The sequence below is a fragment of the Arthrobacter sp. 05L428 genome (assembly GCF_056397665.1).
In genome coordinates this window covers 56920-104258 of record NZ_JBFTNW010000011.1, presented here as the reverse complement: position 1 = coordinate 104258, position 47339 = coordinate 56920, and the positions used below count along the sequence as shown (strand labels likewise).

48 protein-coding genes (1 of these 48 running past the window's edge) are annotated in these 47339 nt (G+C 68.5%); 38 read left to right on the top strand and 10 right to left on the bottom strand.

From position 1 onward, the window contains the following. Window positions 1-336, top strand: a 336-nt coding sequence (locus tag AC1DH3_RS16320; RefSeq protein WP_476909770.1) for an HNH endonuclease signature motif containing protein, incomplete at its 5' end; no start/stop codon positions are given. 345 nt (window positions 337-681) lie between these two features. Then, window positions 682-1437 carry a class I SAM-dependent methyltransferase gene (locus tag AC1DH3_RS16315; protein ID WP_441419373.1) on the top strand — a complete coding sequence of 252 codons (756 nt, stop codon included), beginning with the start codon at window positions 682-684 and terminating at the stop codon, window positions 1435-1437. A gap of 8 nt (window positions 1438-1445) precedes the next feature. Here the strand turns inward: AC1DH3_RS16315 and AC1DH3_RS16310 are convergent, their stop codons facing one another. The 3 genes from AC1DH3_RS16310 to AC1DH3_RS16300 form a co-directional block, all read right to left on the bottom strand. Then, on the bottom strand, window positions 1446-1895 hold the full coding sequence (locus AC1DH3_RS16310) for an MBL fold metallo-hydrolase (RefSeq protein WP_476893617.1): 450 nt from the start codon (window positions 1893-1895) through the stop codon (window positions 1446-1448). 91 nt (window positions 1896-1986) lie between these two features. Continuing rightward, window positions 1987-2412 carry a GNAT family N-acetyltransferase gene (locus tag AC1DH3_RS16305; RefSeq protein WP_441419375.1) on the bottom strand — a complete coding sequence of 142 codons (426 nt, stop codon included), beginning with the start codon at window positions 2410-2412 and terminating at the stop codon, window positions 1987-1989. Between the two features lie 565 nt (window positions 2413-2977). Then, window positions 2978-3763 (bottom strand): DUF937 domain-containing protein, encoded by a 786-nt coding sequence (locus AC1DH3_RS16300; RefSeq protein ID WP_476909769.1) that lies wholly within the window; start codon window positions 3761-3763, stop codon window positions 2978-2980. Window positions 3764-3999: 236 nt separating this feature from the next. On the opposite strand from AC1DH3_RS16300, the gene AC1DH3_RS16295 reads away from it, so the two are divergent. From AC1DH3_RS16295 to AC1DH3_RS16270, 6 genes are all read left to right on the top strand, one after another. Beyond that, complete coding sequence (locus AC1DH3_RS16295) at window positions 4000-5007, top strand: bifunctional riboflavin kinase/FAD synthetase (RefSeq protein ID WP_441419378.1); 1008 nt, start codon at window positions 4000-4002, stop codon at window positions 5005-5007. Window positions 5008-5036: 29 nt separating this feature from the next. Beyond that, window positions 5037-5891: a tryptophan 2,3-dioxygenase gene (gene kynA, locus AC1DH3_RS16290; protein WP_476893613.1), complete on the top strand. Its 855-nt coding sequence runs from the start codon at window positions 5037-5039 to the stop codon at window positions 5889-5891. Continuing rightward, complete coding sequence (locus AC1DH3_RS16285) at window positions 5888-7144, top strand: kynureninase (protein WP_476909768.1); 1257 nt, start codon at window positions 5888-5890, stop codon at window positions 7142-7144. Before kynA ends, AC1DH3_RS16285 begins: the two co-directional genes overlap by 4 nt. Before the next feature lie 194 nt (window positions 7145-7338). Beyond that, window positions 7339-7608 carry a 30S ribosomal protein S15 gene (rpsO, locus tag AC1DH3_RS16280; protein ID WP_290258342.1) on the top strand — a complete coding sequence of 90 codons (270 nt, stop codon included), beginning with the start codon at window positions 7339-7341 and terminating at the stop codon, window positions 7606-7608. Between the two features lie 243 nt (window positions 7609-7851). Then, complete coding sequence (locus tag AC1DH3_RS16275; protein WP_441419447.1) at window positions 7852-10101, top strand: polyribonucleotide nucleotidyltransferase; 2250 nt, start codon at window positions 7852-7854, stop codon at window positions 10099-10101. Window positions 10102-10223: 122 nt separating this feature from the next. Continuing rightward, complete coding sequence (locus AC1DH3_RS16270) at window positions 10224-11567, top strand: M16 family metallopeptidase (RefSeq protein ID WP_441419381.1); 1344 nt, start codon at window positions 10224-10226, stop codon at window positions 11565-11567. A 49-nt stretch (window positions 11568-11616) separates the two neighbouring features. Here the strand turns inward: AC1DH3_RS16270 and AC1DH3_RS16265 are convergent, their stop codons facing one another. Then, a complete protein-coding gene (locus AC1DH3_RS16265; RefSeq protein ID WP_441419382.1) occupies window positions 11617-12102 on the bottom strand; it encodes a DUF1579 domain-containing protein in 486 nt (161 codons plus the stop codon). Between the two features lie 344 nt (window positions 12103-12446). On the opposite strand from AC1DH3_RS16265, the gene AC1DH3_RS16260 reads away from it, so the two are divergent. The 8 genes from AC1DH3_RS16260 (at window position 12447) to AC1DH3_RS16225 (ending at window position 20535) form a co-directional block, all read left to right on the top strand. Then, complete coding sequence (locus AC1DH3_RS16260; protein WP_476909767.1) at window positions 12447-13646, top strand: substrate-binding domain-containing protein; 1200 nt, start codon at window positions 12447-12449, stop codon at window positions 13644-13646. A gap of 64 nt (window positions 13647-13710) precedes the next feature. Then, window positions 13711-14475, top strand: a complete 765-nt coding sequence (locus tag AC1DH3_RS16255) for an ABC transporter ATP-binding protein (protein ID WP_476893609.1) — start codon at window positions 13711-13713, stop codon at window positions 14473-14475. Then, the gene (locus tag AC1DH3_RS16250; RefSeq protein ID WP_476909766.1) at window positions 14472-15254 is read left to right on the top strand and encodes an ABC transporter ATP-binding protein; all 783 of its coding nucleotides are present in this window, start codon (window positions 14472-14474) and stop codon (window positions 15252-15254) included. The genes AC1DH3_RS16255 and AC1DH3_RS16250 overlap by 4 nt, the downstream gene beginning before the upstream one ends. Further along, the gene (locus tag AC1DH3_RS16245) at window positions 15251-16126 is read left to right on the top strand and encodes a branched-chain amino acid ABC transporter permease (RefSeq protein WP_476909765.1); all 876 of its coding nucleotides are present in this window, start codon (window positions 15251-15253) and stop codon (window positions 16124-16126) included. The genes AC1DH3_RS16250 and AC1DH3_RS16245 overlap by 4 nt, the downstream gene beginning before the upstream one ends. Next, window positions 16123-17370 (top strand): branched-chain amino acid ABC transporter permease, encoded by a 1248-nt coding sequence (locus AC1DH3_RS16240; RefSeq protein WP_476909764.1) that lies wholly within the window; start codon window positions 16123-16125, stop codon window positions 17368-17370. Before AC1DH3_RS16245 ends, AC1DH3_RS16240 begins: the two co-directional genes overlap by 4 nt. After that, a complete protein-coding gene (locus AC1DH3_RS16235; RefSeq protein ID WP_476909763.1) occupies window positions 17367-18959 on the top strand; it encodes a class I adenylate-forming enzyme family protein in 1593 nt (530 codons plus the stop codon). The genes AC1DH3_RS16240 and AC1DH3_RS16235 overlap by 4 nt, the downstream gene beginning before the upstream one ends. Beyond that, window positions 18956-19633, top strand: coding sequence for a TetR/AcrR family transcriptional regulator (locus AC1DH3_RS16230; RefSeq protein ID WP_441419383.1), 678 nt, complete (start codon window positions 18956-18958; stop codon window positions 19631-19633). Before AC1DH3_RS16235 ends, AC1DH3_RS16230 begins: the two co-directional genes overlap by 4 nt. After that, the gene (locus AC1DH3_RS16225) at window positions 19630-20535 is read left to right on the top strand and encodes an alpha/beta hydrolase (protein ID WP_476909762.1); all 906 of its coding nucleotides are present in this window, start codon (window positions 19630-19632) and stop codon (window positions 20533-20535) included. The genes AC1DH3_RS16230 and AC1DH3_RS16225 overlap by 4 nt, the downstream gene beginning before the upstream one ends. 50 nt (window positions 20536-20585) lie before the next feature. Here the strand turns inward: AC1DH3_RS16225 and AC1DH3_RS16220 are convergent, their stop codons facing one another. Further along, entirely contained in the window at window positions 20586-20867 is a 282-nt protein-coding gene (locus tag AC1DH3_RS16220) for a hypothetical protein (RefSeq protein ID WP_476909761.1), read from the bottom strand. 171 nt (window positions 20868-21038) lie between these two features. Here AC1DH3_RS16220 and AC1DH3_RS16215 point away from each other — a divergent pair, with 171 nt between their 5' ends. Beyond that, on the top strand, window positions 21039-22172 hold the full coding sequence (locus AC1DH3_RS16215) for a helix-turn-helix transcriptional regulator (RefSeq protein ID WP_476909760.1): 1134 nt from the start codon (window positions 21039-21041) through the stop codon (window positions 22170-22172). 18 nt (window positions 22173-22190) lie between these two features. On the opposite strand, the gene AC1DH3_RS16210 is transcribed toward AC1DH3_RS16215, so the two are convergent. Then, window positions 22191-22457 carry a MoaD/ThiS family protein gene (locus AC1DH3_RS16210; protein ID WP_441419387.1) on the bottom strand — a complete coding sequence of 89 codons (267 nt, stop codon included), beginning with the start codon at window positions 22455-22457 and terminating at the stop codon, window positions 22191-22193. 7 nt (window positions 22458-22464) lie between these two features. Further along, window positions 22465-23601: a GTP 3',8-cyclase MoaA gene (gene moaA / locus AC1DH3_RS16205; protein ID WP_441419388.1), complete on the bottom strand. Its 1137-nt coding sequence runs from the start codon at window positions 23599-23601 to the stop codon at window positions 22465-22467. Window positions 23602-23750: 149 nt separating this feature from the next. Here moaA and AC1DH3_RS16200 point away from each other — a divergent pair, with 149 nt between their 5' ends. The 7 genes from AC1DH3_RS16200 to AC1DH3_RS16170 all read left to right on the top strand — a co-directional run bounded on the left by AC1DH3_RS16200 (window position 23751) and on the right by AC1DH3_RS16170 (window position 29377). After that, complete coding sequence (locus tag AC1DH3_RS16200) at window positions 23751-25349, top strand: molybdopterin-dependent oxidoreductase (protein ID WP_476909774.1); 1599 nt, start codon at window positions 23751-23753, stop codon at window positions 25347-25349. Between the two features lie 26 nt (window positions 25350-25375). After that, window positions 25376-26593 (top strand): molybdopterin molybdotransferase MoeA, encoded by a 1218-nt coding sequence (locus AC1DH3_RS16195; RefSeq protein ID WP_476909759.1) that lies wholly within the window; start codon window positions 25376-25378, stop codon window positions 26591-26593. After that, window positions 26581-27081: a cyclic pyranopterin monophosphate synthase MoaC gene (gene moaC, locus AC1DH3_RS16190; protein ID WP_441419390.1), complete on the top strand. Its 501-nt coding sequence runs from the start codon at window positions 26581-26583 to the stop codon at window positions 27079-27081. Before AC1DH3_RS16195 ends, moaC begins: the two co-directional genes overlap by 13 nt. Next, window positions 27078-27590, top strand: coding sequence for a MogA/MoaB family molybdenum cofactor biosynthesis protein (locus AC1DH3_RS16185; RefSeq protein WP_476909758.1), 513 nt, complete (start codon window positions 27078-27080; stop codon window positions 27588-27590). The genes moaC and AC1DH3_RS16185 overlap by 4 nt, the downstream gene beginning before the upstream one ends. Then, entirely contained in the window at window positions 27580-28056 is a 477-nt protein-coding gene (locus tag AC1DH3_RS16180) for a molybdenum cofactor biosynthesis protein MoaE (RefSeq protein WP_476909757.1), read from the top strand. Before AC1DH3_RS16185 ends, AC1DH3_RS16180 begins: the two co-directional genes overlap by 11 nt. Before the next feature lie 74 nt (window positions 28057-28130). Next, complete coding sequence (gene dapB / locus AC1DH3_RS16175; protein ID WP_441419393.1) at window positions 28131-28889, top strand: 4-hydroxy-tetrahydrodipicolinate reductase; 759 nt, start codon at window positions 28131-28133, stop codon at window positions 28887-28889. After that, on the top strand, window positions 28889-29377 hold the full coding sequence (locus AC1DH3_RS16170) for a hypothetical protein (protein WP_476909756.1): 489 nt from the start codon (window positions 28889-28891) through the stop codon (window positions 29375-29377). Before dapB ends, AC1DH3_RS16170 begins: the two co-directional genes overlap by 1 nt. 63 nt (window positions 29378-29440) lie before the next feature. On the opposite strand, the gene AC1DH3_RS16165 is transcribed toward AC1DH3_RS16170, so the two are convergent. Continuing rightward, complete coding sequence (locus AC1DH3_RS16165) at window positions 29441-30676, bottom strand: heparan-alpha-glucosaminide N-acetyltransferase domain-containing protein (protein WP_476909755.1); 1236 nt, start codon at window positions 30674-30676, stop codon at window positions 29441-29443. Window positions 30677-30803: 127 nt separating this feature from the next. On the opposite strand from AC1DH3_RS16165, the gene AC1DH3_RS16160 reads away from it, so the two are divergent. The 7 genes from AC1DH3_RS16160 (at window position 30804) to AC1DH3_RS16130 (ending at window position 38955) form a co-directional block, all read left to right on the top strand. Next, window positions 30804-31256: a hypothetical protein gene (locus tag AC1DH3_RS16160; RefSeq protein ID WP_441419396.1), complete on the top strand. Its 453-nt coding sequence runs from the start codon at window positions 30804-30806 to the stop codon at window positions 31254-31256. 64 nt (window positions 31257-31320) lie between these two features. Continuing rightward, on the top strand, window positions 31321-32229 hold the full coding sequence (gene dapA / locus AC1DH3_RS16155) for a 4-hydroxy-tetrahydrodipicolinate synthase (RefSeq protein WP_441419397.1): 909 nt from the start codon (window positions 31321-31323) through the stop codon (window positions 32227-32229). A gap of 59 nt (window positions 32230-32288) precedes the next feature. Next, window positions 32289-33977, top strand: a complete 1689-nt coding sequence (locus tag AC1DH3_RS16150) for a ribonuclease J (RefSeq protein WP_476893593.1) — start codon at window positions 32289-32291, stop codon at window positions 33975-33977. Window positions 33978-34222: 245 nt separating this feature from the next. Continuing rightward, window positions 34223-37171, top strand: coding sequence for an FtsK/SpoIIIE family DNA translocase (locus AC1DH3_RS16145; RefSeq protein ID WP_476909754.1), 2949 nt, complete (start codon window positions 34223-34225; stop codon window positions 37169-37171). Between the two features lie 27 nt (window positions 37172-37198). After that, on the top strand, window positions 37199-37837 hold the full coding sequence (pgsA, locus tag AC1DH3_RS16140) for a CDP-diacylglycerol--glycerol-3-phosphate 3-phosphatidyltransferase (protein WP_476909753.1): 639 nt from the start codon (window positions 37199-37201) through the stop codon (window positions 37835-37837). After that, complete coding sequence (locus tag AC1DH3_RS16135) at window positions 37834-38364, top strand: CinA family protein (protein ID WP_476909752.1); 531 nt, start codon at window positions 37834-37836, stop codon at window positions 38362-38364. The genes pgsA and AC1DH3_RS16135 overlap by 4 nt, the downstream gene beginning before the upstream one ends. A 138-nt stretch (window positions 38365-38502) precedes the next feature. Next, window positions 38503-38955 (top strand): helix-turn-helix domain-containing protein, encoded by a 453-nt coding sequence (locus AC1DH3_RS16130; protein ID WP_138769747.1) that lies wholly within the window; start codon window positions 38503-38505, stop codon window positions 38953-38955. A gap of 104 nt (window positions 38956-39059) precedes the next feature. Here the strand turns inward: AC1DH3_RS16130 and AC1DH3_RS16125 are convergent, their stop codons facing one another. Next, window positions 39060-39581 (bottom strand): MarR family winged helix-turn-helix transcriptional regulator, encoded by a 522-nt coding sequence (locus AC1DH3_RS16125; RefSeq protein WP_441419401.1) that lies wholly within the window; start codon window positions 39579-39581, stop codon window positions 39060-39062. A 41-nt stretch (window positions 39582-39622) separates the two neighbouring features. On the opposite strand from AC1DH3_RS16125, the gene AC1DH3_RS16120 reads away from it, so the two are divergent. The 6 genes from AC1DH3_RS16120 (at window position 39623) to dapF (ending at window position 45481) form a co-directional block, all read left to right on the top strand. Beyond that, window positions 39623-39841 (top strand): DUF3046 domain-containing protein, encoded by a 219-nt coding sequence (locus AC1DH3_RS16120; protein WP_476909751.1) that lies wholly within the window; start codon window positions 39623-39625, stop codon window positions 39839-39841. A 252-nt stretch (window positions 39842-40093) separates the two neighbouring features. Continuing rightward, complete coding sequence (recA, locus tag AC1DH3_RS16115; protein ID WP_138769744.1) at window positions 40094-41143, top strand: recombinase RecA; 1050 nt, start codon at window positions 40094-40096, stop codon at window positions 41141-41143. 145 nt (window positions 41144-41288) lie between these two features. Then, window positions 41289-41774 (top strand): regulatory protein RecX, encoded by a 486-nt coding sequence (locus AC1DH3_RS16110; RefSeq protein WP_476909750.1) that lies wholly within the window; start codon window positions 41289-41291, stop codon window positions 41772-41774. Between the two features lie 71 nt (window positions 41775-41845). Next, a complete protein-coding gene (gene miaB / locus AC1DH3_RS16105; RefSeq protein ID WP_476893590.1) occupies window positions 41846-43390 on the top strand; it encodes a tRNA (N6-isopentenyl adenosine(37)-C2)-methylthiotransferase MiaB in 1545 nt (514 codons plus the stop codon). A gap of 106 nt (window positions 43391-43496) precedes the next feature. Then, window positions 43497-44375: a tRNA (adenosine(37)-N6)-dimethylallyltransferase MiaA gene (gene miaA, locus AC1DH3_RS16100; protein ID WP_476909773.1), complete on the top strand. Its 879-nt coding sequence runs from the start codon at window positions 43497-43499 to the stop codon at window positions 44373-44375. A 149-nt stretch (window positions 44376-44524) separates the two neighbouring features. Further along, entirely contained in the window at window positions 44525-45481 is a 957-nt protein-coding gene (gene dapF, locus AC1DH3_RS16095) for a diaminopimelate epimerase (protein ID WP_476909749.1), read from the top strand. On the opposite strand, the gene AC1DH3_RS16090 is transcribed toward dapF, so the two are convergent. Next, window positions 45462-46076, bottom strand: coding sequence for a class I SAM-dependent methyltransferase (locus tag AC1DH3_RS16090; RefSeq protein WP_441419404.1), 615 nt, complete (start codon window positions 46074-46076; stop codon window positions 45462-45464). The genes dapF and AC1DH3_RS16090 overlap by 20 nt on opposite strands. A 560-nt stretch (window positions 46077-46636) precedes the next feature. Between AC1DH3_RS16090 and hflX the strand changes: the two genes are divergently transcribed. Continuing rightward, window positions 46637-47339, top strand: the beginning of a protein-coding gene (gene hflX, locus AC1DH3_RS16085) for a GTPase HflX (RefSeq protein ID WP_476893588.1). The gene runs 881 nt beyond the window's last position; only the first 703 of its 1584 coding nucleotides appear in the window; the start codon lies at window positions 46637-46639; its stop codon lies beyond the right edge, outside the window.

Sequence of the window (47339 nt, the reverse complement as noted above, 5' to 3'; positions counted from 1 at the left end):
CTGCTCGGAGCCCAGGGCCGGATCCTGGACATCGGCCGCACCAGCCGGATCTTCCCGCCCCACCTCCGCAAAGCCATCACCGCCCGCGACCAGGGCTGCGCCTTCCCCGGCTGCACCATCCCCGCACCCTGGTGCGAAGCCCACCACATTAACTACTGGTCCACAGGCGGCACCACATCCACCGACAACGGAACGCTCCTCTGCTCCCACCATCACCACCTGACCCACAAAGAACAATGGACCATCCAGATCCGTGCCGGGATCCCGTGGTTCATCCCGCCACCCCACCTCGACCCACGCCAAACACCCCGAAGAAACCACTACTTCAGAAGCTGAACGGCGCACCCGGAGTTGCTGAACGGCGCACCCGGAGTAGCTGAACCACGCACCCGGAGTTGCTGAACGGCGTACCCGGCCGACCGGAATCCGAACGGTCACACGATAGGGGAGCCCAGCAGGGCCGCCGCGTCCGGCCGTGACTGCAGCGAAGGTGTCATGCCGCCTGGGCTCCGAGACCGACGACCCGAGACCGACGACCCGAGACGGACGACCCGAGACCGAAGTCCGAGAGGGAAGGCCGACGGCCGAAGACCTGCGGCCCGGGGCTGTGGACCGGACGTTGGGCCACGGAGGCGGCATCGGTCGCTAGAGGAACCGCACAGCAGATGCGATAGTGACGGGATGATTAACCAGCAACAGCTCTGGGACGACGAGACCGCGAGGAAGTACGACACGCCTGGAGAGGGAATGTTCGCGCCCGAGGTTCTCGGCCCCACGGTAGAGGTCCTGTCGGAGCTCGCGGGTGACGGTCCGGCCATCGAATTTGCCATTGGCACGGGCCGGGTTGCGATTCCGCTTTCGGAAGCGGGGGTTCAAGTCAGCGGTATCGAACTGTCCCACGCGATGATCTCCCGTTTGCGTGAGAAGGCCAGCGAACGCAACATTCCCGTCGTTCAGGGCGACATGACCGAGGCATTGGCGGGGGAGAACTTCTCGCTTGCATTCCTGGTGTTCAACACCATCGCCAACCTCTTGACGCAGGACGATCAGGTGCGCTGTTTCCAGAACGCTGCGCGTCATCTTGCGCCTGGCGGGCGCTTCGTCATAGAGCTCTGGGTGCCACAACTCCGCTCACTGTCGCCCGGCCACGGTGGGACGGTTGAAGAGAGCGAGCCCGGGTATCTCCTAGTCGATACCTACGATGTGCTGAATCAGCACGTCATCTCGCACCATGTGCGGTTCGCCCCGGAGCTAGCGGACGGTCAGGAGGCGCGGATCGGACGGACGCCGCACCGGTACGTCTGGCCCAGCGAGCTGGATCTCATGGCCCGGCTGGCCGGGTTCGAGTTGGAATCCAGGTGGGCGGACTGGGATGGCAGCGAGTTCACCGGAGAATCCCGCAGCCACGTCTCGGTGTACCGGCTTACTTCACCCTGAAGGACCGCTCAGCCGGTCTTGAAGGGGATCGGGGTGCCCGGCGGGAACGGGACAGTGCCCTGGTCCGGCGTCATCGTAAACCAACCGTCGTTTTGCTCGGTCAGGAAGAAGAGATGCCGGCCGCCGACGTCGAGCGGGTCGCCGTCGGGATAGGACTTTCCGCAAGTCACCGGCATGGACGCGATACGGACCGGGCCCTTGCCCAGGCTGCCTTTGAGCACTTTCTCCACTTCCACCACGTGGACATTGGCCTGGTAACCGTAGATCCGGATCTCACCGTCTCTCTGGAGGGGCGTGCCGACCAGGACCGCGCCGGCGTGGTCGAAGCGTTGTTGCATGGTCTCGAAGCGGACCCAGTCAACGCAGGCGTCCGTGCGGGTGACAGGCACCAGCCAACAGCCGCAAAGCAGCACGCCCAACACGACGCCGATCGTCGCTGTCCCCGCCAGTCTCCGCATGCTCGAACCTTAGCCGCCACCGGGAGTGCAGTCCATGAAAAGCGTTCTCCCAAGCGCCGCGACGGCAAGGGGCAATAGCCGCAGACCGGTGCTAGCGGATCAACGCGAAAACCCGCAACGGCTCAGGGCTGAAGTCAGCGCCTTCGGTGAAACCCAGGGCTTCGTAGAAGGCTCGCTGGCCCGGCTCGTTGTCGGTGAGGAGGACCGTCTGCCGGACGTGCCCGTACCGCGCCTGGACGGCTTCCAGCAGCGTCCTTCCCACACCGGTTCCTTGGAACGCCGGGTCCACGAGGATGTCCTGCAAGTAGCAGATGGTCGCATCGTCGGAGACGGCCCGGGCAAGCCCAACCAGTTCCCCTCCGACACTCCGGGCAGTGACCACAAACGAAGAATTCCGGATGGCCCGCACGAGCAGTCCCAGGTCCCGGGAGTAGGCGGCCCACCCGACGGATTCATAAAGCGCCAGCGCCTCGGCGTCGGTCACGTCGGCGCTGGCGGAGATAGAGAACTGGGGCATCGCACCAGTGTGGCATGCTGAACTTCGTGCACCCCCGGAATCCAACCGCTGCCCCCTCGCGAGTCCTCTTCTACGGCGTCACCGGGAGCGGGAAGTCCTCCGCCGCCCGTGCCTATGCGGCGAGAACGGGGCTCCCGGAGTTCTCTGCCGACGACGACATTGGCTGGCTTCCGGGCTGGCGGCAGCCGGACACCGCCGTGCAGCGGGAGCTCGCGGCGCGCATCGCCGGCCAGGATGAGTGGGTCCTGGACAGCGCCTATGGAGTGTGGCGTGACCTTGTTGTGCCGCGAGCGGAGCTGATTGTCGGACTGGACTATCCGCGCTGGCTTTCGCTGCTCCGGCTGCTCCGCCCTGGACTCGATCATCGGGTGGCATTTCCGCTCGTTCAGCCGCAAGCGACGGGTCATGCGCGAACTGGAGAGCAACCCTGGCACCGCCGAGGTCCGCATCTTCCGCCATCCGCGGGAACTCGAGGCGTGGCTCCAAGGGCTCCCGACAGCAGGCCCGAACCCAGCCGGGTAGTGCCAGCCCCGCTCCTGGAGGCCCAATCCAGCGTCAGCGGACGCTATTTCTTCCCGAACAGTCCGCCCAACAGTCCGCCGAGGCCGCCGTCGTTTTTCCGGGGCTCAGCGTCCTGCGGCGCCTCTTCCTGAGGCTGGCCCGGGAGGTCAATGTCGATCAGCTCACCCGGTCGCGGCTCACTGCCGGACGGCTGGACCTGCGGGACAGCCTGCGGCTGGAGCTCGGGCTCGGCGGCATTGCCGGCGTCCGGGGCTACAGCTTCATTGGCCGTCCGCTGCTGCCCGCCGCCAAGCATGCCCCCGAGGATGTCGCCCAGGCCGCCGCCGGCTGCGCCCGCGCCGCCGCCGAGAATTCCACCGAGGATGCCGCCCAGGTCAATGCCTCCGGCTCCGGCCCCGGTTCCGCCGCCGGCCTGGCCGCGACCGCCCAGGACCTTGTTGGCGAGGTAGGACATGACGATCGGCGCGAGCAGCGGCAGGAGCTTGCGGACCAGGTCCCCGCCCATGCCGCCGAGCTGCGCGGTTCCCGCCAGCTGGTTGGCGACCTGGTCCTGCAGGCCGCCAAAAACATGGTTGACGATCTTTTCGCCGTCGGCAGTGTCCACCTGCGCCGCATCGACGCCGCCGTCGACCAGCCCGTCGCGGTGCTGGCCGAGCGCGGACTCCAGCGAGGCCGCGCCCTCCGGAGCCTGTGCGTTGTTATGCAGTCCGGCGAGGAGCGTGGGCACGGCAGCCTCCACCGCGGCCTGGGCGGTCTGCCGGTCAGTCCCGAGCATGGCGGCAATTTGGTCTACCGGGATCTGCCCGAGGATGTCCTGAAGCTCAGTCATGGCGTTCTCCTTCAGCCGCGGGCCGGGCCGCGGACATTGTTGGCGGCGCCGGCAGCGTTGCCGTGGCCGAACTGGTGCCCTTGCATCGTAGCCCGGGGCGGGGGAGGCGGAAAGGCGTCCGCCGGGGCCCCGGGTGCCGTCCAAGAACCGGGCCGATAGCGGGTAATCTTAGAGAGTTCCGGAGCCGGTCCCAACCCTCCGGAGGAGTCAATGGCAGGCAGCAAAAGGCGAGGTAGATGGTCCACATCTGGAACGATCCGTCCGAAGTCCCGGCGGACTTCGGCCCGTCCGTGGTCACGTTCGGCAACTTCGACGGCGTGCACCGCGGCCACCAGCAGGTGCTCTCGCAGCTCATCCGTACCGCCCGCCTGAACCATGCCCGCGCCGTCGCCATCACCTTTGACCCGCACCCGGCGCAGGTCCACCGCCCCGAATCCGCCCCCGAGCTGATCATGGGCCTGGAGGACAAGCTCGTCGCCCTCGGCGAGGTGGGCCTCGACGCCGTCCTGGTGATGAAGTACTCGCTCGAACTGGCCAGCCTCACGCCGGAAGAGTTCGTCTCCTCCGTGCTGGTCGATGCGCTCAAGGCCAGCCACGTGGTGATCGGCCACGACGCCCGCTTCGGCCGCGGCAACTCCGGGGACCTGGACACCATGAAGGAACTGGGGGAGAAGCTCGGCTTCGAGGTCCAGGTCATCAGCGAGTTCGGTTCCGAAGGCTACCCGTTGCACGGACACCACGGCGGCGGACACGACGACGGCGGCGCGAGCGACCGCCGTTGTTCCTCCACCTGGGTCCGGGAAGCGCTGCGGGAGGGCGACGTCGCCACCGCCGCCGCCGTCCTGGGCCGGCCGCACCGGATGCGCGGCGAGGTGGTCCACGGGGCAGCTCGAGGCCGCGACCTCGGTTTCCCTACGGCCAACCTCTCCTCCGATGCCAGCGGCTACATCCCCGCGGACGGCATTTACGCCGGCTGGCTCGTGGACCAGGCCGGCACGCGGTGGCCCGCCGCCATTTCCGTGGGCTCCAACCCGACCTTCGACGGCGTTAGCCGGCAGGTCGAGGCGCACGTGATCGACCGCCCGGAAGAGGCCGTCGAGGACTTCGATCTGTACGGCCAGACAGTGGTGGTCGAGTTCGTGGCCCGTTTGCGCGGCATGGTCGCGTACCGTGGCCCTGAGGCGCTGGTTGAGCAGATGCGGCTGGACGTCGTGCAGGCGCACGACATCCTTTTCACCGGCTAGCGCGCCCCGTTTGGCAAGGAAGGCAAGACGTGACGATTGAGAAGAACACGCGGGAGCTGGACAAGGACATAGTCCGCGACTTCAGCGCCCGGATGAGCTACGCCTCGTACCTGCAGTTGCCGACGCTGCTCAGTGCCCAGCAGCCGGTCAGCGAGCCGGAGCACCACGACGAGATGCTGTTCATCATCCAGCACCAGACCACGGAACTGTGGCTCAAGCTCGTGCTGCACGAACTCCGCAGCGCGGCCGCCTGGCTGCGGGCGGACGACCTCGGCTCCGCGCTCAAGGCGATCGCCCGGGTCAAACACATCCAGAAAACCCTGACCGAGCAGTGGTCCGTGCTGGCCACGCTCACACCCACCGAGTACTCCCAGTTCCGCGGCTTCCTCGGCAACTCGTCCGGGTTCCAGTCCAGCCAGTACCGGGCGGTGGAATTCCTGCTCGGCAACAAGAACCGCAAAATGTTGCCGGTGTTCGAATCGGACCCCGAAGCCCACCGGATGCTCCAGGAACTCCTCGAAGCCCCGAGCATCTACGACGACTTCCTCGCCTACCTCAAGCGCCAGGGCTTCGACGTGCCGGCCTCGGTGCTCAACCGGGACGTGAGCCAGGCCCACGAGTTCTGCCCCGAGCTCGTCCCGGTGTTCAAGTACATCTACGAAAACGCCGCGAGCAACTGGGGTGCCTACGAAGCCTGCGAAGAACTCGTGGACCTGGAAGACAATTTCCAGCTCTGGCGCTTCCGGCACCTGCGCACCGTGCAGCGCACCATCGGCATGAAGGCCGGCACCGGCGGATCCAGCGGCGCCGCGTTCCTGCAAAAAGCCCTCGAACTGACCTTCTTCCCCGAGCTGTTCGCGGTCCGCACGGAGATCGGCCAGTGAGCGCCGAACCGGCGGCCCCCGCGGGCACCGATGCTCTCTGGCAGCGCGCGCTCGACCTCGACACCGCGGATCCCCTTGCCTCCTACCGCGAGCACTTCCTCGGCACCGATTCGGAGCTGTCCTACCTTGACGGCAACTCACTGGGCCGTCCGCTCAAACGGACCGTCACGGACATCAGCAGCTTCATCCAGGACAGCTGGGGCGGGCGCCTGATCCGCGGCTGGGACGAGGAATGGCTGGAGCTCCCGCAAGCAATCGGAGACCAGCTCGGCCGCGCCGTGCTCGGCGCCGCCCCTGGGCAGACCATCATCGCGGATTCCACCACGGTGGTGCTCTACAAGCTGATCCGCGCCGCGCTGGCCGCCGTCACCGACCCCAGCCGCACCGAGATCGTGCTGGACACGGACAACTTCCCGACCGACCGCTACCTCGTTGAAGGCATCGCCCGCGAGGAGGGCCTCACCCTGCGCTGGATCGAGGCGGACCCGGCCTCCGGCGTAACCGTGGAGCAGGTGCGCGCCGCCACCGGCCCGGCCACCGCCGTCGTGGTCCTGAGCCAGATCGCCTACCGCTCCGGATTCCTCGCGGACCTTCCGGGCATTACCGCCGCCGTGCACGACGCCGGCGCGCTTGTCGTGTGGGACCTGTGCCACTCCGCCGGTTCCGTGGAGATCGGCCTGGACGCCGCGGACGTGGACTTCGCCGCGGGTTGCACCTACAAGTATCTGAACGGGGGACCCGGCTCGCCCGCGTTCGCCTACGTCAACGCCCGGCACCTGCCCGGGCTGCAGCAGCCGATCTGGGGCTGGATGGGGCGCAAGGACGCCTTCGAAATGGGGCCCGGCTATGAGGCCGCTGCCGGCATCCGGGGTTTCCTCAGCGGCACCCCGGCCGTCTTCGGCATGCTCGCCATGCGCGGCACGCTGGACCTGCTCGAGGAAGTCGGCATGGCCGCCGTGCGGGAGAAGTCCCGGCTGCTGACCGCGTTCGCCGTCGAACTCCATGACGCCTGGCTGGAACCGGCCGGCGTGCGGCTGGCAACTCCGCGGGACCCGGAGCTGCGCGGCAGCCACATCACCGTGGACCACCCGGCCTTCCGGGAGATGACGGCGGTGCTGTGGGAGCAGGACGTGATCCCCGACTTCCGTGCACCGCAGGGCATCCGGATCGGTCTGTCGCCGCTGAGCACCTCGTTCGCCGAGCTGTACCGGGGCGTCGCGGCGATCCGCGGGCTGCTGGCAGACTCCGAGTAACGGTGGACGGCCCGCGGACTGTTTAGACAACTTCGACGGCGTGCCAGTAAACTAAACGTTGGATCCGGCTGCAGTCCGTGGCGGCTGGCTCTTGTTGTGCTGTGGAAGCCTTCCCAAGGGCGGGGATTTCCGGCGCGGCACACCCGGCAGTGAATTACTGATTCGGGCCTCACGGCACATCTCTAGGAGTTAACGTGGCACTTGAAGCCGCTGTAAAGCAGTCCATCATGAAGGATTTCGCAACGTCCGAGGGCGACACCGGCTCGCCGGAGGTCCAGGTTGCAGTCCTGACCCAGCGGATCAAGGATCTGACGGAGCACATGAAGGTGCACAAGCACGATTACCACACCCAGCGCGGTCTGCTGGCCATGGTTGGTCGTCGCAAGCGCATGCTCACCTACCTCAAGAACACTGACATCAACCGCTACCGTGCGCTCATCGAGCGCCTCGGCCTGCGCCGCTAGTCAGCTCTAGGGGGCGGCCCTTTCCATCGGAAGGGGCCGCCTTCTGCAAAAAAACTCAACAGGAGGATCAACCGCATCACGCATTCGCGGTCCTCGGTAGTGATCTCCGGGAACGGCTTCAAGGACTGAAGCCTTGGCCCGTGGGTCTCGATCGATGACCGGGTGCAGTGCAGTCCAGTAGACAGATGCTGGACTGGGTTGATGCGGCTGGACTCCGTAAATCAAGAAACGGAGGTGACTCTCTTGGAGGGTCCCGAAATCCAGTTCTCAGAAGCCGTCATTGACAATGGCCGCTTCGGCAAGCGGGTTATCCGCTTTGAAACCGGCCGTCTTGCCAAGCAGGCAGCCGGCGCAGCAATGGTCTACATCGATGAAGAGACCGCGCTGCTGTCCGCAACTACCGCCGGCAAGCACCCGCGCGAAGGTTTTGACTTCTTCCCGCTGACCGTCGACGTCGAAGAGCGCATGTACGCCGCGGGCCGCATCCCGGGCTCGTTCTTCCGCCGCGAAGGCCGTCCCTCGACGGAAGCCATCCTGGCCTGCCGCCTGATGGACCGCCCGCTGCGCCCCGCGTTCGTGAAGGGCCTCCGCAACGAGGTCCAGATCGTCGTCACCGTGCTGTCCATCAACCCGGACGAGCTGTACGACGTCGTCGCGATCAACGCGTCCTCGATGTCCACCCAGCTCTCCGGCCTGCCCTTCTCCGGCCCGATCGGCGGCGTCCGCGTTGCCCTCGTCGCCGACGAGCACGGCTCGCAGTGGGTTGCCTTCCCGAAGCACTCGCAGCTGGAGAACGCCGTCTTCAACATGGTTGTTGCCGGCCGCATCGCGGGCGACGACGTTGCGATCATGATGGTCGAAGCCGAAGCCACGGACAATTCCTGGAACCTGATCAAGGAACAGGGCGCCACCGCCCCGACCGAAGAGGTTGTTTCCGAGGGCCTCGAGGCCGCCAAGCCGTTCATCAAGGCTCTCTGCGAAGCGCAGTCCGACCTGGCAGCCCGCGCCGCCAAGCCGACCGTCGAGTTCCCGGTCTTCCTGGACTACCAGGACGACGTCTACGCCGCCGTCGAGTCCGCTGCCGCCGAGAAGCTGGCCGCTGTCTTCCAGATCGCCGACAAGCAGGAGCGCGACACCGCCTCCGACGAGCTGAAGGACGAGGTCACCTCTTCCCTGGCCGGCCAGTTCGAAGGCCGCGAGAAGGAACTGTCCGCAGCCTTCCGCTCCGTCACCAAGCAGGTCGTGCGCCAGCGCATCCTCAAGGACCAGATCCGCATCGACGGCCGCGGCCTGACGGACATCCGCCAGCTCACCGCCGAGGTCGAGGTCCTGCCCCGCGTCCACGGCTCGGCCATCTTCGAACGCGGCGAGACCCAGATCATGGGTGTCACCACGCTGAACATGCTCAAGATGGAACAGCAGATCGACTCGCTGTCTCCCGTGACGCGCAAGCGCTACATGCACAACTACAACTTCCCGCCGTACTCCACCGGCGAGACCGGCCGCGTCGGTTCGCCGAAGCGCCGCGAAATCGGCCACGGTGCCCTCGCAGAGCGCGCCATCATGCCGGTGCTGCCGTCCCGCGAGGAATTCCCCTACGCGATCCGCCAGGTATCTGAGGCTCTCAGCTCCAACGGTTCGACGTCGATGGGTTCCGTCTGCGCCTCCACGCTGTCCCTGCTGAACGCAGGCGTGCCGCTGAAGGCCGCCGTTGCCGGTATCGCCATGGGCCTGGTCTCCGACCAGGTTGACGGCCAGACCCGCTACGCAGCCCTGACCGATATCCTCGGCGCCGAAGATGCCTTCGGCGACATGGACTTCAAGGTTGCCGGTACCTCCGAGTTCGTCACGGCCATCCAGCTGGACACCAAGCTCGACGGTATCCCGGCGTCGGTCCTGGCCGCCGCCCTGAAGCAGGCCCGCGAGGCCCGCCTGCACATCCTGGACGTGCTGAACTCCGCGATCGACACCCCGGACGAGCTCTCCGAGTTCGCGCCGCGCGTCATCGCGGTCAAGATCCCGGTAGACAAGATCGGCGAGGTCATCGGCCCGAAGGGCAAGATGATCAACCAGATCCAGGAAGACACCGGAGCCGACATCTCGATCGAGGACGACGGAACTGTCTACATTGGCGCCACGAACGGCCCGTCTGCCGATGCAGCACGGTCCGCGATCAACGCCATCGCCAACCCGCAGGTCCCGGAAATCGGCGAGCGTTACCTGGGCACGGTCGTCAAGACCACGACCTTCGGCGCCTTCGTTTCCCTGACCCCGGGCAAGGACGGTCTGCTGCACATCTCCGAGCTGCGCAAGATCGCCGGCGGCAAGCGCGTGGACAACGTTGAAGACGTTGTTTCCGTTGGACAGAAGATCCAGGTGGAAATCACCAAGATCGACGACCGCGGAAAGCTCTCCCTCTCGCCCGTCGTGGCCGATGAGGAAGGGTCTGCGGACGCTGCCAACACTGAGGTCTCCGAGGAGTCCGCAGAGTAGTCTTTCCTGACCCAAGCAGCGGGGCCGGTGGATTCGTCCACCGGCCCCGCTGCCGTTAAAGGCAGGTAGGATTGCAGGCAGATTTGGCACGTTTCCCGTGACGGTTTTATTGAAAGGCCTTAATGACTGTCGTACCCCTGCCGCTTGAGCAGAACCAGCACGCTGACACCCTCATCCACGGAGCCGACGGCGGCTCGCAGGTGCGTCGGTCGGTACTGCCCGGCGGCGTCCGGGTGCTGACCGAGGCAATGCCGGGGCAGCGCTCCGCGACCATCGGTTTCTGGGTCGGCGTCGGCTCGCGTGATGAGGCCCCCGGGCAGCACGGCTCCACCCACTTCCTGGAGCACCTGCTGTTCAAGGGCACCAAGCGGCGCACCGCGCTGGAAATCGCCTCCGCCTTCGACGAGGTGGGCGGGGAATCGAACGCCGCCACCGCCAAGGAGAGCACCTGCTACTTCGCCCGGGTGCTGGACACGGACCTTCCGATGGCCATCGACGTCATCGCGGACATGATCACCGGCGCCGTGCTGGACCCGCAGGAGATGGAGCAGGAGCGCGACGTCATCCTTGAGGAAATCGCCATGGACAGCGACGATCCCACCGACGTCGCGCACGAACACTTCGTCGCCGCGGTCCTCGGCACGCACCCGCTCGGCCGCCCGATCGGCGGCACGCCGGATGCCATCCGCGCCGTTGCCCGCGACTCGGTCTGGGACCACTACCGCCGCTACTACCGACCGGATGAGCTGGTCATCACCGCCGCCGGGGGACTGGACCACGACGTCGTCTGCGAACTCGTGGTGCACGCTTTGCACTCCGCCGGCTGGGAACTCGAACACGACGCCGCCCCCGTGCAGCGCCGCTCCACCGAACGCGCCTCGATCACCGGCACCGCGGGATTGCACGTGGTCAAGCGCCCGGTGGAACAGGCCAACATCATCATGGGCTGCCCGTCCCTGGTAGCCACCGATGACCGGCGCTTCGTGATGAGCGTGCTCAACGCCGTGCTGGGCGGCGGCATGTCATCGCGGCTGTTCCAGGAGGTCCGCGAGAAGCGCGGCCTGGTGTACTCGACCTACTCCTTCGCCTCCTCCTACGCCGACGCCGGCTACTTCGGCATGTACGCCGGGTGCACGCCGTCAAAGGTCCGGCAGGTCCTGGAGCTCCTCGGCGCCGAGCTGGACAAACTGGCCGAGGGCGGCATCTCCGAAGAGGAACTGCGCAAGGCCGTCGGCCAGCTCAGCGGTGGCATCGTCCTGGCCCTGGAAGACACCGGTTCGCGGATGTCCCGGCTGGGCCGCGCCGAACTGGTCTCCGGCGAGTACCAGGACATCGATGAGACCCTGCGGCAGATCAAAGCTGTCACCGCGGCCGAGGTCCAGGAGCTGGCGCGCGAACTCGCGGCCGCCCCGCGGACCGTCACGGTGGTAGGTCCCTTCGAGGAAACCGAGACGTTCGGCCTCTAAGCCGGTCCTCCCGCAGCTCGGGAGGGGTAATTGCCGATCCTCCCGCAGCTCAGGCGGCGACGGGCGCGGGCTCCGGGACGCGGCGGCACACCGTGGTCATGAAAGGGCTGAAGTCGCTCGCGCTCCCTAGCCGCAGCCCGGCGGAGTGCGTCAGCTGGCCGTTCTCAACCCGCAGGGTGTGCCGGGCGGTACCGCGGTCGCTGCGCCGTTCGATGGTCAGGGTGCCGTCGTGCCAGCTGGCCCGGGCGGGCGCCTCCGGGGGCAGGCCCATGCTGTTGACGTGGTACCAAAGCGTATCGGGATGGTCGGGGTCCATGGTGAACACCCCGACGCCCTCGGTCTTGGCGCCGTCGGCGCCGGTATGGCGGTAGCTCATGGTCACAGCCAGGCCGGCTGCGGCGCGGGCGAAAACGACCTCGGCCGCGGCGGCCCGGGCGGGACCCCAGGCGGTGGCTTCCCACTGGGTGGTGCCGCTCCATTGCCCCAGGAATGCCTCAAGGGCCTCGTGTGCGCTGCCTGGCAGCGGTCGATCCATGCTTCCTCCGACTGGGCTTCGCTTCGGCTGGCCCCGCCACCATCATCACGCCGTGCCCCGCGGCTGTAAAGGATCGGACCCGATTGGGATCCGGGGGAGGGCTCGACGGTCCCGCTCCGGATCCGGGGGAGTGGCGGATGTTCCGCACCCTTCTGCGGGAGGGCCGTTGACGCACGCGGCGCCGGAAAGTTGCCGTTTCGTTACCGGGGCTGCCCCGAATCCCATTGACATGGTGTGAGCCGCATCATAGGTTTGCCGTAATCTGAATCACCTTTCAGGTTCAGCTGCTACCTCCTGTCGGATCTCCTGCTGAGATTCCGCGGATTCTCAACGAAAGGCATCCCGTGACGGATACAAAGAAGTTCCTGATGGCCGCCGTGATGGCCACGGGGCTCGCCCTCAGCGCCTGTGCGCCCACCGCCGGGTCGGCTGCGCCGGCGGGCTCCGGCGGTGCCGGCAAAGCCGAGCCCGTCAACGTCGGCATCATCTATTCCAAGACCGGACCGCTCGCGGCGTACGGGGCGACTTACTACGAGGGCCTCCAGGCCGGCATTGACTACGCGACCGGCGGCACCGGCGAGATCAACGGCGCCAAGATCAACCTGACCTACGCGGACGACGCCGGCGACCCGGACAAGGCCGTCACCGCCGCCAAGGACATGATCGGCAAGGGCTACAAGATTATTGGCGGCACCGCGTCGTCAGGAATCGCCGTGAAGCTCGCGGAGCAGGCCCAGCAGAACAAGGTGCTATACATCTCCGGGGCAGCGGCCACCGACGCCATCCAGGGCGTTAACAAGTACACCTTCCGTTCCGGCCGGCAGAGCCTGCAGGACGTCGCCACCGCCGGTACCTTTATCAACACCAACGGCAAGAAGGTCGTCGTCTTTGCGCAGGACAACGCGTTCGGCCAGGGCAACGTCGCCGCCGTTAAGGCTGTCCTCGGAGCCAAGGGCGCCACTGTTGGCTCGGTCCTGGTCCCGGAAAACCAGGAATTGACCCCGTTTGCCCGTCAGCTCCTCGACACCAAGCCGGATATGGTTTTCGTGGCCTGGGCCGGGGCAACCACCGGCAGCATGTGGCAGGCACTGAGCCAGCAGGGCGTCTTCGACGCCGCCCCCGTCGTGACCGGCCTGGGCGACGCGTCCAGCTTCGGCGCCTATGGCCCGGCGAGCTCCAAGATCAGCTTCCTCAGCCACTACTTCCCGGGTGCCTCAGGCACCGAGGTGGAAAAGAAGATGATCGCCGCCGTCGAGAAGGCCGGCCACAAGGCCGACCTGTTCACCCCGGACGGCTTCGTCCTTGGCCAGCTGATCGCCCAGGCGATCAAGGAAGGCGGCGGGACGGACCCTGACGCCATGGTCAAGGCTCTCGAAGGCTTCAGCTTCGATGGCCCCAAGGGCAAGGAAACCGTGCGCGCGTCGGACCACGCCCTGGTCCAGGACATGTACCAGGCCAAGCTGGTCCAGAAGGGCGCCACCTGGGCTCCCGAGCTCGTCAAGGTGGTTCCCGGCGACACGGTCGCGCCGCCGGAAAAGAAGTAGCCGCCCGGCCCGTTGGGGCCAGGCACCCTTCCCCGGACCAGACCGCGAGAAACGAAGGAACCGTATGACAACCCCAGCCCTGCCCGCCCTTGCGGTGGATGGCCTTGGTCTGCAGATCGGCGGTGCGCGCATCCTCCAGGATGTGGGCTTCGCCGTCGGCGCCGGCGAGATGATCGGCGTCATCGGCCCCAACGGGGCCGGCAAGACCACCTTGTTCAACCTGATCTCCGGCGTGCTGCGGCCCACCGCGGGCAGCATTACGCTGAACGGCAGGGAGATCACGGCCGCGCCTATCCACCGCCGGGCCAAGGCAGGGCTGGGACGGACCTTCCAGACCTCCAACCTGTTTCCCCGGCTGAGCGTGCTGGAGAACGTCCGGCTCGCGGCCCAGGCGAAACTGGGCGGCAGCTTCAGCGTTCTGCGCTTTCCGTCGGCGTCGGACGAGGCCACCCGGATCGCGCGGGGCACCATCGCGGAGGTCGGCCTCACCGGCAAACTCACGACGGCGGCGGGGGACCTCTCGCACGGCGAGAAGCGCAAGGTCGAAATCGCCGTACTGCTGGCGACGGATCCCGCCGTCGTCCTGCTCGACGAACCGATGGCCGGGGTGGCGTCGGGGGACGTCCCGTCCCTCACCGCGATCATCCGGGGAATGCACCGGGACCGCGGCTGCACCGTGATGATGGTCGAGCACCACATGGACGTCGTGCTGGGCCTGGTGGACAGGGTGGCCGTGATGCACCACGGCAGCCTGTTGGCCCTGGACAGCCCGGCCGCCGTTATGGCCGATCCCACCGTGCAAAGCGCCTACCTCGGAGAACCCGTATGAGCCCCGCCGCCGAAGCCCCGCCCATCCTGCGGGTCGAGGGCCTCAATGCCAGGATCGCCGGGCAGCAGGTGGTGGAGGATGTGTCCTTCACCGTCCCCGCGACCGGAATCACCGCATTGCTGGGCCGCAACGGCGTCGGGAAAACCAGCACCATCAAGGCCATCATCGGCCTGATCGACCGCGCGGGCATTGTCGAACTGGCCGGCGAACGGATAGAGAAGGAAGCGACCTTCAAGATCATTCAGCGCGGTGTTGGTTACGTCCCGGAGGACCGTGAGGTCTTTTCCGGGCTGACGGTCGCGGAGAACCTCCGGCTCGCGGAACGCGATGCCGCCCCGCGCCGGCAACTGGTAGAGGAACTCTTCCCGGACCTGCTGGCGCGCTCCGCCCAGATGGCCGGGACGCTGTCCGGCGGCCAGCAGCAGATGGTCTCGCTGGCACGGGCCCTGCTGAACACCAACAAGATCCTGCTGGTCGACGAGCCCACCAAGGGCCTCGCTCCCAAGATCGTCGGTGAGGTGGCGGAGACCCTGGCCGAGGCAGCCAGGACCGTCCCGATCCTGCTCGTCGAGCAGAACCTCCACGTGGTCCGCCAGCTGGCCGAGGGCGCCGTCGTGCTCTCCGGCGGACGCGTGGTCCACACCGGCCGCGCCCTCGACTTCCTCGATGACGCGGTGCTGATCCAACGGCATCTGGGTGTCTCCAGCGAGACCGCGTCTCACCGGGACCCCGCCATGGAACCCGCCGCGGACCCCGCCGAGAAAGGCGCTGCCCTGTGAGCACCCTCGTCCTGCTGTTGTTCACCGGCCTCGGCCTGGGTGCACTGTACTTCCTCGTTGCTGCCGGCCTGTCCCTGATCTACGGGCTAATGGGGGTGCTGAACTTCGCGCACGGCGCCTTCCTGACCCTGGGTGCCTTTACCGGCTGGGAAATGGCCCGCCGTGCCGGCTCTGACAACTGGGGAATCTTCCTGCTGTCACTCGTCGTCGGGGCCGCCGCCGGCGCTGCGTTTGCCGCGTTCACCGAGTTCGTCCTGATCCGCAGGCTCTACCAGCGCCACATCGAGCAGGTGCTCGTCACGCTGGGCCTGTCCCTCGCCGCCGTCGCGCTGTTTGACGGCACGTGGGGAACCGACCCGGTGTACATCCAGGGCCCTGCGTGGTTCAAGGACACTACCGACATCCTTGGCGCGCGGGTCCCCAACGACCGTTTCGTCTGCATCATCGCCGCCCTGTTGGTGCTGCTGGCGCTGGTGTTTTTCCTCAAAAAGACCCGCTACGGCATGATCATCCGCGCAGGCGTCGAAAACCGGTCCATGGTCACCGCCCTCGGCATCGACGTCCGCAAGGCCTTCACCCTCGTCTTCACCATCGGCGGGGCGGCGGCGGGCCTCGGCGGGGTTCTCGCCTCGCACTACTTCGGCTACGTCTCACCGATGCTCGGCGGCTCGCTGCTGATCTTCGCCTTCATCGTCACGGTGATCGGCGGCCTCGGCTCGTTGACCGGCGCGGCCATCGCCGCCGTCGCCGTCGCTATCCTGCAGCAGTTCGCCAACTTCTACCTCGGCGGCACCGGTGACTTCGTCGTCGTACTGGCGCTGGCCCTCGTGCTGCTGTTCCGTCCCACCGGCCTGCTTGGGAGAACCGCATGACCACCGAAACTGACCCCAACAGCACCGACGGCACCAACATCGACGGCACCAACTCAGGACAGCCGGCGGCCGACGGCGCCGACGCCCGCCAGAGCCGGAAAGCCGCCGCGCAGGGAGGACCCCGCACCCCTTCCGACGGCGCACGCCCCGTCCCCGCGGGCCGCCGCCTCGCAGCGCGGGCCGCGGGCGCAGCCGGAGTACTGCTCCTGGTCCTGCTTCCGCTGCTGAACATCTCCTTGCCAGGCGTGCTGCCCGGCCCCAGCTACACGCCCGGGTCCCTGCAGTTGCTGGCCATGTGCATGCTGATGGCAGCCGCCGCCCTGACCTACCACCTGCTCCTCGGCGTTGCCGGGCTGCTGTCCTTCGGGCACGCGCTCTACTTCGGCGCCGGGGTCTATGGCCTGGCGATCATTCTGCAGAACCTGGACATCCCGCTGCTGCCGGCCATGGGGCTCACGCTGCTGATAGTGGTCGTACTGGCCCACGTGGTGGGCAGCATCAGCCTGCGCGTCAGCGGCATCCCCTTCGCCATGGTCACGCTCGCGTTCGCCCAGGCCGGCTCGGTGATCGTCGGCCGTAACCCCGACGGCCGGACCGGCGGCGACGAGGGTATGACGCTGCGCACCGACAACCTGCCGGACTTCCTGGTGGGGGTGGTCAACACCCGCAACCTGTACTGGCTGGCACTGGCCGTGCTGGTTGCCGTGTTCGTCATCGTCACCTGGGTGCAGTCCTCCCGGGCCGGTCACACCGCGGCCGCCGTGCGCGAAAACGAACTGCGCGTCCGGGTCCTGGGCCTGCAGCCATACCTCGTGAAGCTGCTGATCTTCGTTCTCTCCGCGATCCTGGTCTGCGTGATCGGCATGGTCTTCCTGCTGCTGCAAAGCGGGGCCGTGCCGCGGGCCATCTCCTCGGACCTCACCATCATGCTGCTGGTGATGGTGGTCCTGGGCGGCGTGGGCTCGCGCTGGGGCGCTGTGGTCGGCGGCGTGTTCTACACCATCCTCGACCAGCGGCTTACGACACTCGCCAACTCCGAGGCCGTGAAATCCCTTCCGGACATCCTGCGGGTACCGTTGTCAGAACCGTTGTTCATCCTCGGCACGCTCTTCATCCTGGTGGTGCTCTTCCTCCCCGGCGGCCTCGCCGGAACCGCCGAGCGGCTGGCGCAGCGCCGCAGGGGCACCCGTGCCGGCAGCAGCGGTATCGAGACGCCCCAAAACATCCTGGAGGACGCCGCATGAGCAACCCGACCGGTCCGAACCAGGCCGACGGCCTGCACACCCTGGGCCGCTGGACCACCGACCGCAGCCTTTCCACGCCGCACCGGGTCGCCATCGACGACCGCGGCTGCACCCTGCTCTACAGCGAGCTGGAACGCCGTGCCTCGGCTCTTGCTGCCGGGTTCCGTGCCGCCGGTTACGCGATCGGGGACCGGATCGCGAGCCTCACCGGCAACAGCTCGGACCATGTGGTGGCCTTCTTTGCCTGTGCCAAGGCCGGGCTGGTCCTGGTCCCGCTGTCCTGGCGGCTCTCGCCCCGGGAACTCGCGGCGCAGCTCGAACTCGCCGAGCCCCAGCTGCTGCTGGTGGAAGGCGAGCTCGACTCGCTCGCCGCGGCGGCGTGCGCACTGCTGCCGCACCGGCCGCGGACCGCTGCCCTGGGCCCCGGCGGCGTCGAAAGGGCCGTCCCGCTGCCCTCGCGCGTGCGGCCGGCGCCCTCGGCCGACGCCGGCGCGCCACGCCGGGACGTGCGCGACGACGACGCCCTGCTGATGATTTTCACCTCCGGCACCGAGGGGGCCAGCAAGGCCGCCGTCCTGACCCACGCCAACTGTTTCTGGAACAACCTCTCGCTCTCGCGGACCCTGGACATGGGCAGCAATGACGTGGTGCTGGCCGTGCTCCCGCAGTTCCATGTGGGCGGCTGGAACATCCAGCCGCTGCTGGCATGGTGGGTCGGCGCCACCGTGGTGCTGGAACGCGGGTTCGATCCGGGCCGCGTGCTGCAGCTCATCGCCGAGCGGGGCGTGACCATGCTGATGGGTGTCCCCACCCAGTACCTGATGCTGGCCGAACACCCGGACTTTGCCCGGGCCGAACTCGGCAGCCTGCGCCACGCCGTGGTGGGCGGGGCGCCGATGCCGGCGCCGCTGCTGCGGATCTGGCACCGCCGGGGAGTGGCCCTGAGCCAGGGCTACGGCCTGACGGAGGCCTCGCCCAATGTGCTGTGCCTGCCGAACGAGGACGCCGAACGGATGGTGGGCTACTCCGGCAAGCCGTATCCGCACGTCGCCGTCGCCGTGGCGGACCCGGTCACCGGAGAAATCCTCGACGGCGCCGCCAGCGGCGAGCTGCTGGTCGGGGGCCCGGGCGTATTTGCCGGCTACTTCCGCGATCCCGCCGCCACGGCTGCCGTCCTCGCCGGCGGCTGGCTGCGCACCGGCGACCTGGTGGAGCGCGACGCCGAGGGGTACATCAAAGTCGTGGACCGGCTCAAGGACATCTACATCTCCGGCGGCGAGAACGTGGCCCCGGCCGAGGTCGAGGCCGCCCTGCTGGGCCACCCGGCGGTGGCGCAGGCCGCCGTCGTCGGGGTGGAGGACGCACGCTGGGGCGAAAGCGGCATGGGCTTCGTCGTGGTCCGTCCCGGGATGGCCACCGACGAGCAGGAGCTGCTGGAACACTGCGCCTCCCAGCTGGCCCGCTTCAAGGTCCCGGCCCGGATCGAGCTGGTCCCAGCGCTGCCACGCACCGCACTGAACAAGGTACTCCGCGCCAAGCTGCGCCAGGACCTGGCCGGTCGCGGCTCCGCGGCAGGGGGACGGGCATGAGCGCCGCGCCGCGCACCGCCCGCGGCACCCGCACCCGGGCCAAGCTGCTCGAGGCCGCGGAGTCCGTCTTCGCCTCAGTGGGCTACCACGAAGCCTCGATCGTCAAGATCACGGAGGCGGCCGGCGTCGGCCTCGGCACCTTTTACCTGTACTTTGACGGCAAACAGGCCATCTTCGACGAAGTGGTCGAGGACCTGAACCGGCGCGTCCGGCACGCCATGACCGATGCGGCCAAGAGCGCAGGTACCCGGCTCGAGGCGGAACGGGCCGGCTTCCGGGCCTTCTTCCGCTTCACCGCGCAGCACCCCGCCCTGTACCGGATCATCCGGCAGGCCGAGTTCGTCTCGCCCGGCGCGCTGCGTCTGCACTACACCCGGGTCGTGAACGGCTACATCGAGGGCCTGAAGGCGGCCCAGCTCAGCGGCGAGGTCCGGGAGATGGACCCCACCGTCGCGGCCTGGGCCCTGATGGGCATCGGTGAGCTGATCGGCATGCGCTGGGTCCTTTGGGACGAGGAGGGTGCCGAACCCGCCACCGGCGCCCGGCCCGACGTACCCGAAGAAGTCTTCGAGGAGATGATGCAGTTCATCGAACGGGCCCTTGCGCCCTCGCCCGGTTCCGCGCCAGGAACGGCCGCGAACCCCACACCGCCCCAGGAAGGGACAGCCCCATGACCCAGACAGCCAGCAAGGACACGTACCGCACCGCCGAAGTGGAGGTCCGCGGCGGCACGCTGCACACCGCCATCTGGGGCCCGGACGAACCCGACGCCCCGACCATCCTCGCCGTCCATGGGGTCACCGCCTCGCACAAGGCCTGGCCGTACCTGGCCGAGGCGCTGCCCGACGTCCGGATCATCGCCCCGGACCTGCGCGGACGCGGCCGCAGCAATGCTCTTCCCGCCCCGTACGGGATGCCCTCGCACGCGGAGGACCTCGCCGCGGTGCTGGCGGCGCTGGCCCCGGGGCCGGTCGTCGTCGTGGGGCATTCGATGGGCGCCTTCGCCTCGCTCGTCCTGGCGAACCTGTTCCCGGAGCGCGTCCGCTCCCTGGTGCTGGTGGACGGCGGACTGCCGCTCCAGGTCCCGGAGGGGATTTCCGACGAGCAGCTCATCTCCTCGGTGCTCGGCCCGGCTGCCGAGCGCCTCAACGCCACGTTCCCTAGCCGCGAGGTGTACCGGTCCTTCTGGCGGCAGCACCCGGCGTTCAGCGCCGGCTGGGGGCCGCTCGTGGAAGCCTACGTTGACTACGACCTCACCGGCGAGGAGCCGGAACTGCGGCCCGCCACGCGCTATCAGGCGATGGCCGAGGACACCGCGGAACTGCACCGGGGCGCCTCGCTGCTCAAGGCGCTGGCCGAACTCGCCGTGGACACCGTGGTCCTCCGGGCGCCGCGCGGGCTGCTGAACGAGCCGGCCGCCCTTTACGCGCCCGGCTACCTGGACGACTGGGCCGCGAAGCTGCCGTCCCTGCGGGTCCGGGAGGTGCCGGATGTCAACCATTACACGATCGTGATGGGCGAGGCCGGCGCCGCGGCCGTGGCCGAAAGCGTGCGGGAGGCCCTGGCCGGCAGTTGAGGGAGCCTGTGGACGGCGCCTAGCCGCCGGCGAAGGGCGGCAGCCGCGCCTCAGCCGGCGGACTCGAGGATCCGGGTTGTCGGAGTCCCCTGCAGTGCCGGGGCCGCGGCGGGCGAATTCCAGACACGATCCTGCAGCTTGGCCAGCAGGGCTTCCGCCTGGACCCGCTGCCCGAAGTCGAGCTCCACCACTACGTACTGCGGATCGTCCACCGGCCGGCTGATGCGGTGCGCGGTAACCCCCGACTCCGCACGGTTGACGGGGTCACGGTCGAACGCTGTCTTCCACAAGTCGAAATCCTTGATCTTGTGCTCAATCTGCAAGGTGTACATCTCGAGTCCTCCTAACGTCTCTTCTGCGGCTGCGGGATATTCCACGGTAGGAGCCGCGGGCCGGCCCGCGGTATCCCAGATATCTGGGAGGCCGCCAGGGCCGCGCCGGGGTCCGGAGCGCCCTTGAGCCGGTCGATTCAGAAGGCGATGCCCAAGGTACATACTGATGTCATGACCACCAGCTGGGCGCTGAGCCGGAGTCTGGAACGCATCGGCAACCTCTGCCGGGACGTGCTGGATGACCATGAGCTGCGCCGGGGATTACTGGCTGAACTCGGAAGGACTGTGCCATTCAGCGCCTATGCCTGGCCCTTGTCAGACCCGGAGTCGGCCACCGGTATCTCGCCGATGGCCAGGATTCCCTGCCCGGAAGAACTGCCCGAACTGATCCGGCTTAAATACCTGACGGCGGATGCCCGCTGGACCTCCTTGATGGGTCAGCGCCGGCCGGCGACGACCCTGCTGCTGGCCACGGGAGGGCAGCCGGCGCGGAGCCGGCTCTGGAATGGGCTACTGAGGCGCTACGGCGTGACGGACGTGCTGTCCGTGGTATTCGCCGATAAACAAGGGTGCTGGGGCTGGCTCGACTTGTGGCGTGGCGACGATGAAGGCGCGTTTTCCGAGCCGGAGACCGATTTCCTGGCCACGGCGGCTCCGCTGGTGGCAGCAGGCCTGCGGCGGAGCCGGGCGGCACAATGGCGGCAGGGCGTCGACGTCGGTGCCGCGGCCCGGGCGGGCGTCGCTAAGCCCTTGCCGCCCCAGGCCGTGCTCGTCCTCGACGAGCGGCTCGCCGTGCGGGGCCAGACGGCTTCGGCCGCCGACTGGCTGGGGCTGCTGCAGCGCGGGCCCCGGCCCTACGAAGGGATCCCCGCCGAGGTCCTGAATGTCGCCGCCCAACTCCTGGCGGAGGAAGCCGGAGTGGACGACCACCCGGCGATGTCCCGCGTACCGGTGGGGCGCGGCGGCTGGGCTCTTTTGCGCTCCACCCGGATGGACCCCGGGACGGGGGCAACGCCTTCGCTCGCGGTGACCATCCAGGAATGCCCGGCGGCGGACCGGCTGGAAGCGTTCGCGCGCTGCTTTGCCCTGACGCCGCAGCAGCACCGGTTGCTGGGGCTCTCCGCGGGCGGCCTCAGTACCTCCGAGCTGGCAGCCGCACTGCAGATCCGCCCCTATACCGTGCAGGACCTTTTCAAGGCACTCTTCTTGGCCTGCGGTGTACGGAGCCGGGGCGCCCTGCTAGGGCTGGCCCTTGGAGCGGCGGCCGTGTCGCCTCCGGCTGCGGCAGCAGCTGACGGACAGTGATGACCAGGTGGGGCGCGCCTAGCCGCCGGCGAAGGGCGGCAGCACGTCGACGACGTCGTCCGGGCCCAGGACGGCGGCAGTATTACGGACAGCCACCTCGTTGAGCAGGAAGCTGGAGCGGGAGAGGATGCGTGCCAGCGGCGGCGTGCCGGCGGGCGGCTCTGGGCGTTCGACAGCGAGGACCGCCTCGACCAGGGTGGCCAGCGTGGCGCCGTCGGGCAGCTCGAACTTTTCCTCGTCCATGCCGGCGGCAGCGCGCGCGGCAGCGAAGTAGCGTACGTTCACGGGTGGTTCAGCCTCCGATGGCGCTCATGCTGCGGTCCGGCTGGACGAAGTCCGGGGCGTCCAGTCCGACGTGGTCCATGCCGTGGGCCTTGGGCTTGAGCCACATGGCATCCTGCCAGCGCTCGGCGAGCTGTGCGTCGCTGGCACCGCCGCGCAGCAGCCCCAGCAGGTCGGTCTCCTCGCGGGAGAAGAGGCAGCTCATGATCTTGCCCTCCGCGGTGATCCGGGTGCGGCGGCAGTCCGCGCAGAACGGTTCGGTGACCGAGGCGATGATCCCCACGGTGCCCAGCACCGGGCCGGTGGCTTGGTCCGTGCCCGGCACGCGGGCGCGGACTTCGAATCGCTCGGCCGGGGCACCGTCGCGCTCCCGCGGATCGGCGCTGAGCACGTAGTCGACGGAGAGCAGGTCCCGGATCTCCGCGGCCGTGATCATGTTCCGGCGGGTCCAGCCGTGGTCGGCGTCGAGCGGCATCTGTTCGATGAACCGCAGTTCGTAGCCGCGGCCCAGGGCCCAGGCGAGCAGCGCGGGGGACTCGGCGTCGTTGATGCCGCGCATCAGCACGGCGTTGAGCTTCACGGGCCCCAGGCCGGCGGCCCAGGCGGCGTCGACACCGGCGAGGACTCGGCCCAGGAACGGGCGCCGGGTCAGCTGGGTGAAGGTTTCCTCGTGCAGCGAGTCCAGGGAGACGTTGATCCGGGTCAGCCCGGCTGCCTTCAGCCCGGCGGCCTTCTTGTCCAGCCCGACGGCGTTCGTGGTCATCGAGATCGGCAGGTCCGGGTGCGCCTGGCGAAGGGCCGAAATGATATCCAGCAAGTCCGCCCTGACCAGTGGTTCGCCGCCGGTGAGCCGGAGTTCGCGGACCCCCAGCTGTTCGACGCCGATACGCACGATCCGCACGATTTCCTCCGCCGTCATGACGGCCTGCTTGGACAGCCATTCGAGGCCTTCGGCCGGCATGCAGTAGCTGCAGCGGAGGTTGCATTTGTCCGTCAGCGAGAGCCGCATGTCGGTGGCGCGGCGGCCGTACCGGTCCACCAGCCCGGGAGCCATTCCGGCCGGGCGCCCGGCCGGCTGCGGCGCCGGTACGTTCGGGCCGGGGCCGCTTTCCGCACGGGGCTGGGGCATGCCAAGCTGAACACTCATAAAGTCAGGCTACGCCACTGCGGGCCAGGCATCACGCCCCGGAGCCAACGAACTGACGCCTGCGAACTTATGCTGGAAGCGTGAACACGTCCCAGGCCGTTCCTTCTTCGGCCCCCAGCGGAACGCCGCAGCCCGCCCCGCGGCGCACCCTGTGGTGGGCCGCCGCTGCCGGGGTGGCCGCCGTCGGGGCCGGCGTCGTCCTGGGCGAACTCGCGGCCGGGCTGCTCAGCCCCTCGGTTTCGCCGGTCACGGCGGTCGGCGGCGCGGTGATCGACGCCGTCCCGCCGGGCGTCAAGGACTGGGCCATCTCGCTCTTCGGCACGGCCGACAAGCTGGCATTGCTCGGCGGGATGGCGCTGGTGATCGCGGCGCTGGCCGCACTGGCCGGGGTGCTGGAATGGCGCCGCCGCTTCGCCGGGCTGGCCGTGATCGCCGTCTTCGGCCTGGTGGGCGTCGCGGCCGTGCTGACCCGGGCCGAGGGGAGCGCCAATGCCGTTCCCGTCCCGCTGCTGGCCGCCGCGCTGGGCATGGTGCTGCTGCGGTGGCTAATCCGCCGGCTCAAGGACTGGTTCGACGCCGGCCCCGCAGCGGAAGGCCCCGCAGCGGAAGGCCCCGCTGAGGCAGGCGCCGCAGATGGCGAACCGGCCGAGGTCACCAGGCACGAACCGGCCGGCCGCCCTGCCCGCCGCCGCTTCCTGCAGTCCCTTGCGGTTACGGCGGCGATCGCGGGCGTGGGCGGGGTGCTTGCGTCTACGTTGCGCGGCGCGGCGGCGGCCGTCGTGGAGCTGCGCGGCAGGCTGGTCCTGCCCGGCCCGGCGTCCCGTGCGCAGCCGATACCCGCCGGAGCCGAGCTGTCCCTGGCGGGACTGGACCCCCTGGTCACCCCGAACAAGGACTTCTACCGGATCGACACCGCCCTGCGTGTCCCGCTCGTGGATCCGCACGAATGGAAGCTCAAAGTCACCGGCCTGGTGGACCACGAGATCGAGCTGGACTTCGACACCCTGCTGGCCAAGCCCCTGACCGAGCGGTACATCACCATCGCCTGCGTCTCCAACGAGGTGGGCGGTGACCTGATCGGCAACGCGCGCTGGCTCGGCTGGCCGGTCCGGGAACTGCTGGCGCAGGCCGGGCCGAAACCGGGAGCGGACATGGTGCTCTCCCGCAGCGCGGACGGCTGGACCGCCGGCACGCCGCTGGAGGTGCTCACGGACACCCGGGACGCACTGCTGGCGGTGGGCATGAACGGGGAGCCGCTGCCGCTCGAGCACGGCTTCCCGGTCCGGCTCGTCGTGCCGGGGCTCTACGGCTACGTCTCGGCGACCAAGTGGGTCACCGAACTGAAGATCACCCGGTTCGCGGACGACGTCGCCTACTGGACCCCGCGGGGCTGGAGCGAGCGCGGACCGATCAAGACATCGTCGCGGATCGACGTGCCGCGGGCCGGCCGGAGCGTGAACGCGGGGACGGTGGACTTCGGCGGCGTGGCCTGGGCCCAGCATCGCGGCATCGGCAAGGTGGAAGTGCGGGTGAACCGTGGTGAGTGGAAGCAGGCCGAACTGGCAGCCGCGATCTCCACAGACACCTGGCGCCAGTGGAAGCTCTCCCTGCCGCTGGGCCCGGGACAGTACGAGGTGCAGGTCCGCGCCACCGACCTCGACGGCGTCCCGCAGGCGGAGGAGCGCGCCCCGGTGGCGCCCAGCGGGGCCACCGGCTACCACACCGTTACAGTGGACGTGAAGTCCTAGCCAGCCGAGCCAAAGGTCAACAACGTATGCGCCGCACCGCCAACAGGCCCGTAACCGTGGAAGCCCACCGGGACAAGGTCCGGGCGCTGCTGGCGCCGCTCTCCGCCCGCGTCGACACCGTGCCGCTCCGGGAGGCGCTGGGCCGCGGACTGGCCCTCGGGATCACTGCCCCGCTGGACCTCCCGCCGTTCGCCAACTCGCAGATGGACGGCTTTGCCATCCGCAGCGCCGACGTGCCCGACGGCGGCGCCGAACTGCGCGTCGCGGATCCCGTCCCGGCCGGCGCACAGCCCGCCGGACTGGCCCCCGGCACAGCCGCGCCCATCATGACCGGGGCCATGATCCCGGCCGGGGCAGACGCCGTCGTGCCCATTGAGCAGGCCGTTCCGGATTCCTTCCCCGCCCCCGGGGAAGCCGCCACCGTCCGCCTGCCCGCGACCCCGGCGGGTACCTTCGTCCGCGACGCCGGCAGCGACATTGCCGCCGGGCAGCCAGCCCTGGCCGCCGGAACCTTCCTGGGCCCCGGCCAGCTGGGACTGCTGGCCGCGTTGGGCCTGAGCCAGGTGCCGGTGCACGCCGTTCCGAGGGTCCTGCTGGTGACGACCGGCGATGAGGTGGTGGAACCGGGCAACCCGCTGCAGCCCGGCAAGATCTACGACGCGAACGGCACCTTGCTCGAGTCCGCCCTCCGCCAGGCCGGCCTCCACGTCACCCGCACCGGCATCTCCGCCGACAACCCCGAGGAGCTGGCATCCCTGCTGCGCCGGCACGCGGCCGAGGTGGATCTGATCATTACCACCGGGGGAGTCAGCAAGGGAGCGTACGAGGTGGTCCGGCAGGCACTGGCGGGCCACGACGTCGAGTTCGGCGGCGTGGCAATGCAGCCGGGCGGCCCGCAGGGCATCGGCACCTTCGAGGGCGTGCCGGTCCTCGGCTTCCCGGGGAACCCGGTGAGCTGCCTCGTCTCCTTCGAAATGTTCCTGCGGCCCGTGCTGGCCGAACTGTTCGGCTCGCCGGCGCCGCGGACCGTGGTCCGGGCCCGGCTGGCCGAAGCACTGACTTCCCCCGAGTCCAAGCACCAGGTCCGGCGTGGCACCCTCGGCGCGGACGGCACCGTCCGCTTGGAAGGCGGCGCGGGATCCCATCTGGTGCACGCCCTGGCACACTCCAATGCCCTCGTTCAGCTTCCGGTGGGAACCGCGGCGCTCGCCGAGGGCGACGAGGTGGAAGTATGGATGCTGTGAACGAAGCAGATACCCCAGACAAGCCCGTGCTGACCCATCTCCGGCAGGACGGCACCGCGCAGATGGTCGACGTGTCCAACAAGGCCGAGACCACGCGGGAGGCCACCGCCACCGCCACGGTCAACAGCACCGCGGAGGTCCTGGCCCTGCTCGGTGCAGGTGAATTGCCCAAGGGGGATGCGCTGGCCGTCGCGCGGGTCGCCGGAATCCTGGCTGCCAAGAAGACCCCGGACCTGATTCCGCTCTGCCACCCGCTGCCGATCACCAAGGTGACCGTCGATTTTGAGCTCGCAGCCGAGTCCGTCACCGTGTTCGCCACGGTCAAGACCCGCGGTGTGACCGGGGTGGAGATGGAAGCCCTCACCGCTGTCTCCGTGGCGGCCCTGAGCGTGTACGACATGATCAAGGCCGTGGACAAGCATGCAGTCCTGACGGACATCAAGGTGCTGGCCAAAAGCGGCGGCAAGAGCGGGGACTGGACACTGTGAGCAGCACCGAACCGCACCGCCACGGCGAAGCCACCGGCCGGAAGGCCGGCATCGTGATCGCCTCCACCCGCGCCGCGGCCGGGATCTATGAAGATCTCACCGGCCCCGTCATCGTCGACTGGCTGACCGAACACGGCTTCGAGCCGTTTCCCGCGCTGGTAGTTCCCGACGGCGAGCCCGTCGGTGCAGCCCTGCGGGCGCTGCTGACCCAGCACCCCGCCGTCATCATCACCAGCGGGGGCACCGGCCTCAGCCCCACCGACGCCACCCCGGAACAGACACTGCCGCTGCTGGACCGGGAGATCCCCGGCATCATGGAAGGCCTGCGGAGCGCGGGCACGGCCAAGACGCCCACCGCCATGCTGAGCCGCGGCCACGCCGGCGCCGCCGGCAGCACCTTCATCGTCAACCTCCCCGGATCCCCGAAGGGCGTCATGGACGGCCTGGGCGTGCTGGACCCGATCATCGGACACCTCTGCGACCAGCTGGAAGGCAGCCATGGACACTGAATCCGCCTTTGAAATCGTGCACGCCGTCCTCAGCGCCGAGCCCATCTCGGTGGACCAGGCCATCGCGGCGGTCGAATCGGACACGGCCGGCGCCGTGGTGAGCTTCAGCGGCGTCGTCCGCAACCACGACGGCGGCAAGCCCGTGCAGCGGCTCAGCTACAGCGCCCATCCCACGGCACACCAGGTGCTGGCCGACGTCGTCGCGCAACTCGTCGCCGAGCAGTCGGCGGCCGGGGCGGGCCAGCCCGGCCAGCCGGGCCAGCCGGTCCGGATCTGGGCCGCGCACCGGACCGGCCCGCTGGAGATCGGCGATCCCGCCCTGGTCTGCGCCGTCTCCGCGGCGCACCGCGGACAAGCCTTCGCGGTCTGCGCCGAACTGGTGGACCGGATCAAGGAGCAGGTTCCGATCTGGAAGGAACAATTCTTCGCCGACGGCACCGTCGAGTGGGTGGGCGCGGGCGGGTAGGAGCCGCGGTCGGGGCGGGTAATGCACGGGTCCCGGTTCCAGCCGGGAAGCGCCACGGCGGTAGGGTTGATGCCATGACCGAACAACTCGCCGTCGCCGTCCTGGGCGCCAACGGGCGCATGGGCGCCGAGGCCGTCAAAGCCGTGGAAACCGCCGAAGACTTGAAGCTCGTCGCCGCCCTGGGCCGCGGCGACTCCCTCGACGCCCTGGTGGACTCCGGCGCCCGCATCGTGATCGACCTGACCGTGCCCGAGAGCACCGAAGCGAACGTCCGCTTCGCCGTCGAACACGGCATGCACGCCGTGGTCGGCACCACCGGCTGGGACGCGGAACGGCTGGCACGGCTGGAAGCGAACCTCGCGGGCCAGCCCGGCGTTGGCGTCCTCATCGCCCCGAACTTCGCCCTCGGCTCGGTCCTGGCGTCCGCGTTCGCCGCGAAGGCGTCCCGCTATTTCGAATCGGTTGAAATCATTGAACTGCACCACCCGGAGAAGGTGGACGCCCCCTCCGGCACCGCCGTCCGCACCGCCCAGCTGATCGCCGCCGAGCGCGCCGGCGCCGGCGTCGCGTCCAGCCCGGATGCCACCACCAGCGAACGCCCTGGCGCGCGCGGCTGCGAGGTCGACGGCGTCCGCGTCCACAGCGTCCGGCTGCGCGGCCTCGTGGCGCACCAGGAGGTCCTGCTGGGCGGGCCGGGGGAGCAGTTGACCTTTCGCCACGACTCCTTCGACCGTGCCTCCTTCATGCCCGGCGTCCTGCTGGGGGTGCGCAACGTCGCGGCGCACCCGGGGCTCACCGTAGGCCTGGACGGCTACCTGGATCTGGGCCTCTGATGGCCAGCCTCCTGGCGTCCTTCAAAGCCAACCGCACCAAGATCTGGGTGGGCGCGGTGACGCTCCTGCTGGTGTTCTACCTGGTGGTGTCCCTGCAGCGCTCGGTGCTGCTGCTTTCCGATTCGAACATGGTGGCGAAGGCCCTCGGTCTGGCCTATCTGCTGCTGCCGATCGTCGGGGCCTGGGCGCTGGTACGGGAGCTCTTGTTCGGGGCCCGGACCGAGCGGCTGGCCAAGATCCTGGAAGCCGAAGGCGGCCTGCCGGAGGACACCCTGCCGCGCACGCCTGCCGGCCGGATCATCCGCGAGGCGGCGGATCTGGAGTTCGAGAAATACCGGGCGGAAGCCGAGGCCGCCCCGGGGGACTGGCGCTCCTGGTTCCGGCTCAGCTGCGCCTACGACGCCGCGGGGGACCGCAAGCGCGCCCGCGCCTCGATGCGCGACGCCGTCCGCCTCTTCCGCGCCGGGTCACCGGACACCGGCGCCTAGCCGGGCGGACCTTGGCGGGTCGCTATCGGCCGGCGGACGACGGCGGCTAGCCGTTTCCCGGGCCTAGCGTGACCGTGCCCAGCGGCCGCGGCCCAGCTGGTTCGCGGCGTGGCCCACCCATTCCAGCGGTCCGCGCCAGGCTTGTGCCGCGAAAACGCCGCCAATGACCAGCGCGGCGACCGCCTGGGCCAAGTAAACGCCTTCCGTGCTCCACCCGGCGGGTAGTGGGTGTCCGTACAGGGACGCCATCAGGCACACATGCGCCGTATACAGACTCAGGGTCAGGGCGCCGGCGCCGCGGAGCGGGAGCAGCGGGTCCAACTGCACCCAGTCGGCGAGCCGTGCCAGCAGCAGGCAGAAACCCACCACCGCGGCGGCGACCCCAGAGGTGTGCAGCAGGTCCAGCGTGGTGCCGGAATGCGGGGCGCTCGACGCCAGCCACCAGACGGAACCAGACTGGTCGATGCCCGCGAGGTTCACCTGCAGCAGGCTCGCCAGCGGATAGGCCGGATCGCCCACCTTCTCCTGCAGCGCCGCCCTGCCGCCCCAGTCCTCCATCAGCACCACGCTCAGCCACTTGGCGAGAACCGCGGCGATGGTTCCGGCGGCCAGCAGCAGCCAGGGAACGGCCGCCTTGGCCAGCGCCAGCCGACCGATCGCCAGGCCGATCAGCAGGTAGGCGAGCCATTGCAGCACAGGGTAGTACCCGGTCAGGAACACGTCGCCGAGCAGCCGCGCCGGAGTGGCCAGATCCTCCCAGCCGGGGTTGTGGCCGAGCCGGAGGGGCGGTTCGGCGGACAACAGCCATGGCCGCAGGAGATAGGCCAGGACCGGGGTTGCCAGCAGCCAGGCCGCCGCCAGGGCCCAGAGGCGTTTCGCGCGGAGGCCGACGAACGGCAGCACACAGAGAAACAGCAGGGCGTAGTTGACCAGGATGACCGCGATGTTGACCTCCAGGCCGCCGAGGGAAAGCCCGACGGCGCCCACGACGAGTGCCCGGAGCGCTATGCCGCGGCGGGCCGCCCATAACTCCACGCCCTCCAGCGGGCGCTCCTTTCCGGTGGACAGCGCCAGGCCGATCCCCGCGAGCACGGCAAAGAGTGCGGCCGCGCGGCCGGAGAACGTGAGGCCGATCCAGGTCGGGGTGAGCTGCGGATCGGTTTCGAAGGTGGGGAGCACGTGGGTCGCCATCATGCCCAGCAGCGCCAGCCCCCGGGCTGCGTCGACGCCGGTAAGCCGGGGCGCCGCCGCCTTGGCACTGGCGGTCCTTGAAGTCGTAGCCATACCGCGCGAGGTCATCTTCTGATCGTCTCATGTACCGCCGGCCCCGGCCCGTCGCCGGGGCTGCGCCGGCCGGGGTGGCTGTTCGGGTACAGCGGCAAAGCAGTCCTTGTATTCGAATATATGTTCGAATAACATGGCCAGCATGAACAATGCATCAGAGCCGGGCCCCGAAGTCCGCCAGACGGCCGCATTCCACCAGACAGCCGGTTTCCACCAGACGGCCGGTTTCCATCAGACTGCCGCTCCTCTCAAGGCAGCTGGCGCCGTAGATACCACCGGCGTCCTCAAGGCCATGAGCCCGGGTGTGGTGGATTTCCTCTTCCGGCGCCTGGTCGCGGGGGAGGCCGCCGAAGACGTCCAGTGGCATCGTGAAGGGACGGCCCTGTCCGCCCAGGCGCCCGGCGCCGAACTGGCCCGCCGGCTCGCCGAGACCGACCTCGAGGCGCTCACCCCTACGGAGCTGTTCCACTACGTCCGTGCCGCGCAGCGGCTCTCGGCCTGGGCTGAGGCGTTGCGCGAGGAGGCTGTGAGCCGCTACTGCGCCGTTCCCCCGGGGCGTCCCGGAACCCCGGCAGACGCGGCGCGGGAGGGCTGAATTTGACGCGCATCACTCCGTCGCCATTGTCCTAACAAGCCACGGACAAGGTAACGTTTTTCCTATGGCTGACTCTGACATTCGCTCTTACACGTTTGGAACCCTTGTGACCGCCATGGTCACTCCGTTCACCAACGACGGTGAGGTCGACTATCAGCAGTCCGCAGAGCTGGCCAACAAGCTCGTCGACGACGGCAACGACGCCCTCGTAATCTCCGGCACCACGGGTGAGACCTCGACGCTGGAAGATGACGAAAAGGAAAAGCTGTTTCGCGTCATCGTCGAGGCCGTGGGGGACCGGGCCAAGGTCATCGCCGGCACCGGCACCAACCACACCTCGCACTCGATCGAGATGGCCAAGCGGGCCGCCAAGGCCGGCGCGCACGGCCAGCTGATCGTCACCCCCTACTACAACAAGCCGAGCCAGGCCGGGATCCAGGCCCACATCGAGGCCGTCGCCGACGCCGCGGACCTGCCCGTCATGGTCTACGACATCCCGGGCCGTGCCGGTGTGCCGATCCTGCCCGAGACCATGATCCGGCTCGCGGACCACCCCCGCGTCATCGCCCTCAAGGACGCCAAGGCCGACTTCGCCGCGGTCACGCGCGTGATGGCGAACACCGAACTGGATGTCTACTCCGGAGACGACGGGCTGACCCTGCCGTGGATGGCGGCCGGCGCCGTCGGGCTGGTCAGCGTCTCGGCGCACGTGGCCACCAAGCAGTTCCGTGCGATGATCGATGCCGCACTTGCAGGCGATTTTGCCACCGCCCGCACCATACATTTCGAACTGGACCCAGTGGTCCGTGCAGTGATGACCCATATCCAGGGTGCTGTTGCTGCGAAGCAAGTTCTTAAGTGGCAGGGAGTCCTGCCCAACTCGGTTGTCCGTTTGCCCCTCGTGGAGCCGGGCGAAGCCGAGATCGAAACGATCCGCGAGGACTTGGCGGAAGCAGGACTCGTCTTCTCCTGATCCGGCCCTGCCTGATCGAACAGAAGATCCCTCCTGCTCCGCCTGGAAAGTAGTGCACTATGACCCAAACCGCCCTTCCCGGCCTTGTCACGCCGCCGAAACTGCCCAAGAACACCCTGCGGATCGTTCCGCTTGGCGGCCTCGGGGAGATTGGCCGCAACATGACTGTCTTCGAAATCGACGGCAAGCTGCTCATCGTTGACTGCGGCGTCCTCTTCCCGGAAGAGACCCAGCCCGGCGTTGACCTGATCCTGCCCGATTTCTCCTACATCGAGAACCGCATGGACGACATCGTCGCCGTCATCCTCACGCACGGCCACGAGGACCACATTGGTGCCGTCCCGTACCTGCTGCGCCTGCGCAACGACATCCCCATCGTCGGCTCGCAGTTGACGCTGGCCCTGATCGAGGCGAAGCTCCTGGAACACCGGATCAAGCCGAACACCCAGATCGTGAGTGAGGGCCAGGTCCAGAAGCTCGGGCCCTTCGAGTGCGAATTCGTAGCCGTCAACCACTCGATCCCGGACGCCCTCGCCGTCTTCCTGCGCACCTCCGGCGGCACCGTGCTGCACACAGGCGACTTCAAGATGGACCAGCTTCCCCTCGACGGCCGGATCACCGACCTGCGCCACTTCGCCAAGCTCGGCGAAGAAGGCGTGGATCTGTTCATGTCCGACTCCACGAACGCCGACGTCCCCGGCTTCACCACCGCGGAAAAGGAAATCGGCCCCACGCTGGACCGGCTCTTCGGCCAGGCGTCCAAGCGCATCATCGTGGCGTCGTTCTCCTCGCACGTGCACCGCGTCCAGCAGGTCCTCGACGCCGCCGCGAACCACAACCGCAAGGTGGCCTTCGTCGGCCGCTCCATGGTCCGCAACATGGCCATCGCCGCCAAGCTCGGCTACCTCGAGGTGCCGGCGGGCATCCTCGTCGACATCAAGAACATCGACAACCTGCCGGATAACCGCGTGGTCCTGATGTCCACCGGCTCCCAGGGCGAGCCGATGGCGGCGCTGTCCCGCATGGCGAACGGCGACCACCGCGTCATCGTCGGCCAAGGCGACACCGTGATCCTCGCGTCCAGCCTCATCCCGGGCAACGAAAACGCCGTCTTCCGCATCATCAACGGCCTGCTCAAGCTCGGCGCGGACGTCATCCACAAGGGCAACGCCAAGGTACACGTCTCCGGCCACGCGGCCGCGGGCGAGCTTCTTTACTGCTACAACATCCTTGAGCCGCTCAACGCGATGCCGGTGCACGGCGAGACGCGCCACCTGATCGCCAACGGCAAGATCGCCCTCGAGTCGGGCGTCCCGGAGGAAAGCATCCTGCTGGCGGACAACGGCACCGTCATCGACCTCCGCGACCACCAGGCCGACGTCGTCGGCCAGGTCGAGGTCGGCTTTGTCTACGTTGACGGCTCCAGCGTCGGCGAAGTCACCGAAGCGGACCTCAAGGACCGCCAGACCCTGGGCGACGAGGGCTTCATCTCGATCATCACGGTCATCCACCGTGCCACCGGCAAGGTGGTCTCCGGGCCGGAGATCCACGCCCGCGGCGTGGCCGAGGACGATTCCGTTTTCGACGAGATCATCCCCAAGATCAACGCCGCACTCGAGGAAGCCGTGCAGAACCGGGACCACACCTCGCAGCAGCTCCAGCAGGTTGTCCGCCGCGTCGTCGGTACCTGGGTCAACCGCAAGCTGCGCCGCAAGCCCATGATCATCCCGGTGGTCCTGGAGGCGTAGGCCCGCGCCCGGCCCGGCAAAAGCACAGCCCGGCAACGAGCACAGCCCACGAGCTGCACCGAAACGGCCCTCCCCGCCGGCACCGCCTTCCCGGCGGGCGCCGCCGGGGAGGGCCGTTTCCGTTGCCAGGAAGCCCCCTGGGTGCGGTGGCGGCGGGGAAACCAGCCGCCCGGGCGGTTCAACATGATCCCCGCCTGCCCCGGAAATCCGCGGTTTTCCGCCCGACGTCCGGTACCGTTGCGGGTATGGCGACACGCACCTCCTCCGCGCCTAGAGGCAACTCCAGCGGCAACTCACGCGGCAATTCAAAGAGCACCACCGGCGGCTCTGCAGGCCGGGGCTCGGGCGCAGCTGCGTCCAAGACCAGCCGTCCGCAGGGAACCGCGCGCACCCGGCAGCTTGCCGCCGTCGAACCGCGGCAGCCATGGCTGGTGCGGATTGTGGCCGGGGCCTGGCTGGGGGTAGGCCATGTGGTGGGCGCCGGTATCCGCCGGATCGGCCACGATGTCAGCGACCTCGACCCGGCCGACCGCCGCGACGGCGCCGCCCTGTTCAACCTCGCGCTCGGCGTCTTCATTGCCACCTTCGCCTGGTGGGGCTTCCAAGGCTGGCTCCCGGACCTGGTCTTCGGAGTCGTCAACGGCACCTTCGGCTGGATGTCCCTGCTGCTGCCGCTGATGCTCTTCGTCTGCGCCTTCCGGCTGTTTCGCCAGCCGGTCGACGGCCGCGGCAACAATCGGATCGGCATCGGCTTCCTCATCATGACCTTCGCCGGCAGCGGCCTGGCGCACATCATCGGCGGCCAGCCGACCGTCGCCGACGGCTTCGACGGGCTCCGCCGCGCAGGCGGCATGCTCGGCTACCTCGCCGCCGCCCCGCTGGCGACCATCCACGCCGCCGTGCCGGTCGCGCTCTACAGCCTGCTGGCCTTCACCTCGCTGCTCATCGTCACGGCCACACCTTTCGGCGCCATCCCGTCCCGGCTGCGCGGCGCCTACGAGCACCTGATGGGCATCGACCTGCAGGACTACCCGGACGAAGCCGGGAACGACGCCCACGACCGCAGCTACCTGTACGAGAACGACGCCCCCGCACCCGAGAAGAAGCGCAAGCGCCTGTTCGGCAAGGACGACGACGGCGACGCCCGGCTGGAAGGCTACGTCGGCGACGAAGCCTTCGAACACGCCGTCGTCGACGACGACGAAACGACCGCAGGCGCCGCCGGCACAAAGGCAGGCGGCAAGGCCGCCAAGGCCGTGGCGCCCGGCGTCCGGCGGCCCACACAGGCCGAAATCGCCGTCGAAAAGATCAAGGCGGCCCAGGGCCTTGGCAGCACCGCGGCCGGCGCCGCGCCGGAGAACGCCACCGAGGCGATCCCGCTCGTCACCCCCGGCATGGTCGCCGCCGGATCCCTGAACCCCTCCCCGAACGCCGGCGCCGCCGCTCCCAAGGTCCCCGCGAACCCGGTTGCCCCGGCGCCGCCGCCCACCCCGATCCCGCAGCGCACCGAACAGCTCTCGCTCGCCGGCGACGTCACCTACACGCTGCCGGCGTCGGACATGCTCACCCCCGGCTCCATCCCCAAGGAACGCACCGAGGCCAACGACGCGATCGTCGCCTCGCTGACCGAGACGCTCACCCAGTTCAACGTCGATGCCCAGGTCACCGGATTCAGCCGCGGACCCACCGTGACCCGCTACGAAATCGAACTGTCCCCGGGCACCAAGGTGGAACGCGTCACCGCCCTGTCCAAGAACATCTCCTACGCCGTCGCGAGCTCGGACGTGCGCATCCTGAGCCCCATCCCGGGCAAGTCGGCCATCGGCATCGAGATCCCCAACACGGACCGCGAGACGGTGTCGCTCGGCGACGTGCTGCGCAGCCAGAACGCGCGCCGTACGGACCACCCCATGGTCATGGGCGTCGGCAAGGACGTCGAGGGCGGCTACGTCGTCGCCAACCTCGCGAAGATGCCGCACCTGCTCGTGGCCGGCGCCACCGGTGCCGGCAAGTCCTCGTTCGTTAACTCGATGATCACCTCGATCCTGATGCGCGCCACCCCGGACGAGGTCCGCATGGTCATGGTGGACCCCAAGCGGGTGGAGCTGACCGCCTACGAGGGCGTCCCGCACCTGATCACCCCGATCATCACCAACCCCAAGAAGGCCGCCGAGGCGCTGCAATGGGTGGTCCGAGAAATGGACGCCCGCTACGACGACCTCGCCAACTACGGCTTCAAGCACATCGACGACTTCAACAAAGCGGTCCGGGCCGGAAAGGTCCACCCGCCGGAGGGCTCCAAGCGCGTCATCCGCCCGTACCCGTACCTGCTGGTGATCGTGGACGAACTCGCCGACCTCATGATGGTGGCCCCGCGCGACGTCGAAGACTCCATCGTGCGCATCACCCAGCTCGCCCGCGCCGCCGGCATCCACCTGGTGCTCGCCACGCAGCGGCCCTCCGTCGACGTCGTCACCGGCCTGATCAAGGCCAACGTCCCGTCCCGCATGGCCTTCGCCACCTCCTCCGTGACCGACTCCCGCGTGGTCCTGGACCAGCCCGGCGCCGAGAAGCTGATCGGCCAGGGCGACGCGCTCTTCCTGCCGATGGGTGCCTCCAAGGCGATGCGCGTGCAGGGCGCCTGGGTGACCGAATCCGAAATCCATAAGGTAGTCGAACACGTCAAGGGCCAGCTCAAGGCCGTCTACCGGGACGACGTTGCCCCTGAGGCGCAGAAGAAGCAGATCGACGACGACATCGGAGACGACCTCGAGGTCCTGCTGCAGGCCACCGAGCTCGTCGTCACCACGCAGTTCGGCTCGACGTCGATGCTGCAGCGCAAGCTCCGGGTCGGCTTCGCCAAGGCCGGCCGCCTGATGGACCTGCTGGAGTCCAGGGGAGTGGTGGGCCCCTCAGAGGGCTCCAAGGCCCGCGACGTCCTGGTCAAGCCGGACGACCTTGCCGCGGTCCTGGCCGCCATGAAGGGCCAGGACGGCCCGGTCGCCCCCGATTCGCAGACGGCCGCGCTGAGCGAGAACGCAAACGCCAACATCGCCCAGGGCGGCTACGCGGAGGACCTGGTGGCCGCCGACCTGGACAACCGCACCCAGAGCGTCGACTACTACGACGGCGCCGACGGCCCCGGCGACGACGACGAGGGTTCCGAGGACGCCTGGTCGCTGACCGGACGGTAGCCGGCGGCGAGACGGTAGCCTAGGAAGGTGACTAGCGCCGAAACCAACGCCGGGTCCGCCCCGCGGATCTGGAACCTGCCCAACATCCTCACGATGCTGCGGATCGCGCTGGTGCCGTTTTTCGTCTGGTTCCTCCTCGCCGATGCCCCGGGCCTGGACGCGCAGAACGGCGCGTGGCGCTGGGCCGCCGTCGTCGTCTTCGCGGTGGCGATCTACACTGACAAGCTCGACGGCGACATCGCGCGCAGCCGCGGGCTAATCACCGACTTCGGCAAGATCGCGGACCCGATCGCGGACAAACTGCTGATCGGCTCGGCCCTGGTGATGCTTTCCCTGCTCGGCGAACTGCCCTGGTGGGTCACGGTCCTGATCCTCGTCCGCGAGTGGGGCGTCACGGCGCTGCGCTTCTTCGTGATCCGCTACGGCGTGATCCCGGCATCCCGCGGCGGCAAGCTCAAGACCGTGGTGCAGACCGCGGCGATCTTCCTGTACGTGATGCCGCTGGCCTCGATTGCGCCGTGGCTGGGATTCCTGGCCTTCGCGGTCATGATGGCCGCCCTGGCGATCACGGTCTGGACCGGCGCCGAATATGTCGTTGAAGCCCTCAAGCTGCGCGCCAGCGGCATCCGGGCCAAAAAGCAGCACGTCCAGGAGGGGACGCCATGAGCAATCCGCAGCCAAACGCCCACCCGGGGCTGCACCCGAATCTGCACCGGCTCGCCGAGCAGGCTGTGGCCCGCGCCATTGAGCGCGGGCTGACCGTGGCCACGGCTGAGTCGCTCACCGCCGGAATGGTGGCCGCCGTGCTGGCCGATACCCCCGGTGCGTCCGGCATGCTGCAGGGCGGTGTGGTCGCCTATGCGAACTCGGTCAAGGCCAGCATCCTGGGCGTGTCCCGCGAACTCCTCGACGCCGCCGGGTCGGTGGACGGTCAGGTTGCCGCGGCGATGGCCGCCGGTGCGCGCACCGCGTGCGGTACCGACGTCGCCGTGGCCACCACCGGGGTGGCGGGCCCGGAGGCGCACGACGGCAAGGATGTGGGAACCGTTTTCATCGGACTCGCCACGGCAGAAGGCGCGACGTCGTTCGCGTACCACTTCGAGGGGAGCCGCCAGGAGATCCGGGCGCTGGCGTGCGGCGCCGCCCTGGAGCGCCTGCTCGAAGCCCTATCGCCGGCAAGCTACCGCGGGTAAAGTTGCCGGGAACAAAAGTTGATTCCGAATAGTTGTTACATTGTGTCGCCCCCGAATAAGGGTGGCGCCTAGGATGAAATCATCACAACGTTCGCACTAAACCGCGAACAACACATACGAGGGAGCAAGGCGATACAGATGGTAAAGCAGCCCGTATCCGTAAACGGCGTTGTCCGCTGGAAGGATGTGGGCCTCGCCGATCAGGCAAAGAGCGAACAGAAGGAGCGCAAGATGGTTGTACTTCGTCACGAAATCGGTGATGTCCTGCGCGATGTCCGCCAACGCCAAGGCCGTACCCTCCGCGAAGTCTCGCACAGTGCCCGTGTATCCCTGGGCTACCTGAGTGAAGTGGAACGCGGCCAGAAGGAAGCCTCCTCGGAGCTGCTCTCCTCGATCTGCTCGGCCCTCGACGTCCCGTTGTCCAGCATGCTCCGCGAAGTCAGCGACCGCGTCGCCGTGGCCGAGGGCGTAGCGGTACCGGACACCGTGCCCCAGGAATTTGCGCAGCGCTACGGCCGTGACCTGGACCGTGAACTCAACACCGAGCTGAACGACGAGCTGGCCACAGGCCTGCTCTCCGGGGCCCGCTAGCCCCACTCCATTCGATCCAAAGGAAGGTCCCCGGCGGTGTGCCGGGGACCTTTTCCGTGTTCTGGAGCCATATGTTCTGGCCGGTGCTCCTTCGCCGGAGCGGCTTAGAGGCCTTCGTCGCGCGGGAAGCCGTCGCGTTCGTAGGTGGCGTTGAGCTTCGCCATGTAGCCGGCGAAGGCTTCCAGTTCCCCGGCCGGCCACTCTGCCAGCCGTTCGCGGAAGACCTCGCGGCGCGCATCCTGGACCAGGTGCATCTTCTCCTCGCCCTTGGCCGTCAGGCTGATGGCCTGGGCGCGGCCGTCCAGCGGGTCGGCTTCCTTTGATACCAGGCCGAGGCCTTCCAGGAAGGCGACCTGGCGGCTCACCGAGGGCTTGCCGACGCCGATGCAGGAGGCCAGTTCGGTCAGCCGGATGGGCCCCTTGGTCCGAAGGACCGACAGCAGCCCGTAGGCCGCAGGCTCCATCTCGGGGTGGACTTGGCGGGAGAGCTGCTGCGACATGGAACGGGCACGCCGCCACAGCAGGCTCAACTGGCGCTCGACGGCGGCCAGCGCCTCCTCCGCGGCGGGTTCGCCGGTCCCGGAAATTGGCGCCGGATCCGGGGCGGCGTCGCTTGGGTTGCTCATAGCAACCATTCTAGGGTCCGCGCCCGTGAGAGACTTTATCGGTGAGAATCAGCGACTTCTGGCGGCTTATGGACGACGAGTTCGGGGCGGGATATTCCCGGGTCCTCAGCAGCTCCCTGGTGCTGGCGGGTGTGGGCGGACGCACCGCGGACCAGGCGCTTAGCGCGGGCGTACCGCCCAAACAGGTCTGGCTGGCGCTCTGCGATGTCCAGGATGTGCCCGCCGAACGGCGGCTCGGCCGCGACGCTAAGCCGCGCTGACCGGGCCCTCCCCGGCGCCGCTCCGGCACCGGTCCGGCACCGGTCCGGCGCCGGTCGTCGGGCATCGGACGACTGACACGCCGCTGCGATTGTTCGAATATCTGTTCGGGTCGGGCTATGCTTTTTTCAGAGCGTTATCCACATACGCGACGGCGGCGGCAACTTTGTCAGTGGCTGCCACTAGCGTCAGGGATGACATAACAACGGCCGCGACGGCCACTCTCCAGCGAGAAAGTATTAGAGGTGTGAATCATGGCCGCAGCCCCGGATCGCCAGAAGGCGCTCGACGCAGCGCTAGCCCAGATTGACAAGCAGTTCGGCAAGGGCTCCGTCATGCGCCTGGGCGACGAAGTCCGCGCACCCATCGAGGTCATCCCCACCGGCTCCATCGCACTGGACGTGGCCCTCGGAATTGGCGGCCTGCCCCGCGGCCGCGTCGTCGAGATTTACGGCCCTGAGTCCTCCGGTAAGACCACCGTCGCGCTGCACGCCGTGGCCAACGCCCAGCGCCAGGGCGGCATCGCCGCATTCATCGACGCCGAGCACGCCCTCGACCCGGAATACGCCGCCAAGCTCGGTGTGGACACCGACGCGCTGCTCGTCTCCCAGCCGGACACGGGTGAGCAGGCGCTTGAAATCATGGACATGCTGATCGGCTCCGGCTCGCTGGACGTGATCGTCATCGACTCCGTCGCCGCTCTGGTACCCCGCGCCGAAATCGAAGGCGACATGGGCGACAGCCACGTCGGCCTGCAGGCGCGGCTGATGAGCCAGGCGCTGCGTAAGATCACCGGCCGGTTGAGCCAGACCAAGACCACGGCAATCTTCATCAACCAGCTGCGCGAGAAGATCGGCGTGTTCTTCGGCTCCCCGGAAACCACCACCGGCGGTAAGGCGCTGAAGTTCTACGCCTCGATCCGCATCGACGTCCGCCGCATCCAGACCCTCAAGGAGGGCGCGGACTCTGTCGGCAACCGGACCAAGGCGAAGATCGTCAAGAACAAGATGGCTCCGCCCTTCAAGATCGCCGAATTCGATATCATCTACGGCCAGGGCATCTCCCGCGAGGGCGGCATCATCGATATGGGTGTCGAGCACGGCCTGATCAAGAAGTCCGGCTCGTGGTTCACCTACGACGGGGACCAGCTGGGCCAGGGCATGGAGAACTCCCGGCGATTCCTGCGGGACAACCCGGAACTCGCCGCCGAACTCGAGCGCCTGATCAAGGAAAAGCTCGGCGTCGGCGTCAAGGCCGCCGACCCGGAGGAATCACCGAAGCTGAAGGCCGTTGACGGCTTCTAACAGCCGGGCCTCCGCCGCACGACGCCGTAAGGGGTCAGGATTCTCTTCCCGGAATCCTGGCCCCGGCGTCGTTGACGGCCCCGGCGACCCGCACCGGACCGTGCAGCCGGCGCCCGAGCAGGATGCCGACGCTAATCCCGCCGCCGTGGCACGCGCCGTCGTGCTGCGGCAGCTGACCAACTCGCCCAAGAGCCGGCTGCAGCTTTCCCGCAAGCTGGCCGAGCGCAACATCCCGGACGACGTGGCCGAGGCCGTCCTTGACCGCTTCGAAGAGGTCGGCCTCATCGACGACGCCGAGTTCGCCGATATGTGGGTGCGGAGCAGGTCCCAGACGCGGAAGCTGGCCAAGGGCGCCCTGCGCCGGGAGCTGGCTGAGAAGGGCATCGACGAGGAGACCGCTGCCGGCGCCCTCGAACAGCTCAGTGACGAGGACGAGGAAACCGCGGCGCGGGAACTCGTGGAACGCAAGCTGCGCAACGCGAGGGGACTGGAAGACCGTGCCGAGCGGGACAAAACGGTGCGTCGGCTGGCCTCCATGCTCGCGCGAAAGGGCTACCAGCCGTCGCAGGCCTTCCGGATCGTGGGGGAGGTCCTGGACGCTGGCCTCAAAGAGCAGGACGGCGGTGCCTGATGCGAGGCCCTTCGCGGCATCGAAACGAGGCATCCGCGAATACGGCCACGCCGAACCGGTACCCTTAACAGGTGAGTTTGACCATTCCTTCCCCCGCCGCCGGCGGAGCCCCTTATCCGGATGAGACTGCCCCGGCCCGCACCTACCAGGTGCGGACCTTCGGCTGCCAGATGAACGTGCACGACTCCGAGCGGATGTCCGGAATGCTCGAAGCCGCCGGTTACGTCCGCTCCGAAGGCGAACTGGCCGACGTCGTCGTCTTCAACACCTGCGCGGTGCGGGAAAACGCCGACAACAAGCTCTACGGCAACCTCGGCATCCTCCGCCCGGTCAAGGAAGCCAACCCCGGCATGCAGATCGCCGTTGGCGGCTGCCTGGCGCAGAAGGACCGCGAAACCATCCTCAAGAAGGCGCCCTGGGTCGACGCCGTCTTCGGAACGCACAACGTCGGCGCCTTGCCCGCCCTGCTGGACCGCGCACGCCACAATGACGAGGCGCAGCTGGAAATCCTGGAATCGCTCGATGTGTTCCCCTCGACGCTGCCCACCAAGCGTGACTCCGTCTATTCCGGCTGGGTCTCCATCTCGGTCGGCTGCAACAACACCTGCACCTTTTGCATCGTCCCCGCGCTGCGCGGCAAGGAAAAGGACCGCCGGCCCGTCGACATCCTCGCCGAAATCCAGGCCCTCGTCGACGACGGCGCCATCGAAGTCACACTGCTGGGCCAGAACGTGAACTCCTACGGCGTCGAGTTCGGCGACCGGCAGGCGTTCTCCAAGCTGCTGCGCGCCTGCGGCGAGATCTCCGGGCTGGAGCGCGTCCGGTTCACCAGCCCGCACCCGGCCGCCTTCACCGACGACGTCATCGACGCCATGGCCGAGACCCCCAATGTCATGCCGCAACTGCACATGCCGCTGCAGTCCGGCTCGGACAAGGTGCTCCGGGAGATGAAGCGGTCCTACCGTTCCACCAAGTTCCTCGGCATCCTGGACAAGGTCCGGGAGAAGATCCCGCATGCCGCCATCTCCACCGACATCATCGTCGGGTTCCCCGGTGAAACCGAGGAGGACTTCCAGGCCACGCTCGACGTCGTGGAGAAGTCCCGCTTCGCCACCGCCTTCACCTTCCAGTACTCCAAGCGGCCCGGCACGCCTGCCGCGGAACTCCCGGACCAGCTGCCCAAGGCCGTGGTCCAGGAACGCTTCGAACGGCTCACCGCCCTGCAGGACCGGATCGCCGCCGAGGAGAACGCCCGCCAGCTGGGCCGCCGCGTCGAGGTCATGGTGACTGCGCAGTCGGGCCGAAAGGCCGGGGAAACCCACCGCCTCTCCGGCCGCGCCCAGGACCAGCGCCTAGTGCACTTCTCCGTGCCGGACGGCGCCGAAGCACCCCGCCCCGGAGACCTCGTCACGGTGACAATCACCGAGGCCGCGGCGTTCCACCTCGTCGCCGACCCGGCCACTGCCGACGACTACAGCCTGCGCCGCTCACGCGCCGGCGACGCCTGGGACCGGTCCCAGGCCGATTCCTGCGGCGCTCCGGCCGCCGGCAGCGGCTCGGGAGGCACATCCGGCGTTTCGCTGGGCATGCCGAGCCTCCCGGTCCGCGGCCGCTAACCCCGTGCCCGCCCCCGCCCCTTACGACGGCCCCGACCCTGCCGGCGCCCCCGACGATTCCGCGGCACCGGGAAACTCCGGCGCCGCGGAACCGACACCGCCGGTCATCGCCGTCGTCGGGCCCACCGGCTCCGGAAAGTCGGATCTGGCTGTCTCGCTGGCACTGGCCCTCGACGGCGAGGTCGTCAACGCCGACGCCATGCAGTTCTACCGCGGCATGGACATCGGTACGGCCAAGATCACCGCCGCCGAACGCCGGGGAGTGCCGCACCACCTGCTGGACATCCTCGATGTGACCGAGGAGGCCAGTGTCTCGGACTTCCAGCAGCAGGCGAGGGCCGTGATTGCGGACATCCACGCCCGGGGCAAACGGGCCATCCTCGCCGGCGGCTCAGGCTTATACGTCCGCGCCGCCCTGGACGTGCTCGAATTCCCCGGAACCGACCCCGCCATCCGGCGCCGCCTGGAAGCGGAGGAAGCAGCGGCCGGCCTCGCGCCGCTGCGTACCCGGCTGGAACTCGTGGATCCGATCTCGGCCGGGCGGCTGGGTGATGCCCGCCGCGTCATCCGGGCACTGGAGGTCTTCGAACTGACCGGGCGGCCCTTCAGCTCCTTCATGCCCACGCGCGAGTACTTCCAGCCGGCCGTGCAGATCGGGCTCCAGGTGGACCGCGAACAGCTGCGGGCACGCCTAGCCGCCCGGGTCCACGCGATGGTGCAGCAGGGGCTGCTGGCGGAGGTCCGGCGCCTCGACGCCGAAGGGCTGCGCCGCGGCAAGACCGCCTCGCGGGCACTGGGCTACGCGCAGTTCCTGAAAGTCGTCGACGGCGCGGCGGACCAGGAGCAGGCCGCCGAAGAGACCATTGTCGCGACCCGGCAGTTCGCCCGGCGCCAGCTCACCTGGTTCCGCGCCGACCCCCGGATCAACTGGCTTGACTGGCAGGACCCCGGACTGCTGGCGAAGGCCGCTGCGCTCTCCCGCTGAAGATCTCCCGCTGAAGATCTCCCGCTGAAGATCTCCCGCTGAAGCCACCGCCAAAGATCCATCGCTACGGATCCCGGCGCTGCGGCTTTTGACGGGGTGGCCGGTGTCACGGTTCCGTCCCGGCCTGGCCGGAACGGTAACCTTGGAGCATGGACGAAACCCTTGCCACGGCCGCTGACCACCATGCTGCTTCAGGCACTGCCGCGCTCGGCGGCCTGAAGTTCTCGAAGGGCCACGGAACCGGCAACGACTTCGTCCTGATCGCGGACCCCAACGGTGCCCTCTCCGTCACCCCGGAGCAGGTCGCCGCCCTCTGCGACCGCCACCGCGGCATCGGTGGCGACGGACTCATCCGCGCCGTTCCCTCTCGGCTGCTCGCCGAAGGCCGGGAGCTGCTTGGCGACCACCCCGGGGCCGAATGGTTCATGGACTACCGCAACGGTGACGGCTCGCTGTCGGAAATGTGCGGCAACGGCGTCCGCGTCTTCGTCCACTTCCTCATCAACGAGGGGCTGGTCGACCTGCCGGCCGGCGAGTCGCTCACCATCGGAACCCGCGGCGGTGTGAAGACCGTGGTCCGGACGGCGGCCGGCTACGCCGTGGACATGGGCCCCTGGGAGTTCATCTTCCCGGGAGAAGCAACCGCGCGGGCCATGGATTCGCTGGTCAGCGCCGACGGTCTGGAAGTCGCCAGGCCCGCGCTGTCCGTAAGCATGGGGAACCCGCACACCGTGGTCGCGCTGGCGGAACTCGCGGAACTCGACGCCACGGACCTCTTCAGGGCACCCCGCGTCGACCCGGTGCCGCCGCACGGGACCAACGTTGAGTTCGTCGTGCCGTCCGAGCCGCTCGTTCACGACGGTGTCGGGACCATCACCATGCGCGTGCACGAAAGGGGAGTGGGGGAGACCCTGTCCTGCGGGACCGGCGCCTGCGCCGCCGCCGTCGCGATCCGGCACTGGGCCGGCCAGGGCGCCCCGGACACCTGGAACGTTGCGGTTCCCGGCGGCGTCGTCGGCGTGAAATTCTTCCTCGCCGCGGACGGCCACGAGCACGTGGAGCTTAGCGGCCCGGCCGTGATTGTTGCTAGCGGGACGCTTTCCTGACCCGCAGGATCCGGAAGGATTTTGACGTGCTCTCGCGGGTGACGCTGAAGCTGCTGTCGAGCTCCGCCGTCAGCCAGCGCTGAAGCGAATCCGAACCAAGGTTCTTCTGGACCACCAGCCAGGCCGACCCGCCCGGGGCAAGGCGCGGCAGCCAAAGCAGCAGCAGGGCGTGGAGTTCGTCCTTGCCGATCCGGATGGGCGGGTTGGACCAGATCGTGTCGAAGCGCAGTTCCGGGTCGACGTCCCCGGGTGCGCTGGCCGTGACATTCTCCAGCCCCAGCAGGGCCGCATTTTCATTCGTCAGCGCCACGCAGCGCTCATTGACATCCACCGCATAAACCCGGGCATGGGGCGCCCTCAGGGCCATGGTCAGCGCGATCGGCCCCCAGCCGCAGCCGATGTCCAGCAGGTTTCCCTGCGGTGCCGGGGCCGGGACGTCGGCCAGCAGGACGGCGGTCCCTTTATCGATTCCATCCGGGCTGAAGATTCCCGAGGACGTCTGCAGTTGCCGCTGCTCGCCGGCAAGCTCCACGGTCAGTGGCTTGCGGGTGAACGGCCCGGCGGGCTGGGCGCTGAAATAGTGTGCAGACTCCATAACTGGCCAGATTAGTTGGCGGTCCGGCGGTATGGGAAACCGGCCCGGACACGCCGGCGACCGGCACAGCCCCGCCGCGCCGTGGCCACCGCACGGTCTGCTAATCTTAAAAACATGATCCTTAACTTCAAGTAACCGGCACGGGCCTTCGATTCGTTGTCGAATGTCCCGTCCCCGCAGCGACGCAGGTAGTTACCTTCCGCTCAGTGCGCCCCCTCCGTGATGCAAATGCCTCACCCGCTGGCGCCAGACCACTTGGAGTCAAGCCTTGAAGCCAAAGGGCTTTAAACCAAAGCAGTGCCCGGCAGCAGTTGCCGCAGTGCTGAACGGACCGTTTCTCCCCGCCACACGGCGCCATCAGACGCCATTCCCCTCCCATATCCACCGCCCCGCTCCCTTGTTTAGCGCTTTGCCAGGGAGCCCCGCCCGGCCAGCGGCGCCGCAGCCGCCAGGCAACCCAGGAGGCACGGATGACCAATAGTCGTCAGCCCAGCGCGAATACCGCGCCACGAAACACCGAACAGCACTATTCTGAAGTTGTAGACCCTTCAAAGGAGACCATGACCAGTCAGCCCAACACCGGACCCGATTCAGCCGCCCAGGACATGAGCCCTGCGGAAATCCAGGCTGTCATCGACCGGATCCTCTCCAAAGACGCCCCTGCCCCGAAGACCGGACGCAGCGCCGACGCCGGGCACCCCGGCGAGTCCAGGGCGGTGTTCGGCAAGGCCCAGGCGATTTCGCGGCTGGATGAGGAACACAGCAGCTACGACGGCGACCAACAGGACCTCGAGGAGCGCCACGCGCTGCGCCGAACCGCAGGCCTGTCGACGGAACTCGAAGATGTCACCGAAGTCGAGTACCGGCAGCTGCGCCTCGAGCGCGTTGTGCTTGCCGGGCTCTGGACAGAAGGCACCCTCGCCGATGCCGAGAACTCCCTGCGCGAACTGGCAGCCCTCGCGGAAACGGCCGGTTCCGAGGTGCTCGACGGGCTCGTCCAGCGCCGCGCCAAGCCCGACCCTGGCACCTTCCTGGGCTCCGGCAAGGCCCAGGAGCTCAAGGACATCGTGATGTCCACCGGCGCCGACACGGTGGTGGTCGACGCCGAACTCGCCCCCTCCCAGCGCCGCAGCCTGGAAGACATCGTCAAGGTCAAAGTCATCGACCGCACGGCCCTGATCCTGGACATCTTCGCCCAGCACGCCAAGAGCCGCGAGGGCAAGGCCCAGGTGGAACTGGCGCAGCTCGAATACCTGCTCCCGC

Bases quoted from the DNA above. Each gene is read 5' to 3' on its own strand.
- AC1DH3_RS16170 (WP_476909756.1), top strand. From the start codon at position 28,889: ATGGCCAGCCTCCTGGCGTCCTTCAAAGCCAACCGCACCAAGATCTGG.
- AC1DH3_RS16150 (WP_476893593.1), top strand. From the start codon at position 32,289: ATGACCCAAACCGCCCTTCCCGGCCTTGTCACGCCGCCGAAACTGCCC.
- AC1DH3_RS16125 (WP_441419401.1), bottom strand. From the start codon at position 39,581: ATGAGCAACCCAAGCGACGCCGCCCCGGATCCGGCGCCAATTTCCGGG.
- AC1DH3_RS16315 (WP_441419373.1), top strand. From the start codon at position 682: ATGATTAACCAGCAACAGCTCTGGGACGACGAGACCGCGAGGAAGTAC.
- AC1DH3_RS16270 (WP_441419381.1), top strand. From the start codon at position 10,224: ATGACTGTCGTACCCCTGCCGCTTGAGCAGAACCAGCACGCTGACACC.
- AC1DH3_RS16145 (WP_476909754.1), top strand. From the start codon at position 34,223: ATGGCGACACGCACCTCCTCCGCGCCTAGAGGCAACTCCAGCGGCAAC.
- moaC (WP_441419390.1), top strand. From the start codon at position 26,581: ATGGATGCTGTGAACGAAGCAGATACCCCAGACAAGCCCGTGCTGACC.
- recA (WP_138769744.1), top strand. From the start codon at position 40,094: ATGGCCGCAGCCCCGGATCGCCAGAAGGCGCTCGACGCAGCGCTAGCC.
- AC1DH3_RS16255 (WP_476893609.1), top strand. From the start codon at position 13,711: ATGACAACCCCAGCCCTGCCCGCCCTTGCGGTGGATGGCCTTGGTCTG.
- AC1DH3_RS16135 (WP_476909752.1), top strand. From the start codon at position 37,834: ATGAGCAATCCGCAGCCAAACGCCCACCCGGGGCTGCACCCGAATCTG.
- dapA (WP_441419397.1), top strand. From the start codon at position 31,321: ATGGCTGACTCTGACATTCGCTCTTACACGTTTGGAACCCTTGTGACC.
- AC1DH3_RS16165 (WP_476909755.1), bottom strand. From the start codon at position 30,676: ATGACCTCGCGCGGTATGGCTACGACTTCAAGGACCGCCAGTGCCAAG.
- AC1DH3_RS16130 (WP_138769747.1), top strand. From the start codon at position 38,503: ATGGTAAAGCAGCCCGTATCCGTAAACGGCGTTGTCCGCTGGAAGGAT.
- AC1DH3_RS16300 (WP_476909769.1), bottom strand. From the start codon at position 3,763: ATGACTGAGCTTCAGGACATCCTCGGGCAGATCCCGGTAGACCAAATT.
- AC1DH3_RS16230 (WP_441419383.1), top strand. From the start codon at position 18,956: ATGAGCGCCGCGCCGCGCACCGCCCGCGGCACCCGCACCCGGGCCAAG.
- AC1DH3_RS16250 (WP_476909766.1), top strand. From the start codon at position 14,472: ATGAGCCCCGCCGCCGAAGCCCCGCCCATCCTGCGGGTCGAGGGCCTC.
- AC1DH3_RS16310 (WP_476893617.1), bottom strand. From the start codon at position 1,895: ATGCGGAGACTGGCGGGGACAGCGACGATCGGCGTCGTGTTGGGCGTG.
- AC1DH3_RS16235 (WP_476909763.1), top strand. From the start codon at position 17,367: ATGAGCAACCCGACCGGTCCGAACCAGGCCGACGGCCTGCACACCCTG.
- dapF (WP_476909749.1), top strand. From the start codon at position 44,525: ATGGACGAAACCCTTGCCACGGCCGCTGACCACCATGCTGCTTCAGGC.
- moaA (WP_441419388.1), bottom strand. From the start codon at position 23,601: ATGAGTGTTCAGCTTGGCATGCCCCAGCCCCGTGCGGAAAGCGGCCCC.
- AC1DH3_RS16180 (WP_476909757.1), top strand. From the start codon at position 27,580: ATGGACACTGAATCCGCCTTTGAAATCGTGCACGCCGTCCTCAGCGCC.
- AC1DH3_RS16295 (WP_441419378.1), top strand. From the start codon at position 4,000: ATGGTCCACATCTGGAACGATCCGTCCGAAGTCCCGGCGGACTTCGGC.
- AC1DH3_RS16160 (WP_441419396.1), top strand. From the start codon at position 30,804: ATGAACAATGCATCAGAGCCGGGCCCCGAAGTCCGCCAGACGGCCGCA.
- AC1DH3_RS16090 (WP_441419404.1), bottom strand. From the start codon at position 46,076: ATGGAGTCTGCACACTATTTCAGCGCCCAGCCCGCCGGGCCGTTCACC.
- AC1DH3_RS16215 (WP_476909760.1), top strand. From the start codon at position 21,039: ATGACCACCAGCTGGGCGCTGAGCCGGAGTCTGGAACGCATCGGCAAC.
- AC1DH3_RS16305 (WP_441419375.1), bottom strand. From the start codon at position 2,412: ATGCCCCAGTTCTCTATCTCCGCCAGCGCCGACGTGACCGACGCCGAG.
- dapB (WP_441419393.1), top strand. From the start codon at position 28,131: ATGACCGAACAACTCGCCGTCGCCGTCCTGGGCGCCAACGGGCGCATG.
- AC1DH3_RS16220 (WP_476909761.1), bottom strand. From the start codon at position 20,867: ATGTACACCTTGCAGATTGAGCACAAGATCAAGGATTTCGACTTGTGG.
- AC1DH3_RS16225 (WP_476909762.1), top strand. From the start codon at position 19,630: ATGACCCAGACAGCCAGCAAGGACACGTACCGCACCGCCGAAGTGGAG.
- AC1DH3_RS16240 (WP_476909764.1), top strand. From the start codon at position 16,123: ATGACCACCGAAACTGACCCCAACAGCACCGACGGCACCAACATCGAC.
- AC1DH3_RS16265 (WP_441419382.1), bottom strand. From the start codon at position 12,102: ATGGATCGACCGCTGCCAGGCAGCGCACACGAGGCCCTTGAGGCATTC.
- AC1DH3_RS16195 (WP_476909759.1), top strand. From the start codon at position 25,376: ATGCGCCGCACCGCCAACAGGCCCGTAACCGTGGAAGCCCACCGGGAC.